Annotated in this window: 50 protein-coding genes and 1 pseudogene; 41 read left to right on the forward strand and 10 right to left on the reverse strand. The window is 68.3% G+C overall.

What is annotated here, in order from left to right; all coding sequences use genetic code 11:
- Positions 1-78: 78 nt before the first annotated feature.
- From ACFWX1_RS31880 to ACFWX1_RS31900, 5 genes and pseudogenes are all read left to right on the forward strand, one after another.
- Positions 79-438, forward strand: a pseudogene (locus ACFWX1_RS31880) (cytosine permease); the annotation flags it as partial.
- A 117-nt stretch (positions 439-555) separates the two neighbouring features.
- Positions 556-951, forward strand: a complete 396-nt coding sequence (locus tag ACFWX1_RS31885) for a rhodanese-like domain-containing protein (RefSeq protein WP_378393515.1) — start codon at positions 556-558, stop codon at positions 949-951.
- 12 nt (positions 952-963) lie between these two features.
- On the forward strand, positions 964-1422 hold the full coding sequence (locus ACFWX1_RS31890) for a thioredoxin family protein (RefSeq protein ID WP_378393463.1): 459 nt from the start codon (positions 964-966) through the stop codon (positions 1420-1422).
- A 62-nt stretch (positions 1423-1484) separates the two neighbouring features.
- Positions 1485-2651 (forward strand): S8 family peptidase, encoded by a 1167-nt coding sequence (locus tag ACFWX1_RS31895; protein ID WP_378393464.1) that lies wholly within the window; start codon positions 1485-1487, stop codon positions 2649-2651.
- 35 nt (positions 2652-2686) lie between these two features.
- A complete protein-coding gene (locus ACFWX1_RS31900; protein ID WP_378393465.1) occupies positions 2687-3859 on the forward strand; it encodes an MFS transporter in 1173 nt (390 codons plus the stop codon).
- 57 nt (positions 3860-3916) lie between these two features.
- On the opposite strand, the gene ACFWX1_RS31905 is transcribed toward ACFWX1_RS31900, so the two are convergent.
- Together ACFWX1_RS31905 and ACFWX1_RS31910 are read right to left on the reverse strand one after the other, a co-directional pair.
- Complete coding sequence (locus ACFWX1_RS31905; protein ID WP_378393466.1) at positions 3917-5083, reverse strand: MFS transporter; 1167 nt, start codon at positions 5081-5083, stop codon at positions 3917-3919.
- A gap of 41 nt (positions 5084-5124) precedes the next feature.
- Positions 5125-5607 carry an RrF2 family transcriptional regulator gene (locus ACFWX1_RS31910; protein ID WP_378393467.1) on the reverse strand — a complete coding sequence of 161 codons (483 nt, stop codon included), beginning with the start codon at positions 5605-5607 and terminating at the stop codon, positions 5125-5127.
- 93 nt (positions 5608-5700) lie between these two features.
- Here ACFWX1_RS31910 and ACFWX1_RS31915 point away from each other — a divergent pair, with 93 nt between their 5' ends.
- The 10 genes from ACFWX1_RS31915 to ACFWX1_RS31960 all read left to right on the forward strand — a co-directional run bounded on the left by ACFWX1_RS31915 (position 5701) and on the right by ACFWX1_RS31960 (position 12646).
- Complete coding sequence (locus tag ACFWX1_RS31915; RefSeq protein ID WP_378393468.1) at positions 5701-6435, forward strand: SDR family oxidoreductase; 735 nt, start codon at positions 5701-5703, stop codon at positions 6433-6435.
- A gap of 309 nt (positions 6436-6744) precedes the next feature.
- Entirely contained in the window at positions 6745-7404 is a 660-nt protein-coding gene (locus ACFWX1_RS31920; protein ID WP_378393469.1) for a LuxR C-terminal-related transcriptional regulator, read from the forward strand.
- A 115-nt stretch (positions 7405-7519) separates the two neighbouring features.
- Positions 7520-8434 (forward strand): ABC transporter ATP-binding protein, encoded by a 915-nt coding sequence (locus ACFWX1_RS31925; RefSeq protein WP_378393470.1) that lies wholly within the window; start codon positions 7520-7522, stop codon positions 8432-8434.
- Positions 8434-9198, forward strand: coding sequence for an ABC transporter permease subunit (locus ACFWX1_RS31930; RefSeq protein WP_378393471.1), 765 nt, complete (start codon positions 8434-8436; stop codon positions 9196-9198). Before ACFWX1_RS31925 ends, ACFWX1_RS31930 begins: the two co-directional genes overlap by 1 nt.
- Before the next feature lie 149 nt (positions 9199-9347).
- On the forward strand, positions 9348-9470 hold the full coding sequence (locus ACFWX1_RS31935; RefSeq protein WP_378393472.1) for a lasso RiPP family leader peptide-containing protein: 123 nt from the start codon (positions 9348-9350) through the stop codon (positions 9468-9470).
- Between the two features lie 156 nt (positions 9471-9626).
- Positions 9627-9740, forward strand: coding sequence for a lasso RiPP family leader peptide-containing protein (locus tag ACFWX1_RS31940; RefSeq protein ID WP_378393473.1), 114 nt, complete (start codon positions 9627-9629; stop codon positions 9738-9740).
- Positions 9741-9791: 51 nt separating this feature from the next.
- Positions 9792-9911: a lasso RiPP family leader peptide-containing protein gene (locus ACFWX1_RS31945; RefSeq protein ID WP_378393474.1), complete on the forward strand. Its 120-nt coding sequence runs from the start codon at positions 9792-9794 to the stop codon at positions 9909-9911.
- A 196-nt stretch (positions 9912-10107) separates the two neighbouring features.
- The gene (locus ACFWX1_RS31950) at positions 10108-11913 is read left to right on the forward strand and encodes an asparagine synthase-related protein (RefSeq protein WP_378393475.1); all 1806 of its coding nucleotides are present in this window, start codon (positions 10108-10110) and stop codon (positions 11911-11913) included.
- Entirely contained in the window at positions 11910-12167 is a 258-nt protein-coding gene (locus ACFWX1_RS31955) for a lasso peptide biosynthesis PqqD family chaperone (protein WP_378393476.1), read from the forward strand. Before ACFWX1_RS31950 ends, ACFWX1_RS31955 begins: the two co-directional genes overlap by 4 nt.
- Positions 12164-12646 carry a lasso peptide biosynthesis B2 protein gene (locus ACFWX1_RS31960; RefSeq protein ID WP_378393477.1) on the forward strand — a complete coding sequence of 161 codons (483 nt, stop codon included), beginning with the start codon at positions 12164-12166 and terminating at the stop codon, positions 12644-12646. The genes ACFWX1_RS31955 and ACFWX1_RS31960 overlap by 4 nt, the downstream gene beginning before the upstream one ends.
- On the opposite strand, the gene ACFWX1_RS31965 is transcribed toward ACFWX1_RS31960, so the two are convergent.
- On the reverse strand, positions 12612-13292 hold the full coding sequence (locus tag ACFWX1_RS31965) for a response regulator (RefSeq protein ID WP_378393478.1): 681 nt from the start codon (positions 13290-13292) through the stop codon (positions 12612-12614). The two genes, ACFWX1_RS31960 and ACFWX1_RS31965, sit on opposite strands and share 35 nt — an antisense overlap.
- Positions 13285-14436: a sensor histidine kinase gene (locus ACFWX1_RS31970; RefSeq protein ID WP_378393479.1), complete on the reverse strand. Its 1152-nt coding sequence runs from the start codon at positions 14434-14436 to the stop codon at positions 13285-13287. Before ACFWX1_RS31970 ends, ACFWX1_RS31965 begins: the two co-directional genes overlap by 8 nt.
- Before the next feature lie 128 nt (positions 14437-14564).
- Here ACFWX1_RS31970 and ACFWX1_RS31975 point away from each other — a divergent pair, with 128 nt between their 5' ends.
- The 14 genes from ACFWX1_RS31975 (at position 14565) to epsC (ending at position 28127) form a co-directional block, all read left to right on the forward strand.
- Positions 14565-15734, forward strand: a complete 1170-nt coding sequence (locus tag ACFWX1_RS31975) for an FAD-dependent monooxygenase (RefSeq protein WP_378393480.1) — start codon at positions 14565-14567, stop codon at positions 15732-15734.
- Positions 15731-16489 (forward strand): hypothetical protein, encoded by a 759-nt coding sequence (locus ACFWX1_RS31980; RefSeq protein ID WP_378393481.1) that lies wholly within the window; start codon positions 15731-15733, stop codon positions 16487-16489. Before ACFWX1_RS31975 ends, ACFWX1_RS31980 begins: the two co-directional genes overlap by 4 nt.
- Before the next feature lie 2 nt (positions 16490-16491).
- Positions 16492-17631 carry an inositol-3-phosphate synthase gene (locus ACFWX1_RS31985; RefSeq protein ID WP_378393482.1) on the forward strand — a complete coding sequence of 380 codons (1140 nt, stop codon included), beginning with the start codon at positions 16492-16494 and terminating at the stop codon, positions 17629-17631.
- Positions 17628-18467, forward strand: a complete 840-nt coding sequence (locus ACFWX1_RS31990; RefSeq protein WP_378393483.1) for an SCO3242 family prenyltransferase — start codon at positions 17628-17630, stop codon at positions 18465-18467. The genes ACFWX1_RS31985 and ACFWX1_RS31990 overlap by 4 nt, the downstream gene beginning before the upstream one ends.
- Positions 18464-19309, forward strand: a complete 846-nt coding sequence (locus tag ACFWX1_RS31995) for a sugar phosphate isomerase/epimerase family protein (protein WP_378393484.1) — start codon at positions 18464-18466, stop codon at positions 19307-19309. The genes ACFWX1_RS31990 and ACFWX1_RS31995 overlap by 4 nt, the downstream gene beginning before the upstream one ends.
- A complete protein-coding gene (locus ACFWX1_RS32000; RefSeq protein ID WP_378393485.1) occupies positions 19306-19926 on the forward strand; it encodes an EboA domain-containing protein in 621 nt (206 codons plus the stop codon). Before ACFWX1_RS31995 ends, ACFWX1_RS32000 begins: the two co-directional genes overlap by 4 nt.
- Positions 19926-20783, forward strand: coding sequence for a TatD family hydrolase (locus tag ACFWX1_RS32005; protein ID WP_378393486.1), 858 nt, complete (start codon positions 19926-19928; stop codon positions 20781-20783). The genes ACFWX1_RS32000 and ACFWX1_RS32005 overlap by 1 nt, the downstream gene beginning before the upstream one ends.
- 2 nt (positions 20784-20785) lie before the next feature.
- The gene (eboE, locus tag ACFWX1_RS32010) at positions 20786-21937 is read left to right on the forward strand and encodes a metabolite traffic protein EboE (protein ID WP_378393487.1); all 1152 of its coding nucleotides are present in this window, start codon (positions 20786-20788) and stop codon (positions 21935-21937) included.
- Positions 21934-23292, forward strand: a complete 1359-nt coding sequence (locus ACFWX1_RS32015; RefSeq protein WP_378393488.1) for an alkaline phosphatase family protein — start codon at positions 21934-21936, stop codon at positions 23290-23292. Before eboE ends, ACFWX1_RS32015 begins: the two co-directional genes overlap by 4 nt.
- Positions 23293-23584: 292 nt before the next feature.
- Positions 23585-24553, forward strand: a complete 969-nt coding sequence (locus ACFWX1_RS32020) for a ParB/RepB/Spo0J family partition protein (protein WP_378393489.1) — start codon at positions 23585-23587, stop codon at positions 24551-24553.
- Between the two features lie 13 nt (positions 24554-24566).
- Complete coding sequence (locus ACFWX1_RS32025) at positions 24567-25274, forward strand: methyltransferase domain-containing protein (protein WP_378393490.1); 708 nt, start codon at positions 24567-24569, stop codon at positions 25272-25274.
- Between the two features lie 73 nt (positions 25275-25347).
- Entirely contained in the window at positions 25348-26409 is a 1062-nt protein-coding gene (locus tag ACFWX1_RS32030; RefSeq protein ID WP_378393491.1) for a quinone oxidoreductase-like protein 1, read from the forward strand.
- Between the two features lie 46 nt (positions 26410-26455).
- Positions 26456-27466 (forward strand): pyridoxal-phosphate dependent enzyme, encoded by a 1011-nt coding sequence (locus ACFWX1_RS32035; protein WP_378393492.1) that lies wholly within the window; start codon positions 26456-26458, stop codon positions 27464-27466.
- Between the two features lie 34 nt (positions 27467-27500).
- Complete coding sequence (gene epsC / locus ACFWX1_RS32040; protein WP_378393493.1) at positions 27501-28127, forward strand: serine O-acetyltransferase EpsC; 627 nt, start codon at positions 27501-27503, stop codon at positions 28125-28127.
- Here epsC and ACFWX1_RS32045 read toward each other — a convergent pair.
- Positions 28102-29448 carry a pyridoxal phosphate-dependent decarboxylase family protein gene (locus ACFWX1_RS32045; protein ID WP_378393494.1) on the reverse strand — a complete coding sequence of 449 codons (1347 nt, stop codon included), beginning with the start codon at positions 29446-29448 and terminating at the stop codon, positions 28102-28104. The genes epsC and ACFWX1_RS32045 overlap by 26 nt on opposite strands.
- A gap of 343 nt (positions 29449-29791) precedes the next feature.
- Between ACFWX1_RS32045 and ribA the strand changes: the two genes are divergently transcribed.
- The 10 genes from ribA (at position 29792) to ACFWX1_RS32095 (ending at position 43727) form a co-directional block, all read left to right on the forward strand.
- Entirely contained in the window at positions 29792-30475 is a 684-nt protein-coding gene (gene ribA, locus ACFWX1_RS32050) for a GTP cyclohydrolase II (protein ID WP_378393495.1), read from the forward strand.
- Between the two features lie 243 nt (positions 30476-30718).
- Positions 30719-32125, forward strand: a complete 1407-nt coding sequence (locus tag ACFWX1_RS32055) for an MFS transporter (RefSeq protein ID WP_378393496.1) — start codon at positions 30719-30721, stop codon at positions 32123-32125.
- A gap of 316 nt (positions 32126-32441) precedes the next feature.
- Positions 32442-34133, forward strand: coding sequence for a WD40 repeat domain-containing protein (locus ACFWX1_RS32060; protein WP_378393497.1), 1692 nt, complete (start codon positions 32442-32444; stop codon positions 34131-34133).
- Positions 34130-35119: a formylglycine-generating enzyme family protein gene (locus tag ACFWX1_RS32065; RefSeq protein ID WP_378393498.1), complete on the forward strand. Its 990-nt coding sequence runs from the start codon at positions 34130-34132 to the stop codon at positions 35117-35119. The genes ACFWX1_RS32060 and ACFWX1_RS32065 overlap by 4 nt, the downstream gene beginning before the upstream one ends.
- 319 nt (positions 35120-35438) lie before the next feature.
- Positions 35439-36377, forward strand: coding sequence for a ParB/RepB/Spo0J family partition protein (locus tag ACFWX1_RS32070; RefSeq protein WP_378393499.1), 939 nt, complete (start codon positions 35439-35441; stop codon positions 36375-36377).
- 118 nt (positions 36378-36495) lie between these two features.
- A complete protein-coding gene (locus ACFWX1_RS32075) occupies positions 36496-39171 on the forward strand; it encodes an AAA family ATPase (RefSeq protein ID WP_378393500.1) in 2676 nt (891 codons plus the stop codon).
- 303 nt (positions 39172-39474) lie between these two features.
- Positions 39475-41493 carry a KedN5 family methylcobalamin-dependent radical SAM C-methyltransferase gene (locus tag ACFWX1_RS32080; RefSeq protein ID WP_378393501.1) on the forward strand — a complete coding sequence of 673 codons (2019 nt, stop codon included), beginning with the start codon at positions 39475-39477 and terminating at the stop codon, positions 41491-41493.
- Positions 41490-42527 carry a methyltransferase gene (locus tag ACFWX1_RS32085; protein WP_378393502.1) on the forward strand — a complete coding sequence of 346 codons (1038 nt, stop codon included), beginning with the start codon at positions 41490-41492 and terminating at the stop codon, positions 42525-42527. Before ACFWX1_RS32080 ends, ACFWX1_RS32085 begins: the two co-directional genes overlap by 4 nt.
- Before the next feature lie 149 nt (positions 42528-42676).
- On the forward strand, positions 42677-43267 hold the full coding sequence (locus tag ACFWX1_RS32090; RefSeq protein ID WP_378393503.1) for a hypothetical protein: 591 nt from the start codon (positions 42677-42679) through the stop codon (positions 43265-43267).
- A gap of 16 nt (positions 43268-43283) precedes the next feature.
- Positions 43284-43727, forward strand: a complete 444-nt coding sequence (locus tag ACFWX1_RS32095; RefSeq protein WP_378393504.1) for a YciI family protein — start codon at positions 43284-43286, stop codon at positions 43725-43727.
- Between the two features lie 42 nt (positions 43728-43769).
- Here the strand turns inward: ACFWX1_RS32095 and ACFWX1_RS32100 are convergent, their stop codons facing one another.
- Positions 43770-44654, reverse strand: coding sequence for a sigma-70 family RNA polymerase sigma factor (locus ACFWX1_RS32100; RefSeq protein WP_378393505.1), 885 nt, complete (start codon positions 44652-44654; stop codon positions 43770-43772).
- A 301-nt stretch (positions 44655-44955) separates the two neighbouring features.
- Here ACFWX1_RS32100 and ACFWX1_RS32105 point away from each other — a divergent pair, with 301 nt between their 5' ends.
- Positions 44956-45828 carry a 1-aminocyclopropane-1-carboxylate deaminase/D-cysteine desulfhydrase gene (locus ACFWX1_RS32105; protein ID WP_378393506.1) on the forward strand — a complete coding sequence of 291 codons (873 nt, stop codon included), beginning with the start codon at positions 44956-44958 and terminating at the stop codon, positions 45826-45828.
- Between the two features lie 10 nt (positions 45829-45838).
- Here ACFWX1_RS32105 and ACFWX1_RS32110 read toward each other — a convergent pair whose 3' ends face one another.
- Positions 45839-46894 carry a hypothetical protein gene (locus ACFWX1_RS32110; RefSeq protein ID WP_378393507.1) on the reverse strand — a complete coding sequence of 352 codons (1056 nt, stop codon included), beginning with the start codon at positions 46892-46894 and terminating at the stop codon, positions 45839-45841.
- A 1265-nt stretch (positions 46895-48159) separates the two neighbouring features.
- Here ACFWX1_RS32110 and ACFWX1_RS32115 point away from each other — a divergent pair.
- Positions 48160-48423, forward strand: a complete 264-nt coding sequence (locus tag ACFWX1_RS32115) for a hypothetical protein (RefSeq protein ID WP_378393508.1) — start codon at positions 48160-48162, stop codon at positions 48421-48423.
- A 401-nt stretch (positions 48424-48824) separates the two neighbouring features.
- On the opposite strand, the gene ACFWX1_RS32120 is transcribed toward ACFWX1_RS32115, so the two are convergent.
- The 3 genes from ACFWX1_RS32120 to ACFWX1_RS32130 form a co-directional block, all read right to left on the reverse strand.
- Positions 48825-49490, reverse strand: a complete 666-nt coding sequence (locus ACFWX1_RS32120; protein ID WP_378393509.1) for an NIPSNAP family protein — start codon at positions 49488-49490, stop codon at positions 48825-48827.
- Between the two features lie 191 nt (positions 49491-49681).
- The gene (locus ACFWX1_RS32125; RefSeq protein WP_378393510.1) at positions 49682-50665 is read right to left on the reverse strand and encodes a S1 family peptidase; all 984 of its coding nucleotides are present in this window, start codon (positions 50663-50665) and stop codon (positions 49682-49684) included.
- Between the two features lie 425 nt (positions 50666-51090).
- Positions 51091-52326 carry a sodium:proton exchanger gene (locus tag ACFWX1_RS32130; protein WP_378393511.1) on the reverse strand — a complete coding sequence of 412 codons (1236 nt, stop codon included), beginning with the start codon at positions 52324-52326 and terminating at the stop codon, positions 51091-51093.
- Between the last annotated feature and the right edge of the window lie 242 nt (positions 52327-52568).

Consider the following 52568-nt stretch of genomic DNA (forward strand, 5'->3'; position numbering starts at 1 on the left):
GTGCTGCTGGCGCACGCCACGGCCTCGGCCGACATCGTCGGCATCGTCACCTCCTCGTCGGGAGTGCTCGGCACCCTGGTGCTCGCCACCGCGATCTTCAAGATCAACGACTGGAACCTCTACTCGTCGTCGCTGGGCCTGGTCAACGTCGTCGACGTGCTGTTCGGCCGCAAGGTCGGCCGCGTCCGCGTGGTCCTGGTGCTGGGCGCGCTCGGCACCGCGGCGTCCGCGCTGGGAATCGCCGACGACTTCGCGGGCTTCCTGACCGCGGTCGGCGTGCTCACCCCGCCGGTCGCCGGGGTGCTCATCGCCGAGTATTTCGTCGTCCGCCGGTGCCGCCCCGTGCTCGACGCCTTGCGCGAACACGGTTCGGTGCCGGGTCCGCATCGGGACTGGGTGCCCTCGGCGCTGGTCAGCTGGGCGCTCGGCACGGCGTGCGCGGTCTTCGCCGACTTCGGTATTCCCGCGATCAATTCGGTGATCGTGGCCTTCGCCGGTTATCTCGCGGCGAGCCGGATCTTCCCGGCCCGCCGCCGGACACAGGGAGGAACGGACATGCTGCCACTGATCGGGCGTGAAGAACTCAGGCGCGCGATGGACGAGGGCACGGTGATCGTGGTCGACACGATGCCCGTCGCCTACTACGAACGGGAACATCTGCCCGGCGCGCGCAACATCCCCGGCTTCCCGTACGAGCGCGCGGCGGAGTTCACCGACGCGTACGCACCGGACGTGCTTCCGGACAAGGCCGCCGCGATCGTCGTCTACTGCGCCAACATCCCTTGCCGCAACAGCGAATTCGTCGGCGCCCGCCTGCGCGAACTCGGCTACACCAGCGTCCGCAAGTACCGCGAGGGCATCGAGGACTGGGTGGACGCCGGATACCGGACCGAGTCCGGCACCCCGGCGGCGGCGCGTCCGGCACCGGTTTCCGGTGACAGCACCGAATAGGAGGAGAAGGAAATGGGAACGAGAATATCCGTGCTCGCGGCCGCCGTCGCGGCGACCGCGGCACTGCTCGGCTGCACCACGATGACGCCCGCGATCGCGGCGGAGCGCGTCGCCGTCACGATCCAGGACGACACCGTCATCGACGTGACCTCGGCCAACTACGACCAGGTCATGGAGATGTCGAAGACCAAACCGGTGGTGCTCGACTTCTACGCCACCTGGTGCGGCCCGTGCCGGCAGATGGCGCCGTATCTGGAGAAGTACCACAAGGCCGACAACGGGAAGTGGATCTGGGCGAAGGTCGACCTGAGCAACAGCGGGCAGAACAAGGACATCGCGGACAAGTACAGCATCGAGTACATCCCGACGCTCATCGACATCAGGGACGGGCAGGAGAAGGGCAGCAGGGTCGTCGGGTTCGACTCCGGCAGCGGCCCCGCCGACCTGCGTACCTGGCTGAACGGTCTCTGACGCACCGCCGCCGGGGCCCTCGGCGCCGGCGGCGATCCGTCCCTCTCCGCGAAGGGTTTCCCATGAAGCGCAAGACAAGGGCCGCCGTGCTGGCGGTCTGTTTCGCCGTGGTGGCCGGGGTGCTGCCCGCCACCGCGTCCGCCGCGAGCACCCCGGCCGGGGCGACGGCGGTGTACATCGTGCGGCTGAAGCCGATGGCCGCGGACAAGGACAAGGTCACTGCCGCCGCGAACGCGATGATCGCCAAGTACGGCGGCACCCTCCGCCGCGTCTACTACTCCGTTTCGCAGGCGTTCTCCATCGACCTGACCGAAGAACAGCACACGAAGTACCTCACCGACGCCGCGGTCAGCACCGTCGGCGCCAACCAGACCTACACCGCGGCGGGCACCCAGGACGACCCGCCGTCGTGGGGGCAGGATCGCATCGATCAGCCGGACCTCCCGCTCGATCACCGGTTCACCTACCCGAACACGGCGTCGAACGTGCACGTCTACGTGCTCGACACCGGCGTCCGCACCAGTCACCGCGACTTCGGCGGTCGCGCGCACGCCGCGTTCGACGCCATCGAGCCCGAGCACGACCGCAGCGGCACCGACTGCAACGGGCACGGCACGCGGGTCGCCGCCACCATCGGCGGACACCACTTCGGCGTCGCGAAAGAGGCGTCGATCGAATCGGTGCGGACGCTCGGCTGCGACGGCACCGGGACGACCGAGCAGATCCTGACCGCGCTGGACTGGGTGAACGTCCACGCGCGGCGGCCTGCCCTGCTCAACCTCAGTTTCGCCGGCCCCGGCGGCACGGTCGTCGACATCCAGCTCTACAAGATGACCCAGCTCGGGCTCGCCTACGCCACGGCGGCGGGCAATGCCGGTGCCGACGCCTGCGGCAGCACTCCGGCGCGGCAGACCACCGGGATCACCGTCGGTGCGACGGACGCGGCCGACCGCAGGGTGCCGTCGTCGAACTTCGGTGACTGCGTGGACCTCTACGCGCCGGGCAAGGACATCAGGACCGCGGACAACCGGAGCGACACCGCCTGCACCACGGTGTCGGGCACGTCGATCGCGTCGGCGGAGGCGGCCGGTGCCGCCGCGATGTACCTGTCCGCGCATCCCGACGCCAAGCCGGACGCGCTCGACGCGGCGCTCAAGGCCGCCGCGTCGAAGGACAAGGTCACCGATCCCGGTACCGGATCGCACAACCTCCTGCTCCATACCGCCTAGGGCTCGCGGCCGGGACGACGGTGGAGGACTCGACCATGAATGTCGCCGCGCCACCCGGCCGCGCCACCGGGCTGCCGCTGGGCGCGCTCCTCGCGCTCGCCACTTCGGTGTTCCTCGGCTGCCTGACCGAGGTCGTGCCCGCCGGGATCCTGCTCCCGGCGTCGGCCGATCTCGGCGTCTCGCCCGCGGTCACCGGACAGCTCGTGACGGTGTACGCGATCACCACCGCGCTCACCGCGGTACCACTGACCGCGGCCACGACCCGGATACCCCGCAAGGCACTCCTGCTCGTGCTCGTCACCGGGTTCGTGGTGACCAACGCGGTCATCGCGCTGTCCCCGTGGTTCGCGCTCGTCCTCGTGGCGCGGGTGGTCTCCGGCGCGATCACCGGCGTCCTGTGGTCGCTCGTCGCGAACTACGCCATGCGGCTCGTCTCGGTGGAACGGTCCGGCCGCGCGCTCGCCGTCGCGATGGCGGGCACCCCGGTGGGTTTCGCGCTCGGTGTACCCGCGGGCGCCGCGCTCGGCGTGCTCATCGGCTGGCGCTGGGTGTTCGTCGTCATGGCGCTCATCGCGCTGCCGCTGCTCTGGTGGATTTCGGCGGTCGTCCCGCCGCTACCGGGGGAACCGGCCGGCGGCCGGACGCGGCTGCGTACCGTCCTGCGGACCCCGGGACTGCGTCCGCTGCTGGTCCTGGTGATCGCGTTCTCCTTGGCGCACAACATCTTCTACACCTACCTCGGCCCGTTCTACGCCGGGCATGGGCACGCCGGGCTGCTCAGCGCCGGGCTGTTGTTGTTCGGGCTGGCCACGGTCGCCGGACTGTGGCTCGTCGGGCTCGCGCTCGACCGGCATCCCCGCGCCGTGCTGCTGTCCTGCGCGGCGACCGCCGCCTGCTGTATCGCCGTGCTCGCCGTCGGCGGACGCGGCCCCGGCGTCCTGCTCGCGGCGACGGCGTTGTGGGGACTCGCCTTCGGCGGCGCGCCGACGTCGTTCCAGGCGGTCACCGCCCTGCTCGCCGGGCGCCGCGCCGATACCGCGCAGTCGCTCACCATCGCGAGCTGGAACGGCGCGGTGGCCGGGGGAGCGCTGACCGGCGGGATCATCCTCGGCACGGCGCCCGCGGCCCTGCCGTGGGTCGCGGTCGCGCTGCTGACCGTGCCGCTACTGCTCGCCACTCCAGTCACCTCGACCAACGGGCGCGACTGACGTGCCCGTGTCCACAGAGGACTCACATCGCGTTACGCCTGATGAGCGCACGTGCTGTCACGGTTGGGGGCGGGCTTTCACTACGAGGGCGGCACTCACGATCAGTGCGGTCGCCAGACCGGTCAGTCCGAGGCCGAGGGTGGTGGCGGCCGCGATCGCGCCGACGAGGAGCGGGCCGCCCGCGTCGCCGAGTTCGCGGCCGACTTCGGCGGCGCCCATGGTCTGCCCGAGCCGTTCGGGCGGGGTACTCGCCGCGAGATGGGCGAAGCCGATCGGGGTGACCAGGCCGGTGCCCGTTCCGATGGCGACGGCGGCGATGACGAGCCCTGCCACGCCAGGCACTGCCGCGGCCAGCGTCATGCCCGCCGCGGCGAGGGCGAGTCCCGCGGCCATGCCCGCTCCGTCACGGATCCGGCCGGCGTCGCGGGCACGTCCGCTCCAGGGCTGGACCAGCGCGGCGCAGGCGGCCAGCAGGGACACGATCGCGCCGGTGGCCAGGGGCCCGAGTCCGTGGCCTGCCCCGGCGACGGGGAGGAAACCGACGCCGACGGCGAGCGCGGCGGTGGCACCGGCCAGTCCGAGCGTGGGCCGCAGGAAGCCGGCGGTGCTCAGCCTGCGGGCCAGGTCGAGCAGCGTCTGCCGGGTCCGGGGCAGCGGCGCGACCGCGGGGACGACGAGCACGGCCCAGAGCGCGACCGCGGCGGCGAGCACGGCAAGGGCGAGGAACAGCAGGGAGTATCCGCCGAGGGTGATCAGGACACCGCCGAGCAGCGGCCCGAGGGTGTAGCCGAGTCCCTTCCACGCGCCGTACCCGCCGAAGGCCCAGCCATGGCGGTCTTGCGGCGAGAGCCGGGCGACCATGGCGCCCGCGGCGGGGGAGAAGGCCGCGGCCGCCGCGCCCTGGCCCAGCCGGGCGAGGCCGACCAGCGCCGGATCCCCGGCGACGACGAACGCGGCGGACGCGACGGCGAAGGCCAGCAAGCCGCCGAGGAGGACCGGTCGTGCGCCGACGTGGTCGGCCAGTGAGCCGAACAGCGGTTTGAGCACCACTTCGGCGCCGTCGTAGATCGCCAGGAGGACGCCGAGGGTCAGCAGCGAGGCGTGTCCGGCTTCGGTGTACCCGCCGAGGCCGGCGGCGATGCTGTGCGCGCCGGACGCGGTGACGAAACCGGCGGCGTACAAGGGAAACAACCGGCCGCGGTCGCGGGAGGTCTCGCTGCTCATCGATGCGGTCCCGGTGACATCTCAGTCCTTTGTGGACGAATTCAGGCGGAGCCGGTCGCGAGCCAGGTGCCGATCTGGCCCAGCACGTCGCCTTCGTAGTCTTCGCCGACCATGCGGCCCAGGTCGGCGATCGTCACCTCCCGCAGCGCGGCACGCCAGGCCCGGTCGGCGGCGATCATCGTGCGGGTGATCGCGCACGGCGCGGTGCACGCCTCCGGCGGCGCCGCCATCGGGCCCCGCTGCCGGATCTCCGTGCACACGAAGGTCGGCTGGGGGCCTTCGACGGCCTCGACGACGTCGAGAACCGTGATCTCCTCGGGCGAGCGCGTCAGCACGTACCCGCCGGCCTTTCCCTGCGCGGACCGGACGAGCTGGGCCCGGGACAGCGCTTGCAGCTGCTTGGCCAGGTAGGTGGCCGAAACCCCGTGCAACTCCGCCAAGCGGACCGCGGGTACCGGCTCGGCCGCCGCCGTCAGCACCACGCAGCAGTGCAACGCCGTTTCGACACCACCGGACACCTTCACGCGTCCAGCCTAACCAGCGGGCTTGACTCGGACAACAGGTGTCCGAGTAAACTTCGAACTCGGACACATCGAATCCGAGTCAAGGAGCTCCTCATGAAGATCGCGGTGATCGGCACCGGCCTCATCGGTTCCCAGGTGGCGCGGCAACTCGCGGACGCGGGCCACGACGTCACGGCGCATTCGCTCTCCACCGGTGTCGACCTGCTCACGGGTGAGGGGCTCGACGACGCGGTGCGCGGCGCCAAGGTCGTGGTGGACCTGACCAACTCGCCGACCTTCGACGAAGCCGCGATCGACTTCTTCCGCACGACGGTCACCAACGAGCTGTCGGCCGCCGGGAAGGCGGGCGTGGAGCACTTCGTCGCCCTGTCCATCGTCGGTGTCGACCAGGTGCCCGACGTCGCCTACTACCGCGCGAAGACCCTGCAGGAGAACCTGATCCAGGCCGGGCCGATCCCTTACTCGATCGTCCGCGCCACCCAGTTCATGGAGTTCGTCCCGGCGGTGCTGGACACGACCACCGACGGCGACGTCGTCCGCCTGCCCGCCACGCCGATCCAGCCCATCGCCTCCGCCGAAGTCGCCGCCGCGGTCGCCGAAACCGCCGTGGGCGCGCCGCTGCGGGGTATCCGTAACATCGGCGGCCCCGAGGTCTTCCCGCTCGACGAACTGGGCCGCCTCACCCTGGCCGAGACCGGTGACCGCCGCACCGTGGTCACCGACGAGGCCGCCGGATTGTTCGCCGCCGCCAAGGGAAACGTGCTCACCACGCCCGAAGGCACCCCGCTGGCCAAGACGCACTACCGCGACTGGCTGCGTTCGCGCTGACCTCAGCGAACGCTCCGAGCGTTCCCCCGGCCCGGTGGAGGCCGCACCCCAGGCCTATCGGCGTGCGGCGGCAAAGCTACGGCGCGATGTGGATATTTGACGGCGAGAAAGCTTGATCCGGTCAAGATCGGTTGTTGCGCAGTGTCTTGGTTCGCAGTGCCGGAAGTGCCTGTGTAGTATGGGGCCGAGCGCGGTCCGGGGGCGGGGTTGCGCCGGGGTATCTGGGGGACTTATGAGATCTTCACAATTGTTGTATTTTCAACGAGGAATTGAATCGGGTTCCGGTGGATTCGATTCGAATTCCTCGTCATGAGTACGCGTGTTTTCCTCCTCGATGATGATCCCGTTTTCCGGGCAGGGCTCCGGGTCACCATCGGCGAGGCGGAGGATGTGGTGGTGGTAGGGGAAGCTGCGGGCTGGCAGGACGCCGTCCGGCAGTTGCACGTACTGAAGCCGCCCGCTGACGTGGTGTTACTCAGTTCCCGCAAGACCGGTTACGGTGACACGGAGGCCTTGCGGGGCCTGAGTGCCAACGGATTCGAATGGCCGGTGCCCAGAATCCTCGTGTTTTCGCAAGTGGATGACGACGACGCGGTGGTGGCGGCGTTGCGCGCCGGCGCCAGGGGTTACCTCGTACAGGGTGTCTCGGCGGCCGAGTTGGTGCGCAGCATCCATTTCGTCGCCGACGGCGGTGCCGTGTTCGCACCGGTCATCGCGAGCAGGCTCGGCAACTATTTCTCGGCTGTGCATGAAATCGCCAGCAGGGTGGCCTTTCCGGAACTCACCGATCGTGAGCGGCAGGTGCTCGATCTCGTCGCCCGCGGCTATGAGAACCGGCGTATCGCCCGGGAGCTCGTATTGTCCGAGAAAACCGTTCGAAACCACGTTTCGCGGCTGTTCGCGAAACTGCAGGTGGTCGACCGCGCGGCGGCGGCGCTGCGTGCCAGGGACGCTGGGCTGGGCGTCTGAACGGTCGGCCTAGGACTACGGTCTTAGCCCGGCTGAGGGATTCGGACCAGCGGGATAGCACGGATTCGGAGGCTGGTCCGATGTGCCGCCGCCGCTCCGGCGAGAGCATGAAGCGGTGATCGAGCTACGAAATCTCACCAAGCGGTACGGGAACACGGTCGCGGTGGACGACCTGTCCTTCGACCTGAAACCCGGCCGGGTGACCGGATTCCTCGGCCCCAACGGCGCCGGCAAGTCGACCACCATGCGGATGATCCTGGATCTGGACCGGCCGACGGCGGGCCACGTGCTGATCGACGGGAAACGGTACCGGGAGCACCGGGAGCCGTTACGGGTGATCGGCGCGCTCCTCGAAGCGAAGGCGGCGCATGCCGGCCGCACGGCATACGACCACCTGCTCTGGCTGGCGCAGAGCAATGGCATTCCCCGGCGCCGGGTGAGCGAGGTCGTCGATCTGGTCGGGCTCGGGAGCGTGCGGGACAAGCGCGTCGGCGGGTTCTCGCTCGGCATGAGCCAGCGGCTCGGCATCGCCGCCGCGCTGCTCGGCGATCCCGGCATCCTGCTGTTCGACGAACCGGTCAACGGCCTGGATCCGGAAGGTATCCGCTGGATCCGGACCCTGATCAAGGGGCTGGCTGCCGAAGGGCGCACGGTGTTCGTCTCCAGTCACCTGATGAGCGAGATGGCGCTGACCGCCGACCACCTCATCGTGATCGGCAGGGGGAGGCTGCTCGCCGACACCGGCATGACCGATTTCATCGCCCGCAACTCCCGTTCGTTCGTCCGGATCCGCACCACCGAGCCGGAACGGATGCGGTCGGCGCTGGCCGCCGAGAGCATCGAAGTGGTGGACGGCCCCGACGGCACGCTCGAAGCCACCGAGGCGCAGCCGTTCCAGATCGGCGCGGTGGCCTCGGCCAACGGACTGACGCTCGACGAGCTCAGCCAGCAGGCCGCTTCACTGGAGGAGGCGTTCATGCGACTCACCGAGCAGAGCGTCGAATACCACGCTGGACGGGGGGAACGGTGATGGGTGCGCGGACCGTGCTGCTTTCGGAATGGACCAAGATCCGCAGCGTGCGCTCGACGAAAGTCGCCCTGTTGGCGAATTTTCTGCTGGGGTTCGGAATCAGTATGTTGTTCTCGCTGATGTTCCGGAACTACTTCTCCGACCCGAAGAGTGACGCGTCCGGGTTCGACGCGATCTTCTCCGGGCTCGGTGGTCTCCTTTACACCCAGATCGCGCTGGTGGTGTTCGGGGTGCTCGTGGTCAGCGCGGAGTATTCCATGGGGACGATACGGGCGTCACTGGCGGCGGTGCCGCGGCGGGGCCTGTTCTACGCGGGCAAGGTGATGACCGGTACGGCCGTGGCGTTCGGTGTTTCCGTGGTGACGGTGTTCGTCACGTTCTTCGCCTCCCAGGCGACGATAGGTCACCCGCACAGCGTCTCGCTCGGCGATCCGGGAGTGACTCGCGCGGTGGTGGGGCTGTGCCTGTACATGACGCTCATCTCGATGTTCTCCATGGGCGTCGCCACCATGCTGCGGAGTTCGACGTTCTCCTTGGGGATCCTGATCCCGTTGTTCTTCATCGTTTCGCGGATTCTCGCGAACATCCCGGGAATCAAGGTCCTCGCGCGCTACCTGCCCGATCAGGCGGGACAGCAGGTCATGTACCTGATCCCGCAGGGGGACAGCCCGCTGAGCCCTTGGGGCGGCCTGCTGGTGCTGGTCGGCTGGACCGTGGCGGCGCTCGCGGGAGGTTATCTCGTGTTCCGCACGCGTGACGCCTGAGCCGGGGTCAAGTCGGGACAGGATCGGGACATCGAGCCCAGGCGACCGGGATTCACGGCCTTCTAGGTTGGTCATTGTCCAGGGGGGTGGGAAACGCCGGGAGCCGGCGGTCCTTCTCTCGAAGACAAACCGAGAAGGAAGTGGATTCCATGAAGGACGTGGTTTACGAACCGCCGACGCTGGTGCAGATCGGTGAGTTCGAAGAGGTCACGCTGGGCCTGCCGACGAACAAGAAGCACGACTGGGTCTGGTGGGGTTACCTGATTCCGTAACGGGAACGGGGAGACGCGCAGCCACCGGACCGGATGAAGGTTCCGATGGCTTCGTGCTTACCCCCGAGCACCGAACGCATCGGATCGGCGGTGCGGGGAGCTTCGGCTCCCTGCACCTGCTCCTCCCTCATCCACAACGGACACGAGGAGTTCGCGATGAAGATCTATGTTCCACCGACGCTGACCGAGATCGGCGCCTTCGGCGCGCGGACACTCGGCATAACCGGCCCCAGCCACGACTGGTTCTGGTGGGGCACATTTCCCGTGTAGGGGTGTGCGAGCTCCTTGCTCGACACTGTCCACAACAGACTATCGGAGGTCATGATGAAGATCTATGTCCCGCCGTCGCTGACCGAGATCGGTGCCTTCGGCGAACGGACGCTCGGTCCCTTCACCACCCCGCTGCACGACTGGCTGTGGTACGGGATCCATCGGCCGTGAATGCGGGGACTTCGGCCCTGGTCGACACCATCCACAGCAGACTATCGGAGGTCATGATGAAGGTTTATATTCCGCCGTCGCTGACCGAGATCGGCGTTTTCGGCGTGCGAACGCTCGGCCTGATCAAGCCGGGCTACGACTTTTTCTGGTGGGAGTCCTATCCCGCGTGACACGGGTCGTCGAAGGGGGAGAAGAGATGGAACTGCTGGTGCTTCCGGACACGTCCGAAGCCGAAGAACTCGCCGGGGCCGCGGATGCGCGGCTGGTCCGGCACGATTCGGGGCGGCCTTGGCTACGCGGCCGGTGGGCCGACGAGGACCTCACCTTGATCGTGGCGGGCTCGCGCCGGCTGGCGATCTTCGGACGCACGGAGTTCGACCCCGCCGTGGCCCGGCGGGCGCTGGCCGCTGCGCGTTCCGGGCACGATCTGGACGCACTCGCGCGAAGTGTGCCCGGCAGTACCCATTTCTTCGCCTCGATCAACGGTTCGCTGCGTTGCCAGGGCGATGTTTCCACTGCCCGGCAAGTGTTTCACGCCACCGTGGCCGGGGTGACCTTCGCGGCCGACTCACCGCGTCCGCTGCTCGCGCTCACCGGCGCGCGAGTGGACGAGGAGACGCTCGCGCTGCGGATGCTCATCCCGGTCACGCCGTGGCCACTTTCCTTGCGCACCATGTGGTCCGGGGTGCGTCAGGTCGCCGCCGGACACTGGCTCGACGTAGACGGGCGAGGACGGCATCGCGAGGTGCGGTGGTGGTCGCCACCCCCGGCCGAGCGGACGATGGCGCGGGCCGCCGAAGAGGTCCGGGTGGCACTCGGGGAGGCCGTGCGAGTTCGAACGCGCCGCATCGGCTCTGTCGCGAGTGACCTTTCGGGTGGTCTCGATTCCACGACGCTGTGCTTCCTCGCGGACGCCGTCGGCGCGAATCTGGTCACCCACCACTGGAAGCCCCACGACCAAGCCAACGAGGACACCAGGTGGGCCGAGCACGCGGCGAAGGCGTTGCCGAAGGCGCGGCACCGGTTCCGCGAGCTCGACCAGGCACCGAGCTGGTTCGAGGCCGGCCCGGAGAGCGCGAGCGACATCGAAGGCCCACCGTCGTGGCACCGCAATCGCGCGCATATGGCGGCGTTCACCGAGACGGACGTCGCCGAGGGGGCGAGCATCCACCTCATGGGGCTGGGCGGGGACGAGTTGTTCAGCCCGATGCCCGCGACCATGTGGTCGCTGGCGCGCAAACGGCCGGCGGCCGCGGTACCGGTGATCCGCCGGTACCGGCTGATGAACCGCTGGGGCGCCGCCGAGACCCTGCGCGCGCTGGCCGACACCACGGATTTCGCCCGTTCGTTGCGGGATGCCGCGGATCTGCTCACCGCGCCACCTTCGCCTCCCTACGCCGTCCAGCTCGGCTGGCGGGGTGACCTCCGGTTGCCGCCGTGGGCGACCCCGGATGCCGTGGCCACGGTGGCGCGGTTGCTGCGCGAGGCGGCCTATGACCAGCCACGCCCGCTCGACCCGGATCGCGCCCGGCACCAGGTGCTCGAGTTCGTCACGCATTCCGGGGCGGCGATCCGCCAGCTGCGCATGGCGTTTCAGGACCAGGGCGTCGAATGGGCCGCACCGTTCCTCGACGACCCGGTGATCGAGGCCGCGCTGTCGGTGCGTGTCGAGGACCGGGTGCCGCGCGGCAGGTACAAACCGCTGCTGACGACCGCGATGCGCGGTCTGGTACCGGACGAGATCCTGGACCGGCGTAGCAAGGGCGAGTACAGCGCGGAGGTCTACGACGGGCTCGAACGCAACCGGGCCGCGCTGACCGAGTCGTGCGAGGACCTGGACCTGGCGAGACGCGGGCTGGTCGACGCCGGCAGGCTCCGGCGGTCGCTGCTCACGCTGGGCCCGGACACCGAGCACATCGCGATCTTCGAGAACACGCTGGCCTGTGAGACCTGGCTGCGCTCGCCGAGCGTGGCCGCCGCGACGACAGGGGGAGTTTCGTGAAAGTCCGGCTTCAGGCCGAGGTGACCGCGACGGACAGCGAGGACGGTATCGTCCTGCTCGATCAGCGGGACGGCCGTTACTTCCAGCTGAACGCCACCGGCGCGGCGACGTTGCGCCTTCTCCTCGAGGGGCACACGCTCGAGGACGCCGCGGCGGCCCTCGCCGAGCGTGCCCCGGTCCGCGTGGAACAAGCGCTCGCGGACGTCCGTGAGTTGCTTGCCACGCTGCGCAACGCCCGGCTGGTGATCGCATGACCATTCCGGTCGCCGTCGAACCGCCCGTTTCCCTGCGCTGGCATCGGAACCTCGCGGCCCGTTGCGCCGCCGGGACGGCACGGCTGCTGATCAAGTTGCCGCCGCGGCGGCTGCGCCAGGTACTGGCCATCGCCAGTCGCGGGGCGCGGCCGGCGACACCAGGCGAGGCGCTCGACGCGCGGCAGGCCGTGGTGTCGGTGAGCCTGCGGTGCGCGGGTCAGGGCTGTCTGCAGCGTTCGGTCGCGACCGCGCTGCTGTGCCGGTCGCGCGGCCGGTGGCCCGACTGGTGCACGGGATTCCGTACCCGGCCGTTCCGGGCACACGCGTGGATCGAAGCGGACGGAGCCGCGGTCGGCGAGCCCGAGGACATGACGTTGTTCCACACCGTGATCAGCGTCCGTGGCCGTACTGCCCCGAACCGGGCTGGTCGGCGCACGCCGCCGCTCAGCGACGGCCCTGCACCCGGCGGGACGGACTGACGAGGCCGCTTTCGTACGCGGCGATGACGAGCTGGGCGCGGTCCCTGGCATGGAGCTTCGCCAGCAGGTGGCCGATGTGGGTCTTCACCGTGCCCTGGCTCAGCCGCAACTGCTCGCCGATCGCGTGGTTGGACAGCCCGCGTGCGATGAGTACCAGCACCTCGCGTTCACGGCCGGTGATCCCGGTCAGATCGGGAGCCGCGGTGTCCTCGAGATTCCCGAACTTGGCGATCAGCCGCCGGGTGACCGAGGGCGCGAGCAGGGCGTCGCCGCCCGCGATCACCCGGATCGCCGACAACAGGTCCGCTGGTGGCGTGTCCTTGAGCAGGAAACCGCTGGCACCGGCGCGAAGCGCGGCGTAGACGTAGGCATCCAGGTCGAACATCGTCAGGATCAGCACCCGCACCTCGGCGGTCTCCGGGGCCCGGCAGATGCGCCGGGTGGCCTCGACCCCGTCCATCTCCGGCATGCGCACGTCCATCAGCACGACGTCCGGCTTCTCCCGGGTGGCGATCCGCACCGCCTCGGTGCCCGTAGTGGCCTCGCCCACCACGGCCAGGTCGGGGGCGGTGTCGACCAGAACCCGGAAACTGCCGCGCAGCAACGCCTGATCGTCGGCCACGACCACACGGATGGGCTTAGCCACGGTTGTCCCCCTGGGGTCCGAGCGGCAGTCGTACGTGGACGGCGAACCCGCCCCGTGGTGTCGGCCCGGCGGCGAAGGTGCCGTCACACAGCATGACGCGCTCGCGCATGCCGATCAGGCCGTGCCCGGGGGTAGGCGGGGCGTGCGATTGCCTGCGCCCGGAGCCCTCGTCGGCGATCTCGATCCGGACGACCTTCCGCGCCACTTCGACGTCGACCCGGCACCGGGTCGGCGCCGCGTGCTTCGCGACATTGGTCAGGGCCTCTTGCACGATGCGGTACACCGTGAGCCCCAGGCTTTCGGGCAGGTTCTCCGCACCGCTGACGGCGAGGTCGGCGCGCACACCCGCGTCCTCGGCACGAACGGCCAGTGCCGGCAGGTCGGCGATCCCGGGCAGCGGCCGGAAGTCCGCGGCTTCCTCGTCCAGGCGCAGCAGGCTGAGCATGTGCCGCAGGTCGGTGAGTGCGCCGCGGCTGGCCGTTTCGATGGCGCGCAGCGCCTCTTCCGCTTCCGCGGGCCTGCTGTGCAGGACGTAGCCTGCGAGTCCGGCCTTGACGGCGATGACGCCCATGCTGTGCGCGACGATGTCGTGCAGTTCGCGGGCGATGCGCAGTCGTTCCTCGGCCACCGCCTCCCTTGCGAGCTGTTCGGCCGAGCGGCGGGCGTACTCCCGCCGCTCTCGCATCGCCGAGCCGATCGTCCACGCCCCGCCGAGCACCGCCAGCCCCGCCACCACCGGGGTCACCGCGAACAGCCAGCCGTCCGGCGTGCTCACCAGCGAAGCGGCGGCGAGCACGAGGGCGCTGGTGACGCCCAGCACCATCGTGCTCTGCCAGGTCCATCGCTGGCTCGTGAGTGCCATCAGGTACAGCGCTAGCGCGGCCGCCACGAACGGCTCGTGGACCACGTCGAGCGACGCCGCCAGCAGGGAAGCGCCGAGGCCGCACCAGAAGCCCACCGCCGGCCGGAGCCGGCGCACCGCGACCGGTAGTGCGACCATGGCCGCGATCAGGCCGCGTGCCCACACCGGCAGCCCCGAACCGCTCGTGCCGGTCATCGCGAGGCCGGCGAGCACGGCCGCATAGCCGGACGCGAACAACGCGTCCAGGATGATGAGGCGGCCTTCGGCAGAGACCTTCCGCACACCGCGATCATAGGCGGAAATCCGCGCATCGGGACTCGACGGGGACACCATTCCCACGCGGCCGGGACATCGGGACTTCTACGGTGGGGTGCAGCCGGACACCGGGCGGGGAGATTCTTGGGGGAACGATGACGGCGACGCGTGCCGTGGCGGTCGCGGGTGCGGGTATCGGCGGTCTCGCCGCGGCAATCGCGTTGTCCCGCAAGGGTTTCCAGGTGCGGGTCTATGAGAAGGCCGACCGCGTGCGCGCGGCGGGCGTGGGTTTGCATCTGGGCGCCAACGGCAGCCGGGTGCTTCGGCGGTGGGGGCTCGGCGATCTGCTGGACGCGGTCGCGGTGCGGCCTTCCGCGCTGGAAATCCGGGACTGGTTCAGCGGCGGCGTTGTGGCGAGTCAGCCGTTCGGGGCGGAATGGGAGAGGGAATTCGGCGCCCCTTACTACACGATTCACCGCCCCGATCTGCATCGGATACTCGCCGGGCGACTGCCCGCGGGAACGCTGCGGCTCGGTAAGAAGCTGATCGGCTTCGCCGGCAAGAGTGACCGGGTCGAACTCCGGTTCGCCGACGGTACGAGCGCCGAAGCCGACGTCCTGGTGGGCGCGGACGGCATGCGCTCGGTGGTCCGCCGCGTTGCCAACGGCCCGGAGAGCATCGTGTTTTCCGGCAGGGGGGCGTTTCGCGGTGTGGTGCCCGCCGAGGCCACCGGACTGCCGGCGTCGACCATGTTCGTCTGGGCCGGGGCCGACCGGCGGCTGCTGTGCTATCCCGTCCGCGGCGGCGCGTTGCTGACCTACGTGGGCGTCGTGCCGGATCGCGAGCGCACCGAATCGTGGAGCGCGGCCGGCGATCCCGCCGCGCTTCGAGCGGCCTTCGCGGGCTGGTCCCGGGACGCGCGGAAGGTGCTGGCGGCGGCTGGCGAAACCGGGCACTGGGCGTTGAACGACCGGCAGCCGCTGGCACGCTGGAGCTTCGGCCGCGTCACGCTGCTGGGTGACGCGGCGCATCCGATGCTGCCACACCACGGGCAGGGCGCGAGCCAGGCGATCGAGGACGCCGTCGCGCTCGCCCATTTCCTGGCCGTCGAGCCGGACCCGGAAAAAGCGTTGCGGTCCTACGAGTCGATGCGCCTGCCGCACACCACCCGGGTTCAGCTGGGCGCGCGGGACGGTGGCTCGGCGCGATTGACACCGGACCGCCCCGGTGCGGTGCGGTCGCTGACCGCCGACGTCGCCTGGATCCACCACTACGACATCAGGAAAGCACTCGAGGAAACCGAGACTACGGGGGCGAGCAGATGACAGCACAGGAATTCGGCAGACGGCAGGCGCTGAGATTCGCCGCGGGCGCGGGACTGACGGTGGGAATCGGCGCGGCAGGGGTGAACACGGCGTCCGCGGCGGGGTTCCCGCCGGTACCCGGGATGCAGGGGGACCGGCGGGCGAACGAGATGTGGTTCTCGCTCGACGACGCCACGTTGTACCACCCGTCGAAGGAGGTGACCGACGCCTTCACCGCGATCGACGCCTACCTCGGCGGAGGTGTGGAACGGGGCATCGTGCTGACCTGGCTCGACATGCTGAAATCCCCCGGGTATCCGGAAAACTACGCGTCCTTCCTCGCGCCGATCCGCCAGCCGCTCGAGGCTCTTTCCCGGATCCAGCTCGGCGTGTTCGACCGTTTCTACCGGCCGGGCAGCGAGGGCTTCACCACCGCTTTCGAGTACTTCGGCCAGGGCGTGCTGTTCGACCCGCGCGCCAACCCTCCCGTGCACACGATGAATGCGACCCCGGCCCGGCCGCCGCTGGGCTACCCGACCTGGCACGCCTACCTGCGGGGTATGGGCCTGCTCGGCATCCACCGGCGGCGGTGGCGGGAGATCGCTCCGCTCGTCGGGCTCGCCTGGGGACTGCAGAAGATCGCCAATCCCGATCAGTACCACGTCAACCCGCCGCTCTCACGCGAAACCGTGTGGCGGCAACGGTGTTACTGGCTGCCGCGCACGCTCGGACAGCTCGATGCCGACTTCCGCGACTTTCCCTACCCGCCGGAGTGACCGTGCGCACCGGAATCTGGCTGGTCGGCGCCCGCGGGTCGGTGGCCACCACCGTGCTCGCTGGCGCGGCCGCGATACGTGCCGACGGAGCTCCGCCCACCGGGTGCGTCGCCGAGCTGCCGGACTTCGCCGGGGCCGCGCTGCCGGAACTGTCCGACCTCGTCTTCGGAGGTCACGACGTCGTGGACGTTTCACTGGGCAAACGAGCCGAGCACCTGGTCCGGGCCGGGGTGCTCCCGGCATCGACCGCACAGCTCGTGGCCGGTGATCTCGAAGCCGCCGACGCCGAGCTGCGGCTCGCCGATCCGGACGCCGGGAACACCGGACCGCAGGCCGCCGAGATCGAGCGACTTGTCGACGACCTGAGCGGATTCCGTGCTCGCCACGAACTCGGCCCGGTCGTCGTGATCAACGTCGCCTCCACCGAGCCGCCCTGCTCTCCCCAACCGGCGCACCGGAACCTGGCCGCGCTGGAAACCGCGCTGTGTGGTCGCAGTCCCGTGCTGCCACCGAGTTCCCTCTACGCCTACGCGGCTTTTCAGGCGGGTTGCGCCTTTGTGGACTTCACTCCGTCGACCGGTGCCCGGCTTCCCGCGCTCCACGAACTGTCCCTGCGCACCGGGCAGCCGTATGCGGGACGTGACGGGAAGACCGGTCAGACACTCCTGCGTTCGGTGCTCGCTCCGATGTTCGCCCAGCGGGGCCTGAACGTGCTCGCCTGGTCCGGGACCAACCTGCTCGGCGGCGGCGACGGCGCGACATTGGCGGGCCAGGGCGCGGCGGCCAGCAAGAACGCGGCCAAACGGCGTGTGCTGGAACGGAATCTGGCCGGGCGGGTCGACGGGGAGGTGCACATCGACTACGTTCCGGCGCTCGGCGACTGGAAGACCGCGTGGGATCACGTGTTGTTCGAAGGGTTTCTCGGTGCGAGGATGAGCCTGCAGCTGACCTGGCAGGGGTGCGACTCCGCGCTCGCCGCGCCGCTCGTGCTCGACCTGGCGAGGTTCACCGCCGCGGCCTGCCGGGCCGGTGCCGCTGGTCCCGTCCCGGAGCTCGCGTTCTTCTTCAAGGACCCGGTGGGCGACGTCCCGCACGATCTCGCCACGCAGTACGCGATGCTGCGTGACTGGGTGCCGCGATGAGGGCGCTCGCCGAACTGGTGCGCGCCCCGGCCGCGCTGACGGTGCCGGGAGACGCGCTGGCCGGCGCCGCCGCCGCGGGCTGGCCCTTCGGGCGCCGCACCTTGCCACTGTCCGTGGCCTCGGTGCTGTTGTACTGGGCGGGCATGGCGCTCAACGACTATGCGGATCGCGCGGTCGATGCCACCGAACGACCCGAACGGCCCATCCCTTCCGGGCGTGTCTCGCCCGCGGCGGCGCTGGGGCTCGCGATCGGCCTCACCGGCGGCGGTATCGGAGTCGCTGCCGTCACCGGTGGAGTCCGGGCACTGCGCGTCGCCGTGCCACTGGCCGCGACTGTGTGGGCGTACGACCTCCTCCTGAAGGCGACGTCGTGGGGGCCGGTCACGATGGCGGCGGCCCGCGCGCTGGACGTGCTGCTCGGTGCGGGCGGGGCTCGCGTGGCCGTTTCTCCCGCCCTGATCGTCGGCGTGCACACGCTCGCCGTGACCGTGGTTTCCCGGTCCGAAGTGGACGGTGCGAAGCCTGTCGTCCCCGCCGCCGCACTGACCGCCACCGTGGGGGCCGGCCTGGCGACCTGCCTGGGCGGGACAGCGAACCCGGTGACGACCTCGGCGTTTGCGGGCACTTACGCGGTAACGACCGGGAGGGCCTTGTGCGACGCCGTCCGCGATCCCAGCGCACCCCGCGTCCGGCACGCGGTGGGCACCGGGATCAGCGGCATGATCCCGCTGCAGGCCGGGCTCATCGTCCGCACCGGCGCCCGGCGGGCGGCGCTGGGCGTGGCCGCGGCGTTCCCGCTGGCGCGGCTACTGGGCAGGAAGGTCTCCCCGACATGACGCTTCGATTCGGCTACGGCACCAACGGGTTCGCCCACCACCGGCTCGGCGACGCGCTGCGGATACTGGCGGATCTGGGGTACGAAGGTGTCGCGCTGACCCTTGACCACCACCACCTCGACCCCTTCGCCGCGGGACTGTCCAGCCGCGTCGCGGCGGTCGCCGCGGATCTCGCCCGGCTCCGCCTCGGCGTCGTTGTCGAGACCGGTGCGCGGTTCCTGCTGGATCCGTGGCACAAGCACGCGCCGACCCTCCTCGGGCCCGGCCGCGAGCGCCGGCTCCGGTTCCTCGGCCATGCCGTCGAGATCGCGGCCGACCTCGGCGCGGAAGCGGTATCCCTGTGGAGTGGTGTCAAACCGGCGGGCCTGCCCGATGCCGTGGCATGGGATCTGCTCGTGTCCGGGTGCGCCGACGTCCTGGAAACGGCCGGACACCACGACGTCCGGCTCGCCTTCGAGCCGGAACCCGGCATGCTGGTGTCCGATCTGGACGGTTTCGACATGCTGTCGGCGCGGCTCGGCTCACCTGATCGCCTGGGGTTGACCCTCGATATCGGGCACTGCCGGTGCAACGAACACGCGCCGGTTCCGGATTGTGTGCGGCGAGCGGCACCACGGCTGCTGAACGTCCAGATCGACGACATGCGTCGTGGCGTGCACGAACATCTGGAGTTCGGCGAGGGCGAGATCGACTTCTCGCCCGTGCTCACCGCGCTCGAGGGCGCGGGGTACCGCGGACTGGTCTCGGTCGAGCTTCCCCGGCATGGTCACGCGGCGCCGCGAGTCGCACGCGAGTCGCTCGCGTTCCTCAAGCAGATGGCGGGAATCGGGGTCACGACGTGAACCTCGACGAACTGCGTGCCGTGCTGCACACCTCGCTGGCTCCGCGGGGTGCGGCGTGGCTGGCCACCTCGCTGGACCTCGTCGGCAGGGACAGCACGGCGATCCGCGCCCTGTTCCCCGCCGCGGGCAGGCACTGTGGCCGCGGGCCATTGGCTGCCACGTCACCGGCTCTCGGGGGATGGACCATCGAGGATGCCGCCCGGGTCGTGTTGTTCGCGGCCGCGGTCGACGTCGCGGACGAGCTGGCCGGCCTGTACCGCGATGGCTCCGCCGCCGAGCAACGCGCGCTGCTGCTCGGGTTGTCTCATGTGGACGTCGGCGCCCGTGGATTTCCTCTCGTCGTCGAAGCGTTGCGCAGCAACGATCCGCGGCTTGTCGCCGCCGCGATGGGCGACTACGGAGCGGAGGTGCTGGGGGATGCCGCGTATCGCCACGGCGTGCTCAAGTGTGTGTTCATGGGTATTCCGCTGGCCGGTGTCGCAGGGCTCGGCAAGCGTACCGACGACGAACTGGTCCGGATGATGCGCTCGTTCGCCGCCGAGCGCGCCGCGGCGGGACGGCCGGTACCCGACGACCTGCTCGCCCGCGTCCCCGGGCTCAGCCGACAGGACAGCTGATGCGAGTCTTCGATCCACACGTACACATGAGCTCACGCACGACCACGGACTACCGGGCGATGCGGGATGCCGGGGTCCGCGCACTCGTCGAACCGGCGTTCTGGGCCGGGCAGCCGCGCACCAGCGTCGGCAGCTTCGTCGACTACTTCGCCGCGCTGATCGGCTGGGAACCCTTTCGCGCGAGCAGATACGGCATCCGGCACCACTGCACGATCGCGCTCAACCCCAAGGAGGCCAATGATCCGCGCTGTGTGCCGGTGCTCGACGTGCTGCCACGGTATCTCGAAAAGGACAACGTGGTCGGTGTGGGAGAGATCGGTTACGACTCGATGACCGCCGAGGAGGACGAGGCGTTCTCGGCACAGCTCGCGCTGGCGATCGAACACGGCCTCCCCGCGCTGGTGCATACCCCGCACCGGGACAAAGCTGCCGGGACCGTGCGCAGCATCGCGGTGATCCGGGAGTCCGGGCTGAGCCCGGAGCGGGTGGTCCTCGATCACCTCAACGAGGTCACCGTGCGGGCGGCCAAGGACTCCGGCTGCTGGCTCGGCTTCTCGATCTACCCCGATACCAAGATGGACGAGACCCGTATGGTCGCGATCCTCCGTGAGTACGGCACGGAGAAGATGCTGGTGAACTCCGCGGCCGACTGGGGCGAAAGCGAACCGCTCACGACGGTGCGTACCGGTGCGGCGATGCTCGCAGCCGGCTTCGGTATCCACGACGTCGACAAGGTATTGTGGCGCAACCCGGTCGAGTTCTACCAGCAGAGCGGCCGTCTCGACATGTCCGAAGCGGACACGGCGGACACCGAGTACGGAGGCAACTCGGTGCTCCGCGGTGAGCGGAAGGGATAGCGGTGCGATTCCGCCATCGGGACGGCACGCTCGTGCACCTCGCGTACTGCACCAATGTCCACGCCGCCGAAGACCTCGACGGTGTGGTCGCCCAGCTGTCCCGTTTCGGCGAGCCCGTGCGGCACGCGTGCGGTGCCGGCCGCCTCGGTCTCGGCCTGTGGCTGGCACGGCCGGTCGCGGCGGGGCTGGTGGCCGATCCGGCGGCACTGCGACGACTCCGCACGGAACTGGCCGCACGCGGCCTGGAAGTGGTGACGCTCAACGGCTTTCCTTACCGCGGATTCCACGAACCGACGGTCAAGTACACCGTCTACCACCCGAACTGGGGTACGGCGCTGCGCGCGCGGTACACAATGGACCTGGCGCGGCTGCTCGCCGCACTGCTGCCCGAAGACGCCGCGCGGGGAAGTGTGTCCACCTTGCCGCTCGCCTGGCGGTCCGATTGGCCTGCTGCTGCCCGGCGTGGCGCGCACGAACGTCTCGACCGTCTCGCGGCCGGGCTGGCCGAACTCGCAGGCGAGACGGGAAAGCGAGTGCGGGTCGGGTTCGAGCCCGAGCCCGGGTGCGTCATCGAAACCACGGCGCAAGCCGTGGAGCACCTCGCCCGGCACGACAGGGATTGGCTGGGCGTGTGTCTGGACACCTGTCATCTCGCGGTGGCCTTCGAACGACCGGCCGACGCGCTGGCGAGGTTGGCCGCGGCGGGCCTGGACGTCGTCAAGGTCCAGGCATCCTGTGCTCTCCAAGCCGACGCACCGTCCGATCCGGACACCCGGCGCGCGCTCGAGTCCTTTGCAGAGGACAGGTTCCTGCATCAGTGCAGCGAGGGTGGGTTGCGGCGGACCGACGATCTCGGGGCAGCGCTGGCGGGCGAGCTCTCCGGCAGGGCGCCATGGCGAGTGCATTTCCACCTTCCGCTGCACACCGATCCCGCGCCACCGTTGCGATCCACCCGGCCCCAGCTCAGCGCGACATTGGCCGCATTGTTCGGGGGCGCGCACGCGCGCACCGACCACGTCGAGGTCGAGACCTACACCTGGCGAGTCCTGCCCGATTCCCCCACGGACACCGGCCTGATCGCGGGACTCGCAGCAGAACTGGCCTGGACGCGGCGCGAGCTGATCGCACTAGGCCTGCGAGAGGAGACCGCGTGAGCCTGCTCGTGCTCGATGTCGTGGGTCTGACCCCTCGGCTGCTGCCGCACATGCCGGGCCTGCGACGGATGGCCGAGCCCGGGTTCACCGCGTCACTGGATACGACGTTCCCTGCCCTCACCTGCCCGGTACAGTCGAGCTTCCTCACAGGTCTTCACCCGGCGGGACACGGGATCGTCGGCAACGGCTGGTATTTCCGGGAACTCGGCGAGGTACTCCTCTGGCGACAGCACAACGCACTTGTCCAAGGAGAAAAGCTATGGGAAGCGGCGAGGAGCACACGGCCCGGCTGCCGCGTCGCGAACGTGTGCTGGTGGTATGCGATCGGTGCCACCACCGACCTCGTCGTGACCCCGCGTCCCGTCTATCACGCCGACGGCAGGAAGGAGCCGGACTGCTACACCCGGCCGCCGGAACTGCACGATCGGTTGACCGGTGAACTCGGTGACTTCCCGCTCTTCACCTATTGGGGCCCGACGGCCTCGCTGACGTCTTCCCGGTGGATCACCACCGCGGCGCGACGGCTCCTGCTCTCCGGCAAGCTGGATCTGATCCTGGTCTACGTCCCCCACCTGGACTACGACCTTCAGCGTTTCGGCCCTGACGGACCGGAAGCGGCTGCCGCGGCGGCGCAGGTCGACGGGGTCCTCACGCCCCTGCTCGACGCCGCGACGGCGGCCGGGCACACAGTCGTCGCATTGTCGGAATACGGCATAACCCCGGCACGGCGTCCCGTGGACGTCAATCGTGCGCTGCGGCGCGCGGGGTTGCTCAACGTGCACATGCAGTCCGGCATGGAGTACCTCGATCCCTGGACTTCCCGTGCGTTCGCCGTGGCTGATCACCAGATCGCCCACCTCTATGTCCGGGATCCCGGCGACGTGCCGAGGGTGGCGAAGGTGGTCAGCGGACTGTCCGGTGTGGACACCGTGCTCGACAGGCGGGGGCAGGCCGCCTTGCGCGTCGACCACGAGCGGTCGGGGGAGCTGATCGCCATCGCGGAACCCGATGCGTGGTTCACCTACTACTACTGGCTTGACGACGACCGTGCGCCGGATTTCGCGCGTACGGTGGAAATCCACCGTAAACCCGGTTACGACCCCGCGGAACTGTTCTTCGACCCCGCCGATCCTCTGGTGAAGCTTCGCGCCGCCGCGGCGCTGGTCCGCAAAAAGCTCGGCCTGCGCTACTCCATGCGAGTGGTCCCGCTGGATCCCGCACCGGTGCGCGGTAGTCATGGCCGACTGCCGGATTCGGCCGCCGACGGCCCGGTGCTGCTGTGCTCCGACCCACGACCGGCTCGTAACCGTGTCCACGCCACCGAAGTCAAGTCGTTGTTGCTGTCCCTGCTCTGACGAGGCTCCGTGCTGCTGTTCGTGCCGGTGCGGGGTACGCGAAGCGGGCGAAATGTTTCGGTGTATGTCTCGGTTGGCGCCGAGACGACTCGTCGATCAGGGGCTGCTTTACTGGACTGGTCAACGGCAGATCAACCGACGAGGGAACCGGACACGGGGCGAGGAACTCCGCGGTCCGGCGGGGCGGGCGGACGTATCCGGGCCCCGCGCCCGTCCATGGTCGTCGCGGTGTGCTGCCGAGGAGCCCCGGATCCGCGTCCGGCCGGAGTGACCGAGCATCGAGGTCGATGAGATGAGTCTGTCCGCTGATCGTGAGCACAGTCCTGGCTACGACGAAACCGTCCACACCGTGGAGTTGTCCGAACTCCACCCCGGGAATTCGCCGCGTATGGCGGGGGAGAGCGCGGAGCACATCCGAAGGATTTCGGAGTCGGACAACGCGATTCCCGCGATAGTGGTGCATCGTCCGACCATGCGGATCGTCGATGGAATGCACCGGTTTCGCGCGGCGAAGCTGAAGGGCGATCGGTGTATCCGTGTGCGTTTCTTCGACGGTTTGGAGAAGGACGCATTCGTGTTGTCCGTTCGGCTGAACAACCGGAATGGCCTGCCGCTTTCCCGGGCCGATCGCTCCATGGCCGCAAAGCGGATACTGGTGTCGCATCCGCAATGGTCCAACCGGGCCGTCGCGTCGGCGGCCGGCATCTCCGACAAGACCGTCGCGGCGATCCGTCATCGTTCAACCGCGGAAATACCGCAGTTGAACAACCACGTCGGGCAGGACGGCAGATGCCGCCCGCTCGACATCGTCGCGGGACGGCTACGGGCGAGTGAGCTCATCCTCGAGAAACCCGATCTCCCCCTGCGCGAGGTCGCCGAGAACGCACGCGTCTCGCTCGGTACGGCGCTCAACGTGCGGGACCGGATACATCGGGGTGAGCACCCTGTCCCGCGGCGTTTTCGCCCGCACACCACCGCGGACGGCGGCGAGGGGGCGGGGCGGCGGAAGCCCGGCCCACCCGCCGGAGGGACGAACGACTTCCAGGTCCTGTGCCGGGACCCGTTCCTGCGATCGCACCGGGAGGGGCAGGCGATGCTCCGGATGATCTCGGCGAACATGCATTTTTCCCAGGAGGACCTCGAGCTCTTCTCCCGGAATCTCCCGTCGTATTGCAGTCCCCTGCTCGCCCAGGCCGCGCGGCGCTGCTCGGAGGTGTGGCGGCACATAGCGTTCATGCTGGAGAACAGGACAACGTGCTAGGGCGGTGAAACGAATGCGGCACAGCGGGAAACGTCAGGTCGGCCCGAGTGTCTACATCGACGTCATCGATGGTGGGCAGGTGACCGAATCCGCCGAAGAATACGAACGGCGGATGCAGGAGGAGATGTCCGGCATCTACCGTGACGGCCTGGACGTCTGGCGGACGGAGGACGTGGTACGGGCGCCGTACCGTTACCTGGCCGGTGTGCTGGGTGACGCGATCGGCGGATGTCGCGTGCTGGACATCGGTTGTGGCCGAGGGGTGGATGTCGCCGCCCTGGCGGCCGCGGGGGCCGTCGCCACCGGGGTCGACATCGTGAGATTTCCGGAATGGGAAGGAATACGGCAGCGGAATCCCGGTGCACGATTCCTGCATGGCAATCTCATCGAGCTGTCGCGCGAGGGGCACCTGCCGGACGAGCATTTCGATGCGGCGATCGACACCGGCTGCACGCACCACCAGCATCCCGAGCGGATCACGCCCTTCGTCGAATCCGTCCACCGCACGCTGCGCGCGGGCGCCACCTTGGTGATCGAAACCTTCGGGGCCGAGGCCGGTGGCGTGCTCATGAGGAACGAGATGGGCAGGCTGTACCGGGATTACACGGTGGCGGAGTTCACCGGTTTCCTCGGTGACCACGGGTTTCGGAGCCAGGTGGTGCACAAGTTGTCCAGGGGGCCCGGCCTGCACTGTCTCGTCGGTGTCTTCACCCGGGTGTGAGCCGGACGCCGAGACCCCTGCCGTGCCGGCGCCGGACGGACCGCCGCGTCGTTCCAGAGCTGAGGTGACACCAGTGACACGAAAGGGACCGCCGGCGTTCCAGCTCGTCACCGATCGCCCCGGTCAGTGGTCGGCCATCCGCTATCGCGGGCTGCCCCGCCGCCCGCCCGCCGAGGGCGAGGTCGAGATCGCCGTCGACGCCGCGGGCCTCAACTACTACGACGTCATCAAGGCGCTGGACCTCACGCCGAGCCACAGCGGGAATCCCGCCCTGTTCGGCGGCGAATGCGCCGGCACGATCACCTCGGCCGGACCGGGGGTCACCACGTTCGCCCCGGGGGACGCCGTGATCGCTTGCGCCTTCGGTGCGGCCGCGTCGCACGTGGTGGCGCGCGCGGACCACGTCCAGCGCATTCCCGACGGCTGGACGACAGCGGAAGCCGCCGGTCTCGTCCTGGCCGCGGCCACCGCCTGGCACGGCCTCGTCCAGCTCGGACGGCTCACCGCAGGCGAAACCGTCCTCATCCATTCCGCGGCCGGTGGCGTGGGTCTCGCCGCCATCCAGGTGGCGCGGCTCGTCGGCGCCCGCGTCGTGGCCACCGCGGGCACCGAGCGAAAGCGGGCCGCACTGCGCGGGTTGGGGATAACGCACGTCTTCGACTCCCGGTCCGGGCAGTGGAGCGAGCAGGTACGGTCCGCGACCCGGGAACGAGGAGTGGACGTGGTGCTCAACTCCCTGACCGGGCGAGCGGGTGAACACAACCTCGACGCTCTCGGCGAGGACGGGCGGTACATCGAGCTGAGCAGATTTTCCATCAACCAGGGCGGGACGCTGGCACTCGGGCCCTTCGCCAAGCGGCTCACGTTCTCGGCGGTCGATCTGTCCGGCTTCATGCGGACACGGCCGGACCGGTTCGCGGCGCTGCTCGCGCAGGTGGGGCAGCTGGCCGCGGCGGGCTCCCTCGCCCCTCTCCCCGTCGCCCGGTGGCCCTTCGCCGGGGCGGTCGCCGCCCTGCGCGAGTTCGCCAAGGGCAGGCACATCGGGAAATTCGTGCTCGTGCGGCCGGAAACCGTCCGGAACGTCCTGCCGGATCCCTGCCCGATGTCCGAGCCCATGGTGCGGTCCCGGGCGTAGGACGCGAGCCCGTGCAGCTCGTTCACGAATCGGAGGAGTGATTTCTGTGCAGCCACCCGAATTGTGCGACAGCTGGGCGATGGACCCGGAGCTGGAGATCGACTTCCGTGCGGTGTGTGCGCGGTTCCCGGCTCTTGGCGAGTTCTTTTCGTCGCTCGGCGGAACATCCTTGCGTGAAGTGCCGAGCCCGCGTAATGGTGCTGGAATACTGGCGAAGTGTGAATGGGAGAACCCCTGTGGGTCGATCAAGGACCGTACGGCCTTCGCCCTGCTCGCCGACGCGCTGCGGGATGTCGATTCGGCACACGAGGTCAGGCTGCTCGAGTATTCGGGCGGAAACCTCGCCGAACCGCTCTCGGTGCTGGCCGGGTCACTGGGCATCGACCTGTCGCTGTATCTCCCCGGGTGGACATCGAAGGACTACGCGGCGAACCTCCGCTCGCGTGGGTGCCGTGTCGAGCTCGTCGAAACCAGCCGCGGCTTCCTCGGCGTGGTGGAGCAGGCCTGCCGGCACGCGGGCCGGGAGTCCGGGCTGACCTTTCTCTACCAGCACCGCAATCCGGCCAACTGCTACTTCCACAAAACGACCACGGGCGCCGAGATCGTGTCGCAGCTCTCGGGAATTCGCCCGGATCTCCTGGTGGCCTCGGTGGGAACCGGCGGCACCATGATGGGCGTGCTCATGGCGCTCCGGCAGCGGTGGCCCGAGCTGCGCGGGGTCGTGGTCACACCACAGGAATTGCCTTACGGCACCTTGGCGGCCCCGAAAGGGGAGCGGTTGTATGCCGGCTCCGGCGGGGTCGGATTCGGGATGCGGCAACCGTTCGTCCGGGAAATCGAAGAACACGTCGCCGAATTCCGCACGGTCGCGCGTCCCGCCGCGCTGTACGGGATGCTGGATTTCTTCCAGCGGACCGGGACCAGAATAGGAAGCTCGGCCGCGGCGAACTGGCTGTCGGCCTGGGAGGTCGCGGCCGCACTGCGGCCGGACCAGTGGGTGGTCACCCTGTTCCCGGACGCGGGCAGCCGGGACGAGTGGCAGGAGATCACGGGCTGAGGACAAGATTCGGGCAGGACATGAACGGTGAGTGATGGCAGTGGTGGGACGATTCGGGGAACTGAGCCGGGAAGACATCACGACAGCCGTGCGGCGAGATCCCTCCATCAAACGGCGGCGCGAAGCGATTTTGTACCCGCACGTACTCGCGTTGTTCGCCCATCGCATCGCACACCACCTCTACGGCAGGTCGCATTTCGGTGCCGCGCGGCTCGTGGGCCTGCTCGGCAGGTTCCTGTCGGGGGGAATCGATATCCATCCCGGTGCCACGCTGGGACGGCGCGTGTTCATCGACCACGGGTCGGGTGTGGTGATCGGCGAAACCGCGATGATCGGCGACGACGTGACGCTGTACCAGCAGGTCACCCTGGGCGCCCTCGGCTGGCAGCGGGACATGCTGCGCGGCGGATCGGAGCGCCGCCACCCGATCGTGGGAGACGGCGTGACCATCGGCGCGAAGGCGTCGGTGCTCGGTCCGGTCGTGATCGGCGACGGTGCCTACATCGGCGCGCACGCCCTGGTGACCCACAACGTGCCGGCGCGGGGCCGGGTGCGAGCACAGCCGGCCGACGTCGGATCGGTGGAGGTGAGCCAGAACGGCAGGGACAACCGTGCCGGCCCCGGTGCCGGGGACGTCAGCCGGCCACTGCCGCGTGAATGACGTCGAGCAGGCGGCGGACGTGCGCCAGGTGGGTCCGGAAGGACAGCACGCAGATCCGGATGTAGTAGTGGCCGTGCAGAAAGGTTCCCGAGCAGAACGCTTGTCCCGAAGCGTTGATACGTTCACGCAGGTCCTTGGTCGCGGCGTCCCCGGCCCGCAGCCGGAACACGACGATCGACAGTTCGGGCGGCCAAGGACACTCGAGCAGTGGCTCGCGCGCCAGTTCCTCGTGGACGAGCCTGGCGAGTTCGAGCTTTTCCTCCAGTGCCGTCCGGAACGCGTGGACACCGTGGACGCGCAAGGGAAACCAGACACGGAGGCCACGGAATTCCCGCGTGCGTTCCGGGCCCATGTCGACCAGGTTCGTGCGCACCTGGTCGCTCTGGGCGAAATCACGCAGATAGGGCGGCAGCTCGTCGGCCGGTGTGTGCCCGCGCACCAGGGTCCGGCAGTCGCGTGCCAGCACGACTCCCGTCCCGTAGGGGAGGAACAGGCCTTTGTGCGGATCGAGGACGATCGAGTCGGCCCGGTCGAGGCCGTCGAAGAGCGCACTGCCGTGCTGGGTGAGGCAGAAGAGCCCGCCGTAGGCCGCGTCGATGTGCAGCCACAGGCCGTGCTCCCGCGCCACGTCCGCGATGGCGGCCAGTTCGTCCACCGTGCCCGAACTCGTCGTGCCGGCGGTGGCCACGACCAGGAACGGCCGCTCGCCTCGCGCGCGGTCTCGCTCCACCGTCGCCCGCAACCCCGCCGCGTCCATGCTCAGCCGGCCGGTGGTGGGAACGAGCCGCGCCGAGGACGGCGGCAGACCCGCTATGCGCGCGGCCTTCGCGACACAGTGATTGGTGTTCTCGGTGAGGTAGAACGTGGCCCGCGTCAGGTCGTCGCCGAGTTTGTCGTGCCGCGCCGCGACGACCGCGGACAGCGTGGCCAGTGAACCACCGGTGGTCAGCACCCCGCTCGCCGTGTCCGGCAGCCCGGTGATCTTCACGAACCAGTCCACCACTTCCTGTTCTATCGCGGCGAAAGCCGGTGCCATGACGCGGCCCGGCACGTACCGGTTGAGCCCTCTCGCCACCAGTTCGGCCACCGCGGAGGTGAACAGCCCGCCTCCCGGTATGAACCCGAAGTGCCGTGGCCCGGCGGTTTCCACGGCCGCCGACGCGGCTGTGAAGGTCTCCGCGAGCACTTCCGCCGGTGCCGTTCCCTCGTCGGTGATCGCGCCGGTGCCCGGACGCGCCGGGGCGGGCACGACCGGATGCTCGTCGAGTTCGGCGAGGAAGCTCGTGAGCAGCCGCAGCGCCTGGTTGCCCACGTCCAGCATCTCATTACGGGAAAGGTCGAGCCCGATTCCTGGCAAAGTGCCGCACACCCCCGGCTGGTCGTTGTCCCGATCCTCATTGCTGAGGTTTGGTGATGGATGTTCAATGGTTCGCGGTCTCGCCCGGTATCGCAATACCCGGCGGTTTTCCGGTGGACACTCCAAGCCCGGAGCGCTAGATTCGCAGGTGCCCTGCTGGTGGACGTCGGCCGGCCCGGCCTCCGGTACGGAGAACCATCGAATCGGGCGATTCCGCGTCACCGTTCGCGTCCGGTGCTTTCAGTTTTTGCGCCACGGAAACCGTTCGACGGGGGCCGGCTCGTTCAGGAGAGGCTGAGGTGATCTCTTGGTACTCGGGGAGAAGGAATGGGAAAACGGGCGGCCGTACCCGCCGGGTGAAGTCGCGCCCCATGCCGGCGCGTTCGGCCGGGCCAGGGTGCGGACCTGTGTCGACCTGCCGCTCACCTGGCAGTCACCGGAGATGGCCGAAACACAGATACTCACCTTTCACGGTCTCGCCGACGGCGGGGAACATTTCGCGCTGCGGGTGAACGGGGGCGCTGGTGACGGTCCCTGCCTGGTACGGATCCACTCGGAATGTCTCACAGGCGACCTTTTCGGCTCGGGACGCTGCGACTGCGGCCAGCAGTTGTCGGAGGCGTTGCGCATGATGCGGGACGAAGGGGGCGTGCTCATCTACCTGCGCCAGGAAGGACGCGGCATAGGCCTGTACAACAAGCTGGACGCCTATGCCCTGCAGGACTGCGGCCTCGACACCTTCGAAGCGAATCTGGAGCTGCGGCTGCCCGCCGATCAACGCGACTACACGGTGGCCGCCGAGATGCTGCGGGCCATGGATATCCGGACGATCCGGCTGTTGTCCAACAATCCGTGTAAACGGGAGCAGGTGGAGAACGCCGGGATCTCGGTCGCCGAAGTCATCCCGACCGGTGTGTACCTGAACTCGCTGAACTGGCGGTATCTCGCGGCCAAGGTGACCAAGGCCAGTCACACCATCGAACTCGACTGACGCGAAGGGCGCACGGATGGCGGACACACGCGGAGTTCGCGGACGCATGAGCGCTATATCGGCAACGGGGGACCGGAACTCGTTTTTCACTCGTTCGGATGATCGCGCGAACGAGTGTTCGCTTTGCCTATCGGAGCGGCCTTCGTCGTCGATTTCCTGCTATGGCAACGGATTCCGCGCACAAACCCGCAATGAAGCGGGGGACTTGACTTATACTTTACTCGAAGTATTACCGTGCGGCGCATGAAGTCTTCGCAGCGAAAGCAGGGCACGTGGGCGGAACTCGTCTCGCGTCATGGGGGCGTCTCGAGTGTGATCGGCGGCGGCGTCCTCATTGTCGCGCTGAACATTTACATCGTGTCCAGTCTCCTGCCCACCGCGGTCGCCGAGATCGGTGGCGAGGAGCTGTACGCGTGGAGCACCAGCCTGTACATGGTCATGATGGTGATCGGGTCGACACTGGTGAGCTTGTTCCTCAGCAGGCTGGGCGGGGTGAACGCCTATTGGGTCGCGTTGGGCGCGTTCGCGCTCGGCTCGGTGATCTGTGGCCTCGCGCCCGTGATGCCGGTGCTCCTCGTCGGCCGGGTTCTCCAGGGATTCGGCGGCGGCCTGTTGCACGGACTGGGCTTCGCCATGGTGCAGCGAGCGCTTCCCGAGCGGCTCTGGTCCCGCGGCATGGTGCTGATCTCCGGGATGTTCGCCGCCGGGAACTTCGTCGGCCCGGCCATCGGCGGGGTGTTCGCCCAGTTCGCGTCGTGGCGCTACGCCTTCGTCGTGCTGGCCGTCGCCGCGGTGGCGATCGCGCTGGGCGCGCGTGCCTCGGTGCCCGCGGGTGACCGCAGCGGGCCGGTGGCACCGGTACCGGCCACCCCACTGCTGATCGCCGCGGTCACGGCGGCCATCAGCGTGGCGGGCATCGTGCGGAACGGCTGGGCGACGGCCGCGCTCCTCCTCGGCGCCCTCGTGCTGCTCGCGGTGTTTCTCGGGGTGGAACGCCGTGCCCGCGCGCGGATACTGAGCCGGCTCGTGTTCGTGCGCGACAACCCGCTCAAGTGGTTGTACCTGACGACCGGGGTACTCGCCTTCGCGATCGGCACGGAAGCGTTCCTGCCGTTGTTCGGTCAGCAGCTCGGCGGCATGTCACCCGTGGTCGCCGGGTTCTTCGGTGCCGCGCTCGCCCTCGGGTGGACCACGGTCCAGCTCGTCACCGGGACGGCCGAGCGTCCGGCGGTGACCAGGATGCTCCGGCTGGCAGGGCCGGTGGTGCTCGCGATCGGCCTCGCGCTGCTCGGGTTCCTGATGCGGGATCACCCGCCCGGCTGGCTGATGGTGTTGTGGGCCGCCGCCGCGTTCCTCGGGGGGAGCGGTATCGCGATGGCCATGCCGCATCTGGGCGCGGCGACCATGGCGGTGACCGCCGATCCGGACGAAGCCACCAAGGCGTCCGCGGGAATCGCGACGGTGCTGAATATCGGCAACGCGTTCGGTGCCGCGCTCGCCGGCGTCCTGGTCAACCTCGGCGGCTCCTCGATGCGGACCTCGGCGCACTACCTGTTCTTCACCTTCGCGGTCATCTGCGCTTTCGGCGTGGTGACCGCGGGATTTTCGTTACGTGGCAAGGTCGACGAGCCGGTCGCGCAACGACGCTGAGCCCTGCGCCGGTGGCCGGCCGTGGATACCGTGGAGAACGCGGCCGCGCTCGGCCACCGCGCAGGTGATGCCGTGGGCGATGCGACGACGCCCTGAGCGATTTCTCCTGCCGCCGGAGCGTACCGGAAACACGCGGCTCGGCGCTTCTCCCGAGAGTGAATGGATAGCCGTTACGACTCTTGTCGCTCCCCAGCGTGCGTGTTAATCTTTTCGCCGATACCCGATAACGATTGTTTTGTTTCGGGTTGCAACTCCTGCTCTCGCGCCTGTGATGTGGCGACTCCGTAATTGATGTCTGCTCGGGGAGTGGAGACCGTTGATCAAGCATTCTGGGCCTATCAGTGGTATCGCGGCTTATGGCGACCGCTACGTGGCCACCGCCGGATATGACAACCAGGTGATTCTGTGGGACCAGTCCTCCGGCAGGGCACTGGGCCGGTCCTTGCACGACCATCTCGCGAACAACTGCGCGTTCAGCCCGGACGGTCGCTATCTGGTCAGCTCCTCGAGCGATTACACGGCCAGGTTGTGGTCGATCCCCGATCTGTCGCTCATGGCCGTGCTCAACGGCCACGCCGACGATGTGGAGATGTCGGCCTTCCACCCGAGCAAAGCGCTCATCGCGACCGCGGCGCGCGATTACAAGGTCCGGTTGTACGACTTCTCCGGGACGTTGCTGACGACGTTCGAGGGGCATCAGGCGGATGTGGTGTCGGTGCAGTGGACCGAGAACGACGAACTCGTGTCGTTGAGCGACGAGGGCGAGATCAAGAAGTGGTCGCTGGCGACCGGGGGATTGGTCGAGGACGTCGACCTCGGTGGTGCGGAGCAGACCGACGCGGCGGTCGTCGCCCCGGACGGCGCCCTGTACGCGGGCAACGACCTCGGTGAGCTGGTCATCGTGTCCGCCTCCGGTACCCAGGCGGTCAAGGCGCACGACGCCGGCATCAAACGGATCCTGCTGCATCCGCACAGGCCGTTGCTGGTGACGCTCAGCTACGACGGGACCATGAAGATCTGGGATCTGGCGCGCCCCGGCGCCGAGTGCGTCGACGCGACCGCCTTGCCGAGCGACGTGTGGCCACGGGCCAGCGCCTTCGCGGGCGGTTCCCGGCTGGTGTTCGGCACCTTCGGCGCGACCTACCGCACCTACGACTACGGCGCGCGCCGGTGGCAGGACGAGGTCGTGCCCGCCACCGGCGGCATCAACGGGGTGTGCGTCTGGGACGGCGGGGTGATCACCGTCGGCGACTCGGGGACGGTACGCCGCGACGGCGTGCCCCTCGCGGAACTGGGCAGCCTGTGCAACTTCGTGACACCGACGAACGGCACGGTGGTCAGCGGCGGTCAGCTCGGCGATCTCATGGACGTGGCCGACGGGCGGGTGCTCCACCACCACCCGGCGCCGCTGAACTGCGGGATCACGTTCACCAAGGACGGCAAGGAGCACCTCGCGATCGGGTCGTACTCGGGTGACGCGCTGATCTTCCGCTGGGACGGCGGCGAACTGGTGCACGTCCTCGACGCGAAACTGCACGCGAACGCGATCAAGGGGCTGTCGGTCTCGGGTGACGTGCTGTTCTCCACCTGCTCGGACCGCGGCATCGCCTGGCACCGCATCAGCGACTTCTCCGAGATACACCGCGAGAACACCGCGCACGACCGCGTCGCCAACGGCTGCACCAGCCTGGGCAACGGGCGCTTCGCGACGGTGGGCCGCGACCTGACGCTCCGGATCTGGGACGCCGGCTACGGCGGCACCACCATTCACCCGCCCATCAGGAGGTCGATCAGGTCCATCTCCTCCTCCGCGGACGGGCGGGTACTCGCCATCGGCACCTACGACGGCCACGTCGCGCGTTACGACGCGCAAACCCTGGAGCTGCTGGCCATGGACCGGCCCACCGCCGCGGGGATTTCCGCGCTGACGTTCGATGTCGCGCGTGACCGGTTCCTCGTCAGCTCGTACGACGGGCAGGTCTACGACATCCCGGCGGCGATCGCATGAGTGCTGTCGAAGAGGTCACGGTCGAGCCGCACGATCCCGACGATCGGGTGGCCATGGGGCTGCCGCATCAGGTGATCACGCGCCTGCCGGCCGACTTGGCGGAGGTGTACCGCTCCTTGGCGTCTCGAGCACCCGAAGAACTGGTGCCGATCGCCGAGGGGGTAGCCGAACCACTGGCACGGCGTTACGCCGCGGGCACCCTGCTCGGGCTCCTCGGGGACCCGCGGATCCGCCCGGACGACCCCGTCATGGTCGAGGTGCCCGGTGGGAGCACCACCATAGGGCTCCCCGTGTCGTCGGTCGATGCCGTGGTGCGCGCCTGGGCGCGGCGGGGGGTGCGGCGGGACTGGATACTCAAGGAATGCCCACGGCACGCGGTGGACGTCCGCCCGTTCCGGATGATGCGGTACCCGGTGACCAACTACGAGTACCTGCTGTTCCTGCGGGACACCGGCCGGTGGCCGGCGCCGACGTCGTGGAGTTTCGGTGCCTATCCGCAGGAAAGGGCCAATCACCCGGTGTGGACGGTGACCGAGCGGGACGCCGAGCAGTACGCCGGTTGGCTCTCCCGGCGTACGACGCGTTCGTTCCGGCTCCCGACCGAGGTGGAATGGGAACACGCCGCGACGGGCGGTGATCCGCGGGAATTCCCGTGGGGGGACGCCTTCGACGAGGACGCGGCCAACACCGTGGAGGCCGGACCGCTCGCCACCACTCCGGTCGGTGTCTACCCGCGTGGGAGGAGCCCCTTCGGCGTCGACGACATGGCGGGGAACGTCGAGGAGTTCGTGGCCGACGACTACGCGCGCTATCCGGGCGGGACCACCGTCGACGACGATCTGACCACGGGACGTTCCCGCTATCGCGTCACCAGGGGTGGCAGCTTCTCCCGCTTCGGTGATCTCGCCCGCTGCAGGAGAAGGCACGGGCAATATCAGCGATTTATGTATGCCGTCGGATTTCGCCTGGTCGAAGAGTTGCGCTGAGTCAGGGCCGCGGGCGGGCACATATCGATCTTGTGCCGGATAGCGCGGACCGCTTGCCCGGACGGAGTATTCCGGTATGACGCGCTAATAGATCGCATCGTTCTTGACATGGTGTTGCGTGTCCAGGTAAATTCTTTGTTTCACCATATCCTGTCAGTCTCGTACTGGCCGTGTTTGGGGGAGCAGTGTTGGGGGGATGGTCATGACGGCGGCGCCATGCGGATCCCGTGGGCCGGCACGCTCCACGCGGGCGGGTGAGCGGAATTCGGGGACCGGGCAAAGCTGTGTCGACGCGATACTGGCGGAATATCACCACAGGGTGCGGTCGGCGATCGAGGTGCCGATCGCCGCGCTCCAGCCGTCCGACTCCCCGCGCATCGATGGGGAGAGCGACGAGCACATCAGGAGAATTTCCGAAACGGACGAGGACGTCCCCCCGATCGTGGTGCACCGCTCCACCATGCGTGTCGTCGACGGTATGCATCGGCTCCAAGCCGCTGTCCTGCAAGGAAAACTGCACATCGAGGCCCGGCTCTTCGACGGTACCGAAGGCGAGGCCTTCGTGCTGTCGGTGTGGTTGAACACGAACAACGGCCTTCCGTTGTCCCGGCCCGATCGCATGGCCGCGGTGAGGAGGATCGTCGACGCGTATCCCCGCTGGTCGGATCAGGCGATCGCCACGGTGACCGGAGTCTCGGACAAGACGGTCGCGGTGATCCGGCGGCGTGCGGCCCCGAACGGTCCCGGAGCGGATTACCGGGTCGGGCGGGACGGGCGGCGCCGGCCGCTCAACATGGTCGAGGGGCGGCTCCGGGCGAGTTCGCTGATCCACGCCGATCCCGACGTCCCGCTGCGGGAGGTGGCGAAGAAGGCCAAGATCTCCCTCGGCACGGCGGTCGATGTGCGAAGACGGGTCCGCCAGGGGGAGAACCCCTTGCCGAAGCGGCTTCTCGAGGACGTCACCCCCGCTGCCGCCATCCCCGCGCCGCGGCCGGATCCGGGGGAGAGCGAGGGAAAGAACGAGGACGGTCCTGGGCGCGAGCTTCCGAGCCTGCGGGTTCTCCTCCGCGATCCCGCCCTGCGGTTCCATCGGGAAGGCAAGGTGATCCTGCGGCTGATGCACATGCACATGCGGACGGACAAGGAGTGGGACGACCTTCTTGACGGGATTCCGGTGCACTGCAGGGCGACGCTGGCGAAAGCCGCGCATCACTGTTCGCGGGTGTGGCAGCGGATAGCGGAGCGCCTCGAAGGGTAGCCGGAATGGCCGGGCCGCGGGACGCCGTGCGCGTTCCCGGCAGGTCGAAACGACAACCGGGGCCTCGGGCCGGTCATCGCGGGTGACTTCGGCTTCTGTGCCGCAGACGGGGAGTAGCATGCTCGTCGGTCGCGACGCCGTGCGACGCGATATCCGTGATTGCCTCGATTCGGCACGGCGGGGCCGGCCGTCCAGTCTGCTCATCGAGGGCTCACACGGTTCCGGGAAATCGGTGCTGCTGGACGAGGCTGCGGGGTATGCGCGGAGGATGGGGTTGCGCACCGTCTGGGTGCGCGGGACGGAGCGCCCGCACGAGCCGGTGGGGCAGGCGGGCGAGGCCGAGCCCGCCTTGGTGCTGCTGGACGATTTGCCCGCCGCGTCGACGGAGGCCCTGCAGTATCTGTACGACGTCCTCACGACCACGTCGATCGCGGTCGTCGCCACCGGCGAACACGGGCACCGCGGGAGCGAGCCGGACGCGTTCGAGGCCGTGGTCGACCGATTCCAGCGCAGATGTGTACTGGCCGATCTCGACGAGGCCGGGGTGCGCGCGTTGCTGACTCTCGAACTCGGGGGCACACCGCGGGACGACGTCGTCGCCGAGTTCGTGCGCCAGACCGCGGGAATCCCGTTGTACGTGGCCCTTCTGGCGCGTTCGGCGCTGCGGATCGCGAACCCGGAAAGGCTGACGGTCCGGGACGTGCGGCGGGCCGGCGTCACGGGGATCGCCGACGCGCTGGCCGGGCAGAGCTGGCGTGCCGGATACGATGTCATGCGAGTGATCGACGCCGTCGCCATCCTCGAGCCCAACGCGTCGGTGCGGTTCGTCGCGACGTTCCTGGACCTGGACGAGCTGAGGATCGCCGACGTGCTGGACGCCCTGCGCAAGCGTGGAACCGTCACCGAAATCGATTCTCGCTACGCGTTGTCGGTGCCCGTGGTGCGAAGAGCCGTCCTCGATCGCCTTTCCCCGAGTGAATATGAGCTCGCCAACCTGCGCGCCGCGTCGTTGTTGCGGGAAGAGTTCGGTGCGAACAGCGAAATCACCCGGTATCTGTTGCGCAACAAGCATATGACGCATCCTCGGTGGGCGTGTTCCGTCATCCGCGAGACCGCGGCCGACGCGGCTGCCCTCGGCCGGACGGAGCAGGCGGTCGAGTTCTTGCTGGGCGCCGCTCAGCGCTGTGGCCACGAATGCAAAGTCGGCCTGCTGCGAGAAGTCGGCAGGCTGCTGACGTACCGCGACACGAAGAAGGCCATTCACTACTTCTCACGTGCTTTGCGATACGCCGAGGAACTGTCGGTTCGAGTGCCCATCCTGATCCAGATCGCGAACGCGTACGTGATCGCCGATGATGCCGAGACCGCGGTGGACGTCCTGCGCAAGGGAATCGACGAGGCGAGCGGCGCCGAGCGCCGGCTGGTGCGGCGAATGGACGAGGAGAGGTACCTCATCGGCGCGGTGCACTGGAGTTCCCGGGGTGAGGAACCCGCACCCGAGACGAGCGAAGCGGCCGTGGCACATCCGGCGGACCATCGCACCGCCGATCGTGTCGAGCTGGTCAATCTCGCTTTCCGGGAGAATCGCCGGCAGGCGTGGCGCCGGGAGACGATGGTCGCCTGTGCCCAGCGTGCCCTCACCAAGGATCCCGGCACGGGGATCGACGCACTGCTCGCGCCGGTGCTGTTGCTGCTCTACGCCGGTGAATTCGCCGCTGCGGCGGACGAGTGCGATCGGATGCTCCAGCGGCAACCGGCCGAGACGCGACCGTACACGCAGAGCGTCCGCGCAGCCGTTTCCCTGCAACTCGGTGACCTGGCCGAGGCGCGCCGCGCCGCCGCCGAAGCGTTGCGGGCGAAGGGATTCGTCCGGCCGAACTCGTTGTACGCCGGGCTCGCCATCACCGGCCTGGTGGGGGCTTGCCTGGAAACAGGCGAACTGGAGGCGGGGCAGAACTGCTTGGACGATGCCGGGTTCTCCGGGGACATCCCGGTGGGCAGCCCTCCCGCGTTGCTGGTCCAGCGGGCGTATCTGCACACCGAACGGGGTGCGTTCGACGCCGCCTTCGCGGACCTGGAGCAGTGCGCGCGGCGCTGGCACACCCATGGTGCCTACGACCCGATCGAAGCGCGCTGGCGGTCGGCCTACGCGATGGTGTGCGTGCGCGCCGGCCGCGGCGGCCCGGCGGCCGGATTCGCGCTCGCGGAGCTGGAGCGGGCCCGGCAGGCCGGTATCGCGGTGCACATCGGCACCGCGTTGCGCGTCGTCGCGATGTGCGCCGGCGGGGTGGATCGGGAGAAGTTGCTGACCGAGGCGGTGGCGACCCTGGAACGCACCCCCGCGCGATTGGACCTCGCCTACGCTCTGTTCGACCTCGGGGTGTTGCTCCGCAAGCTGAACCAGTTCGCGGCGGCACGCCGGCGGTTGCGATCGGCGTTGGCGCACGCGGAACGGACCGGTGCGACCGTCCTCGCGGAGTGGACGAGGAGCGAGTTGACGCTGGCGAGGGCGAGGCCGCGCAGGAGCGCCGAGACCGGCGTCGGTGCGCTCACCCCCAGCGAACGCCGAGTGGCCGCGCTCGCGGCACAGGGGCTGACGAACAAGCGGATCGCCGGAATCTTGTACGTCACCTGCCGGACGGTGGAGATCCACCTCAGCCGCGCGTACAAGAAACTGCTCATCTCCAGCAGGGCCGAGCTCGGCGCCGCGCTCGGTGAGCCGGACCGGTCGCACGGGGCCGGGACGGTAGCCGGGCGTCCCGCGGATGATCCCGGCGTGCCCGGCATTTCCTAGCACCTCGTCCGGCCGCGGAAGGCTGGCGGCCGAGGTGTGCTTCCTCGATTTCCCGCGCCACGACTCGGGAACGATCGGCACCGGCTGCTTTCGTGCTCGGAGTTGACGAAGATCACAAATCATCGGATGATCGCACGGAAGCGGAAACTGGGTGGGTCGGTCCGGGCGGTAGCGCTATCCGGGTTCTTCGAGAATCGGTCGGCCGGCCGGGCCCTGGTGATCTGGGCGTTGCCGTGAAATGTCTCCGTCGTTTCTCTTTCTCGCGCTGGACGCGTGTCGCGAAATAACTAGGAGCTGAGTGCAATGGGACCGGACAAGATCTCTGTTTACCTTGTGCAGCAAGGCGTCTGGGATATGCCCCTCGAATCGATGCCGCTGGCGTCGGGCTACCTCAAGGCGTCGGTGCTCGCCGACGACCGGCTGGCGGGCCGGGTCGACGTGTCCATCCACAACTACAACGGCGGCGTGACGCTGATGCGGATGGCGAACAGCCTTTTCGCATCGGGCGCACCGGACATACTGGCGTTCTCGGTGCTCGGCTGGAATTTTCGTGAGTTCGGTGCGCTCGCCGAGACCTTCAAGCAGATGAACCCGGACGGCTGGGTGGTCTTCGGTGGCACGCACGTCGCCAACCAGGCGGAGCGGACCTTCCGGCTCTACCCGGATGTGGACGTGATCGTCAACGGCGAAGGCGAACTGGTCTTCGCCGATCTCGTGGCCGCTTACCTGAAGGGCCGGTCCACGCGGGATCTGCCCGACATCTCGGGTATCAGCTACCGCAACCGCGACGAAGACGTCGTGAGCACGATTCCGCGGGAACGCCTCGACGACCTGGATGTCATCCCGTCGCCGTTCCTGTCCGGCGCGATCCCGTTGACCGATGAGACGGGGAAGTTCAGGTACGACGTCGCGCTCATGGAAACGAACCGCGGTTGTCCCTACAAGTGTTCCTTCTGTTACTGGGGAGGAGCTGTGGGGCAGCGGGTGCAGAGTTTTTCGCGTGCGCGCCTCCGCGCGGAACTGGAGCTCTTCGCGCAGCACAAGGTGCACACCATCGTGCTGTGCGACGCGAACTTCGGCATGCTGAAGGCCGATGGGGAGTTCGTGGACGATTTGATCGAGCTGCGCGCGAAGTACGGCTATCCGCGAGCGGTCGAGACCTCCTGGGCGAAGAACAAGTCGAAGGTCTTCTACGACATCGTCCGGAAGATGAAGAAGCATGACATGCGGAGCTCCTTCACGCTGGCACTGCAGACGCTCGACGACAACGCCCTCGAGCTGATGAACCGTAAGAACATGAAGGTCAACGCGTGGGAGGAGCTGGCCGCGTGGCTGAACCGGGAAGGTCTCGACTGCTACGCGGAGCTGATCTGGGGAGCCCCTGGCGAGACCGTACAGTCCTTCATGGACGGTTACGACAAGCTGTCCCGCCATGTGTCCCGGATCGCGGTCTATCCGCTGCACCTGCTGCCCAACACCGACTATTCCGAAAAGAAGTCGGAGTACGGGATAATCTCCGTGCGCGGGAATGTGGACGACTTCGAGTACATGCTCGCCCATCACACGATGAGTTACGCGGACAACCGGCTGATGAAGCGGTTCCTGTTCTGGACACGCGTCATGGCGGAGAACGCCGTCCTGCGGAGTACGTGGATCGGTGTCCGGGAATTGACCACGGCGACGCAGTCGCAGGTGCTGATGAACCTCGACGAGTGGATCCATGCCACCGACGACCCGGCGGCGAAGCCGTTGCAGGAGTGTGTCGCGGAAGCCGAGAACAGCGACACCGCCTATGGCGACGCCGTGAAATACCTGTATGGCGAGGACGCCGCGCGAGGACTGCTCGAAAGCTGGTGGCGGGAGTCGGCGCGGAAGTTGCTGGGTGCGGACAACGGTGAGGTGCTGGACGAGATCTTCAGGTACGACATCCTGACGCAGCCCTATTACCGGAGTCCGGGTGACTCGGCGCGGGATGACGCGGTCGAGACCGAAACGCTCTACGGTGACACCTACTTCAAGCGCGGTGGGGTGAAACTGCGTTATGACGCCCCGCGTATCATCGGCAAATTGCGGGAGGGGCGGCTGGCGGCCGAAGACCTGCTGCCCGGCGATTACTCGGTGGACATCTACTACCGCATGGGTGCCGAGTACTTCATCGGCTCGACGAACCATGAGGAGATCGTCCACTTCGTCGGACAGACGAAGGAAGAGGTCGAGCGGGCAGCCGAGATCCGCGCCGCCTTGCCGGAGGACGCGGATCAGCCGGTGGGAGGCGCCGAGGGAATCGCGCTGAAACTGAGCGAGGGCGGTGCCTACTCATGACGTCCTGGCCGTCCACGCCCGCCGCGATCGCCGAGGACGTGCCGCCTGCCGGGGCCGGTGCGCGGTTGGCGGCACTGCTCGACAGCGCGCGCGTCGCGTATGCCGTCCACGCGCTGGCCGAGCTCGGGATCGCCGAGTTGCTCGCCGATGGGCCGGCGGACGTGGCGGCCCTCGCCGAGTCCGCGGGATGCGATCCCGGTGCCCTGCGGCGGCTGCTCAGGGCAGGCGCCTTCGCCGGGGTGTTCCGGGCGAACGAGGCGGGTTCGTTCGCACTCACCCCCATGGGCCAGGCGCTCCGGCGGGAAGTCCCCGGCAGCAGGCTGCCGTCCGTCCTTTACCAGGGACGCATCGTTTTCCCCGCCTACCGCCATCTCGCCGAGGCCGTGCGGACCGGGGGCCCGGTGTTCGAGCGGGCCTTCGGGCTGCCGTTCTACGACTACCTCGATCGCAACACCACCGAGAACGAACTCACCTACCTCGAGGCTCATGACCGCGATCGGCACCTCGTCACCCACTGCGTGGCGCGTGTCGACTGGTCCGGCTGTCATCGGATAGCCGATGTCGGCGGCGGGACGGGAGCGTTCCTGGCCTTCGTGCTCGCCCGGGTGCCGCAGGCGCGCGGGGTGCTCTACGACCGGCCGGAGGTGTTGCCCGTGAGCAAGGAGTTTCTGGTACGGCAGGGAATGGGCGGGAGGGTGGAGCTGGCGGGCGGCGACTTCTACACGGATCCGCTGCCACCCGCGGACATGTACCTGCTCAAGAACACCGTGCATTCCCTCGATGACGCGGATGCGGTGCGCCTGCTCGGGCATCTGCGGGACGCGATGCGCGCGACTCCCGGTGCGCGGCTGCTCATCTGCGAACGGGTGGTCCCGGACGGCGATTCCCGGGACGAGGCGAACCTTCTCGATATCGACATGCTGCTCCTGCACGGGGGTCGCGAACGGACGGTCGCGGAATGGCGGGAGGTGCTGCGGGCGGCCGGGCTCCGGTGGGACACCACCGCGGAGGTGCTCCTGTGCACGGCGGAGTGATACCCGGGCCGAGGTAGCGCGGCGGGGGCGAAAACACCACGGTTGCGGACTTTCGTCCCTGACGACGTCCGGTGATCTGTGCTAATTTCCGTGAAATGCGCGTAGGTTCGGAACACGGTCGTGCGAGGATCCCTTTCGATTGGCGGCGCGTGGTTTTCGCGCTCGCACTGGTGGTTTCGCTCAGCGGGACAGCGACTGTCGCCCACGCGAACACCGTGACGGCCGGGCGCTGCGCCGAGTGCGCGACCCCGTCGATCGATCGGCTGCAGCAATGGCTTGCCAGCGGCGAGGGCACCACCGTCCCGGCCACCGGGAGCCTGCTCGTGCGCGAAGGCGACCGATACGCGGCCAAGGTGGTGTTCCTCAAGGCCGAGTGGCATGTGATCGTCGTATGGCTCGGCAACCAGTTCGAGGCGCAGGCAGATCTCTCGGCGTCGTCCGGATTCTGGCTGACCTACAGCGCGACCGACGACCTCTACGTGCAGTTGCGTCCCGCTTCGCACTGGAGCGGCGGCGACAAGTGGCTCACGAAGGTGCCGTCGACGGGTGGGAAGCTCGTGACGAAATTCTTCAGCTTCGCGGCCGACGCGTGGACCTGGCTGCCCGAACTCGGGAAGCCGTCGTACTCGTTCGCTTCGGCGGTGCGCGAGGCGCGTGGTCTGGTGTTCGTCGGCAAGACCCCGAACACACTCGACTTCCGCGGCCTGCGCATCGACGGCTACACCCCGCCGTGCCGGTGAGCTGCAGTCGCACCGGATGAGGACCGGCGGTCACATCGCCGCGTCGGCCGGGCTCATGGGTGTGTGCGCCCAGCACACCGACCCGATGAGGAGGACGACGATGCAGTTCGTCATGGTCATTTACCACGGGAGCTATCCGTTGCCGGGTACCCCGCAGGCCGAGACGGTTTCCGCCGAGGACAAGAAGGCGGCCTACGCCGACTGGGCCGCGCTCAGCGCGCTGGAGAACTGGAAGGGCGCGCCGCCGATGGGGCTGCCCGCGGACGCGACGACGGTCCGGGTGGAGAACGGTTCGGCCATCACCAGCCAGGGGCCGTATCTGGACGGCGAGAACGCGGTCGGTGGGTTCGCGGTGGTCGAGGCCGAGGACCTCGACGCCGCGATCGCGCTCGCGGCTCGCGTCCCGCAGGCGAGGCTGGGTGGCGCGGTCGAGATCCGGCCGTCGGCCAAGTACTGGTGACGGCTTCCGGGCCCGGGGTGCGACGCGCGCCGGGCCCGGCGTTCACCATCCCGGCTGATCGAGCACGGCGGCGGCGAGGCGGTGGACGCGGCCGGGATCGCGGAGGACGTCGATCCGGACGATCCTGTCGCTCGCGACGGTGAAGGCCATGACGGAGTACGGCTGCCCGTCCTGGCTGATCACCGCGCCGATCATGCCGTTGACCAGAGCGGGACGCAGTTGCCCGCCGCGCGGGGCGCGGGCCTGCCCGGCCACGGCCGCGGCGCCCCGGACGACGACCGGCGGCCGGCCGGCACCGAAGTCGGTGCGCAGCACGACATCGGGATCGAGAACCTGGACGAGAGCGTCGAAACCGCCGGACCGCGCGGCCGCGTAGAAGGCGTTGACGACCTGTCGCTGGCGCGTCAGATCGGGGTCCGCCTCGGGGATCTCGGCACCGCTCACGCGGCGCCGGGCCCGGCTGGCGAGCTGCCGGGTGGCCGCCGACGTGCGGCCCACGATGTCCGCGATGTCGTCGAAGGGCAGCTCGAACATGTCGTGCAGCACGAACGCGAGCCGTTCGGCCGGAGTGAGCCGGTCGAGCACGACGAGCAGGGCGAGGCCGACCGAATCGGCCAGCAGCGCCTCCTGTTCCGGATCGAGGTCACCGTCGGGAACCACCACCAGATCGGGCAGGTGGGTGTCGAGCGGGGCCTCCCGGCGGCGCCGGCGCGACCGCAGCGCGTGCAGGCACTCCCTGGCGACGACCGTGGTCAGCCAGCCACCCAGGTTGCCGATCTCCCCGGCGTCGGACCGGCGCAGCCGCAACCAGGCGTCCTGCACGGCGTCCTCCGCCTCGGCCAGCGAGCCGAGCATGCGATACGCCACAGCCCGCAGCCGGGGCCGGTGCTGCTCGAACCGCTCGGCCAGCCACTCGTTCTCGTCCATCGGTCACACCATCCCATCACCCGGGTTCCCTCGGATGAGCCCGCCGAGGCGGCGAATGTGACAACGCGCGGGACAGCGGCGCCGCTCAGGTCGCGGCGGGGACGTCGCGTCCCCAAGCCCTTCAACGCGGCTCCCTGCTTGTTTACCTACTGTGACCTGCGCCGATGGCGCCGGGGAGCGTTCCCGGCGTGTCGTGAAGCCGAGTCGCCTACCTCGATAGATGCGGGGGTGTGGACAGGTACCGCACCTCCGCACCGGGGATCACAGGCGCATCGACGTATGGCTGCCTAGCATGGTTGGCGTGAAGGGGTTGGATCTGCGCTTGCCGTCGCCGCTCATCGAGGTTCACGATGAGCTACTGTCGGCGCGGGGTGTCCGTCTTTACCTTAAGCGGGACGACTTGATTCATCCGGAGCTGATCGGAAACAAGTGGCGGAAGCTGAAGTACAACCTTGAAGAGGCGCGAGCAGAGAGCCAATCGACCCTTCTCACCTTCGGGGGCGCCTACTCGAATCATATTCGCGCGGTCGCGACATCCGGATACTATTTCGACTTCGACACCATTGGAATAATTCGAGGAGAGGAGCATCTTCCTCTCAACGAGTTTCTTGCAAGTGCGGTGAATTATGGGATGCAGCTTGTCTATATGGACCGCGTCACGTATCGAAGAAAAACTAACCCCGAGGTTATTGATTCACTTCGTTCAAGATTCGGCGACTTCTACTTGCTTCCAGAAGGTGGAAGCAACGCCCTCGCGCTAAGAGGCTGTGCGGAACTTGTCGAAGAAATCGATATCGAGTTCGATACAATCTGCTGCTCCTGTGGCACCGGTGGGACGCTTGCGGGAATCGCGAGCGCATTGTGCGAGGAGCAACGAGCCCTCGGTTTCTCGACACTTAAGGGTGGCTCCTTTCTGTTTGAAGAAGTATCGAACCTTCAGAAATCTGCCTACGGGCACTCTGCGGCCAACTGGAGCATTGAGCTGGATTACCACTTTGGCGGATTCGCAAAAAGAACACGAGAACTGGATGAATTTATCTCATCATTCGCCGCGCGGCATGGCGTGACACTGGACTGGATCTATGAGGCGAAGATGATGTTCGGCCTCCTGGACCTGATTGGTCGTGGAGAATTTGAACGCGGGTCGACAATTGTTGCGGTTATAGCAGGCTAGTCAAGAATTATCATAGCTTTTCGTGGTAGGCGCGGAGCATATTCTTGCTTGTAGACCTCTCTTCCCAGGTCAGGTGCCACTGTCCGCTGTTGATAGCAAAATCTCGCCCAAAGCCGAGCCACATTCCGCGCATGCGTCGCCCGCTCGGGTCGATGATCATCTGTAGCGTGCCGTGATACGTGGCACCTTTGTAGTAGCCTGTTGATGAAGTGGTCTCTCGCCAAGTTCCGGTAGCTACGTGCGCATCGACCGCGAGTTCAAGTCGCAATTGTGAGCCGGTGGAGTGCGGCAAGCTTTGGCCGATAATCTTGTTGCCGTGTTGCCGGGCAATCACATAGTGCTCACTGGTGAAATCAACGCCACGTCCACTGCTCGGGTAGCTGTAGCGACTGTGCCAAATTCCAGAGAATCCACTATCTGAAGCGTCCGTCAGCCTCGTTGAATCGGTTTCAATGTCGTCGGATAGCGCAGGGGATGCAGCGGCTAAAGACAGGCCGGCGCTGAGTTTGAGAAGCAATGACCTGCGACTTGCAACTGCGCCAAGCTGCTCTGACCACGTTGTCGTCAGGCGCGCGAGTTCGTGTACGTCGATAATTTCCAATCGTGAGATAAGTTCTTGCAAGCTGGCTATTTCATTTCCTTCTGGCTCTGTCGTGGATGTCTTGGCGATATTGGAAATCTGAGAAAGCCGCCGGTTGTTTGCGTAGGCCAAGTCGGCTGACCTGAAGTCGGCGCAGTCGCTTACGAGGTCGGCAACACTGCATTCGTAGAGTTCGGCAAGCTTTCCGAGGACCTCGAGTGAAGGCTCATATCCCGTCGGCGCTGGCCAGATCTCCCAATAAGAGAAGTTTTTAAAGGTTTTTCGATCGGCGGGCCACCGATTGTTCCATTGGTCGGCAGCGGCACGCTGACTCCAATCATGGGCCATTCGAAGCGCTACCCTGATGTTGACGTTGTAGCGCGTGCGGAAACTCGCCGCGATCTCAACCCATGTCTTGTGGTCGGCGCGCATACGGGCGGCTAGTTCCCGCTGCTCTTGTCGCAAGCTTCGTGGTGCAGGCGGCATGACCTTCCTCTCCGGCGGGCACGAACCGTAGCGTTTCCCGAACCTAGCGTAAAACGTCCCCGTTGCACGGGGAGAACTTGTCTCACAAGATCACGGCCTCGCGGGGTGTTTTGGTTCGTTGACCTGCGGTTTCGTAGTTACTACGACGGCAACCGCTCCTTAAGGCAGGACCAAACGATGACGACGGCGACACAGGTTCACCTGACGTGGGTGACGGCTGCATACCTGTCGCGTGATCACGCTGTCACGGATGAGGCGATGGCGGCCGGAATGGCGGCCGGCGGGACGTTCGAGGGGTTGTGCGGTGCTCGGTTCCTGTCCGCCGCCATGACCTCGGCGCCGGGTGCGGTGTGCTCGCGGTGCCGCTTGCTGGTGGAGGCGCGAGCGTCGCTGCGATCAATGGCGCAGCGGATGCACGGACCACACCGGCATCGGCGGCGCGGGCGGGTCGCGCGATGGTTCGCGGCGCTGTCTGGTTCTGAGGCTTCGGCTGTTCCCGCGCCACGTTCGACCCTGTCCTCCGCCGACGCGGCGACCCCGGCCGGAGCGGCCGCTCAGAAAACGCGGCAGGACCGGATCGACCCCGGCGATTCCGTGGGCCGCCGGTCCCGCCGCGCACCCATGCCCACTGTGGGCGGTGGGGGTCGGTGAGCCGGGCGGCGTCGCGGGTGGCGCGGCGGTGTCATCGTGCGGCGGAGCGTACGCGTCGATGGGAGCGGTTGCTGGCGCGCGCGTTCGTTCTGGATCGGATCGCACGGTCGCTGGCGGCCTACGCCGAGGCGGGCCGCGCGCTGAGCGAGCGGAGCCGGGCGGGCCTGTCTGCGGTCGCGGTGAGGGCGGAGCGGTACGTCGGGCTGGTCGGATTGCTGGCCGAGACGGAACGGGCGCAGCGGCGAGGCGAGGTATGGGCCGCGCCGGAGGGGTCACCGCTGACGGCGGTTGCGGGGGCGGCACGGGTGTTGCGGTTGCTGGCGGTGGAGCCGGGCAGGTGGCGCCGCGCCGAGCTGGTCCGTGACCTGGGCCAGGCGCTTGGCCCGCTGCCCGGGGCACGCCGAGCGGTGGCGGTGTCGCGACTGGTGATCAGGCCGCGATGGTGGCCGGGCGGGTTGCATCGACGGTGGCGCGTTAGGTGTTCCGGGCTGCGGGTTTGCCTGCCGATGAGGCGTGGCGACGCGGTCATTAGTGGAGAAGAGAATTGTCGGGAATTGTGAACGGCCATGACGAAACGAGCACCGAAGAAACGAGCATCCGGAAATTGGGTGCTGGTGGATCGCGACGTGTACCGGTTTCAGGAGGGAGCGCGCACGTGGACGCTGTCGCGAGCCGAGAAAGGCAAGTATCCGTGGGAACTGCGGGGCCAGCAGAAAGTGAGCGATCAGCCGGGGCCGGACGGCACCGTCCGCGAGACGGGGCGGACGTGGTGGCATCAGGTCGGGACTCCCGAGGTGGAGCGGGCGCAGCGGCAGGCACAACTGTGGATCGACCTCACGGTCAACTGCCCGTGGGGTGACCGTGAAATACGGCCTTGAGGGGACCATGGCGTCCACAGCATGACCCTGTTCGAGGCATTGGCCCGCTACGCCGGAATGTTCGGCTACCACGGCCACGGACCATCTCCGAATTACTGAAAGCCGAGCAAGCGTGTGCAGGGACGTGAAAGGCGGACCCGAAGATTGGACCTGAACGAGACCCCGCCAAACAAGAGAGGCAGGCCGCCGCTGCTGCCATGTACGCGCTTACCGAAGAAGGGGACGTCACGAAGGCGAATTTCTTCGGCAAGCTGTTTGAGATGGCACAGGAGAACAACGACAGGAGGGCTGGCCAGGGCGGGGAGGGAAGCGGAAAGTAGGAGGAATCGGTCGCCTGCTGGGCGAGGTCCGCGCGGCGGCACCGCAATCCACAAAGGACATACCGGCGGGCGGTGCTGAGGTCAGGTGAGCGGGGAGAAGGCGGTCGGCCAGGCGATGGTCGAGGTCGCCTCGAGGATTTGTTCCGGTGCGCCGGGCGGGGGCCATTGTCCCGCGGCGTAGAGGTTCTTGCGGATGGTGACGCGTTCGTCGAGGGAGTGGAAGGGCCAGATCTGGATGATGCGGTCGGGGCCGTCGAGCGCGTACATCACGATGGTCAGCGGGTCGACGCGGTGCCGGGTGGGCAGGGCCCGGCGCCAGCCGTCGATCGTCGCGGGCAGGCCGCCGGGGCGCAGGTGATAGTCGCGGATTTCGTAGGCCGGGCCGAATTCGCCGGTCCGCACCGGGGGGACGAAGGGGAACGGGGCGAAGCTCTGCAGGGTCAGGTCGGTCAGATGCGGGCCCGCGCCGAACGGCTTGTCGCTGGTGCGTGCCCGGAGCCGCTCCCGGTTCAGCTCGGTGTCGTCGGTGAAGCCGCGCAGGACGATCAGCCTGCCGAGCGGGCCGTTTTCGGTTTGCCAGCAACCCAGGAGCGTGCCGTGGGCGGCGGGGTCGCCGACCCAGGGCAGGATCCCGGCGGCCGCCTGTTCGCCGTCGAGCAGGCGGAAGGCGAGGGTCGCGATCTCGTACCGGATGTTCTGCTGTTCCTGGCCGAGATCGTCCCCGGTGATCGGCACCGGCTCGGTCATCGGCCTGGTACTCCTCGCAGGACTCGCACGCCCGAGGAGATCTCGGCGGGGCTCTGGTGTGCCATGCCACGACGGTACGACGCGATGATCGCGGCTGCCAGGTGGTGCCGGTACCCCTCACCAGCACCCGGCATCGAAGCGTGGCCGCGGGGCCGTGGGAAGGAAGCGTTCCTCCCCACGGCACCTGCGCGTCAGGACTGGGGCAGGGTCACGCCGTACCGCTTGGCGGAAAGCGTGGCCGGGAAGAAGCACGAGGTCTGGGTGTCGCCGCCGGAGAGGGTGCCGAGGCCCTTTCCGCCGTCGTAGGCCGGGCCGCCCGAGTCGCCGTGGTCGGAGTGCGCGGTCGTGCAGAACTCGTGGTAGACCGTGTATCCCTCGGCTTCGAAGGTGTAGTCGACCTTGGTGACCTTGCCCGAGGTCACGCCGGACGTCCGCCCCGCCCGCTTCATCTGCTCGCCGACCGTGGCGTCGGCGAACTCGGTGATCTTGGTGCCGTCGTTGATCTCGCTCGGTCCTTCGCCCGAGGCGTTTTCCACGATCATGTTGTCCTCGGTGGGGAACACGGCGTCGACGGTCTGGCCGTCGTTCCACGGGCCGCCCCCGCCGAGCTTTTCGCAGTGTCCCGCGGAAAGCAGCAGTTTCTGGCCGTTCTTCTCCACGTTGAACCCGTTGGAGCAGGCCGCTTGGCCGTTGCTGATCTCGTCGCCGCCCTTGATGAACAGGGACATGGCGCCGGGGTGGTGGTCCACGCGCACCAGGTCGCCGTACTGGCGCACGGTTTCGAGCAGTCCGGCCCGCTGTGCCTTCGGAGTGGCGTCGTAGACGTCGACGACGACCTGGTTGTGCGCGATGTCGAGACCCCAGCCGGTGCTGGGGATGCCGCCGGTGGCGTCCAGGCGCTGTTTCACCTGGGTGAGCTGGTCCAGGCTGTAGCGCACCACCTTCGCCGTCAGGCCGGAAGCGCGTACCTTGGCCGCGTCGGCGTTGTTCACCACCGTGACCACGGGATTGCCCGCGTCGTCGAGGTAGTGCCCGCCGGTGGCGGTGCCGAGGCCGGCCAGCACCGCGGCCGGGGTCATCGCGGCGGACGCCGCGGGCAGGGCGGTCAGGCCGAGCGCCAGTGCGCCGAACGAGGCGACGCCGAGGACGCCCAGCCTGGAACGTGTCGATCGCATGTGCTTTCCTCCTGAGCGGGACATGAGTGAAAGGGATCGCGCGGATGGGGAGCCCGTGTCCGGATCGACGGCGGGCTCCGCGACGAAATCGACGACGTACGGGGACAACTCCTGCACGGGAGAAGTGCAGGCGGGAGACCGGATCGAGACCATGGTGTCCTCCAGCTCAGGAGATCCGGCCCGGTTCGCCGTTGAAACGGGCCGTGATCGCCCTGAGGTGGGTTATTCTCGAACATGCTCCGGTCTGCTCGACACCGACGAAGGTCGTGTCGCGTTCACATGCCGGGCCTGTTCCCAGATAGCGGCCCGGTGCATCGGCTGCCGGCGTCGATGGCCCTGCGGATACAGTCCACAGTGGACGCAATTCCGGGGTGAGATCGCGCCCTGGGAACGTCTCGTCCTATTTGCCTGATTCGCGCGGCCCGCTAGTGCGGATCCTCCGGGATGTGGCCGCCGATCGCCAAGGCCGTCGGTTTCAGCTGGCGGAGACGGGGGATGAGGAGCACCAGGGCGATGGCCAGGTATACGTAGGTGAGGATCAGCCTCGCGGATTCGCCCGGCAGGACGAACTGGACCGCGAACAGGACGAACAGGCCGATCGCCTCCCACAGCCGGAATCGGAGGTCGAGCAGGACCACGACGGCGAGCACGGTCTGCGCCGCGGTCAGTGCGACCTCGTCGACCTGGCGCTCGACGAGGGGGAGCGCGGCGGAGCCGCCGCCGAGCAGGTAGGCGATCGGCAGCGCGCCGACCAGCAGCGTCCATTGGTTGATCTTGCTGGACAGCAGCGCGCCGAGTCCGTCGGCGGCGCGCAGCCGCAGGGCGAAGACGACGGCGACGATCAGTTCGGGGGCTTCCGAGGCCAGCGGTGCGAGCCATTGGATCAGCAGGAACCGGTCGATGCCCAGGGAACTGCCCGCTTCGACGAGCGATTCGGCGAACGGCTCGGCGGAGGAGAACACCAGCGCCGCGGCCACCGCGAACAGCAGGATCGTCAAGGGGCGCCGCCGGTTCGCCCGCAACGTCGTCAGCCGGGCCGGGACGCCGGCCAGTTCCTCCATGTCCTCGGCGCCGCACCGGCTCATCCGCCACAGGTAGAACCCGTACCAGCCGATCAGGACGACCGAGAGATACAGTCCGATGTGGCCGGTCAGCGGCATCACGAACGCGACGAGCGCCGCGGCCGCGAGGAAGGCGACGTCGATGCGGTGGTGCGGTTGGAGCCGGATGTGCGGGCTTGCCGAACCACGGGACCGGCGGGCGGCCCACGCGGTGGCGATGGCGACCAGCGGCCAGCCCACGCCGACGAGCAACCTGTTGGCGCCGGTCATGTTCGCGGCCGCGTAGGCGACGTAGTCGGGACGGGTGCCCGCGCTGTAGGCGAAGTAGAGGTCGACGGCGTATTCCGGGAGCACGGCGATCAAGGCGAGCAGTGCCAGCGCCAGCGCGCCGGAGATGTCGGCGCGCGCGGTTTCCGCCGCCCACATCAGCATCACCGCGGCCGCGAGCACGCCGAGTCCGAACAGGACGCCGCCCCAGACGGCGTTCGGGTGCGTCCCGGTCAGCCTGAGCACCACGGCGGGAGCCGCGGCGATCACGACAAGGGCGAAGCGCAGCGCCACGGCACTCCGGCTCGGAAGCGGCCGAACTCGACTGTCCATAGTGTCTTTCTTGTCGCCCGATCACCTCGGAAGATAGAACAGAGCACCCGCGGCGGCCATGCGAAACGACGTCCTTCCCCGAACATCACCCGGAATGTTTCCTCGCTTCGGCGAGATGTCGGTGTGCTGAACGGAATTCACGCGTTCGTGGGGGGGGGGGTTGTTGAGGGGAATGCCACAGTAGGTGGGGGGGATAGTCCGGGGGACCCCCGAGAGAGAGGAGAAAAAAGACTCCTGTGGGA

It is taken from the genome of Amycolatopsis sp. NPDC059021 (genome assembly GCF_042739895.1).
Classification (GTDB): Bacteria; Actinomycetota; Actinomycetes; order Mycobacteriales; family Pseudonocardiaceae; genus Amycolatopsis.

Coding starts and splice junctions, on each gene's coding strand:
- ACFWX1_RS31940 (WP_378393473.1), top strand. CDS start 9,627: ATGAAGATCTATGTTCCACCGACGCTGACCGAGATCGGCGCCTTCGGC.
- ACFWX1_RS31900 (WP_378393465.1), top strand. CDS start 2,687: ATGAATGTCGCCGCGCCACCCGGCCGCGCCACCGGGCTGCCGCTGGGC.
- ACFWX1_RS32020 (WP_378393489.1), top strand. CDS start 23,585: ATGAGTCTGTCCGCTGATCGTGAGCACAGTCCTGGCTACGACGAAACC.
- ACFWX1_RS31890 (WP_378393463.1), top strand. CDS start 964: ATGGGAACGAGAATATCCGTGCTCGCGGCCGCCGTCGCGGCGACCGCG.
- ACFWX1_RS32100 (WP_378393505.1), bottom strand. CDS start 44,654: ATGGACGAGAACGAGTGGCTGGCCGAGCGGTTCGAGCAGCACCGGCCC.
- ACFWX1_RS31905 (WP_378393466.1), bottom strand. CDS start 5,083: ATGAGCAGCGAGACCTCCCGCGACCGCGGCCGGTTGTTTCCCTTGTAC.
- ACFWX1_RS31975 (WP_378393480.1), top strand. CDS start 14,565: ATGACGGCGACGCGTGCCGTGGCGGTCGCGGGTGCGGGTATCGGCGGT.
- ACFWX1_RS32095 (WP_378393504.1), top strand. CDS start 43,284: ATGAGGACCGGCGGTCACATCGCCGCGTCGGCCGGGCTCATGGGTGTG.
- ACFWX1_RS31920 (WP_378393469.1), top strand. CDS start 6,745: ATGAGTACGCGTGTTTTCCTCCTCGATGATGATCCCGTTTTCCGGGCA.
- ACFWX1_RS32045 (WP_378393494.1), bottom strand. CDS start 29,448: ATGCTGGACGTGGGCAACCAGGCGCTGCGGCTGCTCACGAGCTTCCTC.
- ACFWX1_RS32085 (WP_378393502.1), top strand. CDS start 41,490: ATGACGTCCTGGCCGTCCACGCCCGCCGCGATCGCCGAGGACGTGCCG.
- ACFWX1_RS31930 (WP_378393471.1), top strand. CDS start 8,434: ATGGGTGCGCGGACCGTGCTGCTTTCGGAATGGACCAAGATCCGCAGC.
- ACFWX1_RS31995 (WP_378393484.1), top strand. CDS start 18,464: ATGACGCTTCGATTCGGCTACGGCACCAACGGGTTCGCCCACCACCGG.
- ACFWX1_RS31945 (WP_378393474.1), top strand. CDS start 9,792: ATGATGAAGATCTATGTCCCGCCGTCGCTGACCGAGATCGGTGCCTTC.
- ACFWX1_RS32075 (WP_378393500.1), top strand. CDS start 36,496: ATGCTCGTCGGTCGCGACGCCGTGCGACGCGATATCCGTGATTGCCTC.
- ACFWX1_RS31990 (WP_378393483.1), top strand. CDS start 17,628: ATGAGGGCGCTCGCCGAACTGGTGCGCGCCCCGGCCGCGCTGACGGTG.
- ACFWX1_RS32080 (WP_378393501.1), top strand. CDS start 39,475: ATGGGACCGGACAAGATCTCTGTTTACCTTGTGCAGCAAGGCGTCTGG.
- ACFWX1_RS31885 (WP_378393515.1), top strand. CDS start 556: ATGCTGCCACTGATCGGGCGTGAAGAACTCAGGCGCGCGATGGACGAG.
- ACFWX1_RS32055 (WP_378393496.1), top strand. CDS start 30,719: ATGAAGTCTTCGCAGCGAAAGCAGGGCACGTGGGCGGAACTCGTCTCG.
- ACFWX1_RS31895 (WP_378393464.1), top strand. CDS start 1,485: ATGAAGCGCAAGACAAGGGCCGCCGTGCTGGCGGTCTGTTTCGCCGTG.
- ACFWX1_RS32065 (WP_378393498.1), top strand. CDS start 34,130: ATGAGTGCTGTCGAAGAGGTCACGGTCGAGCCGCACGATCCCGACGAT.
- ACFWX1_RS31980 (WP_378393481.1), top strand. CDS start 15,731: ATGACAGCACAGGAATTCGGCAGACGGCAGGCGCTGAGATTCGCCGCG.
- ACFWX1_RS32125 (WP_378393510.1), bottom strand. CDS start 50,665: ATGCGATCGACACGTTCCAGGCTGGGCGTCCTCGGCGTCGCCTCGTTC.
- ACFWX1_RS32110 (WP_378393507.1), bottom strand. CDS start 46,894: ATGCCGCCTGCACCACGAAGCTTGCGACAAGAGCAGCGGGAACTAGCC.
- ACFWX1_RS32005 (WP_378393486.1), top strand. CDS start 19,926: ATGCGAGTCTTCGATCCACACGTACACATGAGCTCACGCACGACCACG.
- ACFWX1_RS32025 (WP_378393490.1), top strand. CDS start 24,567: ATGCGGCACAGCGGGAAACGTCAGGTCGGCCCGAGTGTCTACATCGAC.
- ACFWX1_RS31935 (WP_378393472.1), top strand. CDS start 9,348: ATGAAGGACGTGGTTTACGAACCGCCGACGCTGGTGCAGATCGGTGAG.
- ACFWX1_RS32130 (WP_378393511.1), bottom strand. CDS start 52,326: ATGGACAGTCGAGTTCGGCCGCTTCCGAGCCGGAGTGCCGTGGCGCTG.
- epsC (WP_378393493.1), top strand. CDS start 27,501: ATGGCAGTGGTGGGACGATTCGGGGAACTGAGCCGGGAAGACATCACG.
- ACFWX1_RS31950 (WP_378393475.1), top strand. CDS start 10,108: ATGGAACTGCTGGTGCTTCCGGACACGTCCGAAGCCGAAGAACTCGCC.
- ACFWX1_RS32120 (WP_378393509.1), bottom strand. CDS start 49,490: ATGACCGAGCCGGTGCCGATCACCGGGGACGATCTCGGCCAGGAACAG.
- ACFWX1_RS31915 (WP_378393468.1), top strand. CDS start 5,701: ATGAAGATCGCGGTGATCGGCACCGGCCTCATCGGTTCCCAGGTGGCG.
- ACFWX1_RS31960 (WP_378393477.1), top strand. CDS start 12,164: ATGACCATTCCGGTCGCCGTCGAACCGCCCGTTTCCCTGCGCTGGCAT.